Annotated in this window: 52 protein-coding genes (2 of these 52 only partly in view); 23 read left to right on the top strand and 29 right to left on the bottom strand. The window is 59.9% G+C overall.

Annotated features, from left to right (window positions below):
* Window positions 1-159, top strand: the final stretch of a protein-coding gene (locus BTN45_RS16955; RefSeq protein ID WP_006698485.1) for a sulfate/molybdate ABC transporter ATP-binding protein. The gene continues 867 nt to the left of window position 1, outside the view; the window shows 159 of its 1,026 coding nt (coding positions 868-1,026); the start codon falls outside the window, past its left edge; it ends in the stop codon at window positions 157-159.
* Window positions 160-181: 22 nt separating this feature from the next.
* Here BTN45_RS16955 and BTN45_RS16950 read toward each other — a convergent pair whose 3' ends face one another.
* Window positions 182-1,279, bottom strand: coding sequence for a DNA alkylation repair protein (locus BTN45_RS16950; protein ID WP_207590180.1), 1,098 nt, complete (start codon window positions 1,277-1,279; stop codon window positions 182-184).
* 220 nt (window positions 1,280-1,499) lie between these two features.
* Window positions 1,500-2,936: an NAD-dependent succinate-semialdehyde dehydrogenase gene (locus tag BTN45_RS16945; RefSeq protein ID WP_035211673.1), complete on the bottom strand. Its 1,437-nt coding sequence runs from the start codon at window positions 2,934-2,936 to the stop codon at window positions 1,500-1,502.
* Between the two features lie 614 nt (window positions 2,937-3,550).
* Here BTN45_RS16945 and BTN45_RS16940 point away from each other — a divergent pair.
* The 4 genes from BTN45_RS16940 (at window position 3,551) to BTN45_RS16925 (ending at window position 8,004) form a co-directional block, all read left to right on the top strand.
* Window positions 3,551-4,057, top strand: coding sequence for an oxidoreductase (locus BTN45_RS16940; RefSeq protein WP_077985719.1), 507 nt, complete (start codon window positions 3,551-3,553; stop codon window positions 4,055-4,057).
* Between the two features lie 9 nt (window positions 4,058-4,066).
* Window positions 4,067-6,001, top strand: coding sequence for an EAL domain-containing protein (locus BTN45_RS16935; RefSeq protein ID WP_003585661.1), 1,935 nt, complete (start codon window positions 4,067-4,069; stop codon window positions 5,999-6,001).
* A 155-nt stretch (window positions 6,002-6,156) separates the two neighbouring features.
* A complete protein-coding gene (locus BTN45_RS16930) occupies window positions 6,157-6,852 on the top strand; it encodes an FkbM family methyltransferase (RefSeq protein ID WP_006698480.1) in 696 nt (231 codons plus the stop codon).
* Between the two features lie 315 nt (window positions 6,853-7,167).
* Window positions 7,168-8,004: an alpha/beta hydrolase gene (locus tag BTN45_RS16925; protein ID WP_034497086.1), complete on the top strand. Its 837-nt coding sequence runs from the start codon at window positions 7,168-7,170 to the stop codon at window positions 8,002-8,004.
* A 55-nt stretch (window positions 8,005-8,059) separates the two neighbouring features.
* On the opposite strand, the gene BTN45_RS16920 is transcribed toward BTN45_RS16925, so the two are convergent.
* From BTN45_RS16920 to BTN45_RS16890, 7 genes are all read right to left on the bottom strand, one after another.
* A complete protein-coding gene (locus BTN45_RS16920; RefSeq protein WP_207590179.1) occupies window positions 8,060-9,442 on the bottom strand; it encodes an FGGY-family carbohydrate kinase in 1,383 nt (460 codons plus the stop codon).
* Window positions 9,439-9,762, bottom strand: coding sequence for an L-rhamnose mutarotase (gene rhaM, locus BTN45_RS16915; protein WP_207590178.1), 324 nt, complete (start codon window positions 9,760-9,762; stop codon window positions 9,439-9,441). Before rhaM ends, BTN45_RS16920 begins: the two co-directional genes overlap by 4 nt.
* Window positions 9,763-9,765: 3 nt before the next feature.
* The gene (locus BTN45_RS16910; RefSeq protein WP_072493167.1) at window positions 9,766-10,776 is read right to left on the bottom strand and encodes an ABC transporter permease; all 1,011 of its coding nucleotides are present in this window, start codon (window positions 10,774-10,776) and stop codon (window positions 9,766-9,768) included.
* Complete coding sequence (locus BTN45_RS16905; protein ID WP_072493166.1) at window positions 10,773-11,774, bottom strand: ABC transporter permease; 1,002 nt, start codon at window positions 11,772-11,774, stop codon at window positions 10,773-10,775. Before BTN45_RS16905 ends, BTN45_RS16910 begins: the two co-directional genes overlap by 4 nt.
* A gap of 11 nt (window positions 11,775-11,785) precedes the next feature.
* Window positions 11,786-13,321, bottom strand: coding sequence for a sugar ABC transporter ATP-binding protein (locus BTN45_RS16900; protein ID WP_207590177.1), 1,536 nt, complete (start codon window positions 13,319-13,321; stop codon window positions 11,786-11,788).
* 224 nt (window positions 13,322-13,545) lie between these two features.
* Window positions 13,546-14,556: a rhamnose ABC transporter substrate-binding protein gene (rhaS, locus tag BTN45_RS16895; protein ID WP_035211982.1), complete on the bottom strand. Its 1,011-nt coding sequence runs from the start codon at window positions 14,554-14,556 to the stop codon at window positions 13,546-13,548.
* Between the two features lie 50 nt (window positions 14,557-14,606).
* Window positions 14,607-15,437 carry a DeoR/GlpR family DNA-binding transcription regulator gene (locus BTN45_RS16890; RefSeq protein WP_004445548.1) on the bottom strand — a complete coding sequence of 277 codons (831 nt, stop codon included), beginning with the start codon at window positions 15,435-15,437 and terminating at the stop codon, window positions 14,607-14,609.
* A 197-nt stretch (window positions 15,438-15,634) separates the two neighbouring features.
* On the opposite strand from BTN45_RS16890, the gene BTN45_RS16885 reads away from it, so the two are divergent.
* Window positions 15,635-17,731, top strand: a complete 2,097-nt coding sequence (locus tag BTN45_RS16885) for a bifunctional rhamnulose-1-phosphate aldolase/short-chain dehydrogenase (RefSeq protein WP_207590176.1) — start codon at window positions 15,635-15,637, stop codon at window positions 17,729-17,731.
* Between the two features lie 52 nt (window positions 17,732-17,783).
* Window positions 17,784-19,076, top strand: a complete 1,293-nt coding sequence (gene rhaI / locus BTN45_RS16880) for an L-rhamnose catabolism isomerase (protein ID WP_207590174.1) — start codon at window positions 17,784-17,786, stop codon at window positions 19,074-19,076.
* A 194-nt stretch (window positions 19,077-19,270) separates the two neighbouring features.
* Here rhaI and panB read toward each other — a convergent pair whose 3' ends face one another.
* The 8 genes from panB to BTN45_RS16840 all read right to left on the bottom strand — a co-directional run bounded on the left by panB (window position 19,271) and on the right by BTN45_RS16840 (window position 28,152).
* Window positions 19,271-20,113 carry a 3-methyl-2-oxobutanoate hydroxymethyltransferase gene (panB, locus tag BTN45_RS16875; RefSeq protein ID WP_207590172.1) on the bottom strand — a complete coding sequence of 281 codons (843 nt, stop codon included), beginning with the start codon at window positions 20,111-20,113 and terminating at the stop codon, window positions 19,271-19,273.
* Window positions 20,110-20,988, bottom strand: a complete 879-nt coding sequence (panC, locus tag BTN45_RS16870; RefSeq protein WP_207590167.1) for a pantoate--beta-alanine ligase — start codon at window positions 20,986-20,988, stop codon at window positions 20,110-20,112. The genes panB and panC overlap by 4 nt, the downstream gene beginning before the upstream one ends.
* Window positions 20,989-21,126: 138 nt before the next feature.
* Window positions 21,127-21,903, bottom strand: a complete 777-nt coding sequence (locus BTN45_RS16865; RefSeq protein ID WP_207590166.1) for an enoyl-CoA hydratase-related protein — start codon at window positions 21,901-21,903, stop codon at window positions 21,127-21,129.
* Window positions 21,830-22,819, bottom strand: a complete 990-nt coding sequence (locus tag BTN45_RS16860; protein WP_207590165.1) for a hydroxymethylglutaryl-CoA lyase — start codon at window positions 22,817-22,819, stop codon at window positions 21,830-21,832. Before BTN45_RS16860 ends, BTN45_RS16865 begins: the two co-directional genes overlap by 74 nt.
* Window position 22,820: 1 nt before the next feature.
* Window positions 22,821-24,812: an acetyl/propionyl/methylcrotonyl-CoA carboxylase subunit alpha gene (locus tag BTN45_RS16855; protein ID WP_207590164.1), complete on the bottom strand. Its 1,992-nt coding sequence runs from the start codon at window positions 24,810-24,812 to the stop codon at window positions 22,821-22,823.
* Window positions 24,813-24,819: 7 nt separating this feature from the next.
* Window positions 24,820-26,421, bottom strand: coding sequence for a carboxyl transferase domain-containing protein (locus tag BTN45_RS16850; RefSeq protein WP_207590162.1), 1,602 nt, complete (start codon window positions 26,419-26,421; stop codon window positions 24,820-24,822).
* A gap of 9 nt (window positions 26,422-26,430) precedes the next feature.
* Complete coding sequence (locus tag BTN45_RS16845; RefSeq protein WP_125271234.1) at window positions 26,431-27,603, bottom strand: isovaleryl-CoA dehydrogenase; 1,173 nt, start codon at window positions 27,601-27,603, stop codon at window positions 26,431-26,433.
* A gap of 75 nt (window positions 27,604-27,678) precedes the next feature.
* Entirely contained in the window at window positions 27,679-28,152 is a 474-nt protein-coding gene (locus tag BTN45_RS16840; RefSeq protein ID WP_004445535.1) for an Lrp/AsnC family transcriptional regulator, read from the bottom strand.
* Window positions 28,153-28,454: 302 nt separating this feature from the next.
* Here BTN45_RS16840 and BTN45_RS16835 point away from each other — a divergent pair, with 302 nt between their 5' ends.
* The 5 genes from BTN45_RS16835 (at window position 28,455) to gpmI (ending at window position 35,024) form a co-directional block, all read left to right on the top strand.
* Entirely contained in the window at window positions 28,455-29,582 is a 1,128-nt protein-coding gene (locus BTN45_RS16835; RefSeq protein WP_207590160.1) for an acyl-CoA dehydrogenase family protein, read from the top strand.
* 44 nt (window positions 29,583-29,626) lie between these two features.
* On the top strand, window positions 29,627-30,865 hold the full coding sequence (locus BTN45_RS16830; RefSeq protein ID WP_207590154.1) for a 3-methyl-2-oxobutanoate dehydrogenase (2-methylpropanoyl-transferring) subunit alpha: 1,239 nt from the start codon (window positions 29,627-29,629) through the stop codon (window positions 30,863-30,865).
* A 3-nt stretch (window positions 30,866-30,868) separates the two neighbouring features.
* Window positions 30,869-31,882, top strand: coding sequence for an alpha-ketoacid dehydrogenase subunit beta (locus BTN45_RS16825; RefSeq protein WP_207590153.1), 1,014 nt, complete (start codon window positions 30,869-30,871; stop codon window positions 31,880-31,882).
* A 2-nt stretch (window positions 31,883-31,884) separates the two neighbouring features.
* Entirely contained in the window at window positions 31,885-33,162 is a 1,278-nt protein-coding gene (locus BTN45_RS16820; protein WP_207590152.1) for a dihydrolipoamide acetyltransferase family protein, read from the top strand.
* Between the two features lie 344 nt (window positions 33,163-33,506).
* Window positions 33,507-35,024 (top strand): 2,3-bisphosphoglycerate-independent phosphoglycerate mutase, encoded by a 1,518-nt coding sequence (gene gpmI, locus BTN45_RS16815; RefSeq protein WP_004445529.1) that lies wholly within the window; start codon window positions 33,507-33,509, stop codon window positions 35,022-35,024.
* A gap of 73 nt (window positions 35,025-35,097) precedes the next feature.
* Here the strand turns inward: gpmI and BTN45_RS16810 are convergent, their stop codons facing one another.
* The 7 genes from BTN45_RS16810 to BTN45_RS16780 form a co-directional block, all read right to left on the bottom strand.
* Entirely contained in the window at window positions 35,098-35,535 is a 438-nt protein-coding gene (locus BTN45_RS16810; protein WP_034497049.1) for a YeeE/YedE family protein, read from the bottom strand.
* Window positions 35,532-35,939, bottom strand: a complete 408-nt coding sequence (locus tag BTN45_RS16805) for a YeeE/YedE family protein (RefSeq protein ID WP_207590151.1) — start codon at window positions 35,937-35,939, stop codon at window positions 35,532-35,534. The genes BTN45_RS16810 and BTN45_RS16805 overlap by 4 nt, the downstream gene beginning before the upstream one ends.
* On the bottom strand, window positions 35,936-36,292 hold the full coding sequence (gene bigR, locus BTN45_RS16800; RefSeq protein WP_107339452.1) for a sulfite-sensing transcriptional repressor BigR: 357 nt from the start codon (window positions 36,290-36,292) through the stop codon (window positions 35,936-35,938). The genes BTN45_RS16805 and bigR overlap by 4 nt, the downstream gene beginning before the upstream one ends.
* The gene (gene blh, locus BTN45_RS16795; protein ID WP_207590149.1) at window positions 36,286-37,581 is read right to left on the bottom strand and encodes a bifunctional sulfur transferase/dioxygenase Blh; all 1,296 of its coding nucleotides are present in this window, start codon (window positions 37,579-37,581) and stop codon (window positions 36,286-36,288) included. The genes bigR and blh overlap by 7 nt, the downstream gene beginning before the upstream one ends.
* Window positions 37,582-37,762: 181 nt before the next feature.
* A complete protein-coding gene (locus tag BTN45_RS16790; protein ID WP_004445520.1) occupies window positions 37,763-38,248 on the bottom strand; it encodes a hypothetical protein in 486 nt (161 codons plus the stop codon).
* A gap of 13 nt (window positions 38,249-38,261) precedes the next feature.
* Window positions 38,262-39,053, bottom strand: coding sequence for an SDR family oxidoreductase (locus BTN45_RS16785; RefSeq protein WP_077985696.1), 792 nt, complete (start codon window positions 39,051-39,053; stop codon window positions 38,262-38,264).
* A 26-nt stretch (window positions 39,054-39,079) separates the two neighbouring features.
* Complete coding sequence (locus BTN45_RS16780) at window positions 39,080-39,907, bottom strand: alpha/beta hydrolase (protein WP_034497036.1); 828 nt, start codon at window positions 39,905-39,907, stop codon at window positions 39,080-39,082.
* A 127-nt stretch (window positions 39,908-40,034) separates the two neighbouring features.
* Between BTN45_RS16780 and BTN45_RS16775 the strand changes: the two genes are divergently transcribed.
* Together BTN45_RS16775 and BTN45_RS16770 are read left to right on the top strand one after the other, a co-directional pair.
* Entirely contained in the window at window positions 40,035-41,021 is a 987-nt protein-coding gene (locus BTN45_RS16775; RefSeq protein ID WP_004445517.1) for a GlxA family transcriptional regulator, read from the top strand.
* Window positions 41,022-41,112: 91 nt separating this feature from the next.
* Window positions 41,113-41,841, top strand: a complete 729-nt coding sequence (locus tag BTN45_RS16770) for a FadR/GntR family transcriptional regulator (RefSeq protein WP_207590112.1) — start codon at window positions 41,113-41,115, stop codon at window positions 41,839-41,841.
* Between the two features lie 27 nt (window positions 41,842-41,868).
* On the opposite strand, the gene BTN45_RS16765 is transcribed toward BTN45_RS16770, so the two are convergent.
* Window positions 41,869-42,504, bottom strand: a complete 636-nt coding sequence (locus BTN45_RS16765; protein ID WP_207590111.1) for a LysE family translocator — start codon at window positions 42,502-42,504, stop codon at window positions 41,869-41,871.
* A 296-nt stretch (window positions 42,505-42,800) separates the two neighbouring features.
* Between BTN45_RS16765 and BTN45_RS16760 the strand changes: the two genes are divergently transcribed.
* The 4 genes from BTN45_RS16760 to BTN45_RS16745 are packed head-to-tail and all read left to right on the top strand — an operon-like array spanning window position 42,801 to window position 46,309.
* Window positions 42,801-43,823, top strand: coding sequence for an ABC transporter permease (locus BTN45_RS16760; RefSeq protein ID WP_207590110.1), 1,023 nt, complete (start codon window positions 42,801-42,803; stop codon window positions 43,821-43,823).
* Entirely contained in the window at window positions 43,823-44,710 is an 888-nt protein-coding gene (locus BTN45_RS16755) for an ABC transporter permease (RefSeq protein ID WP_004445513.1), read from the top strand. The genes BTN45_RS16760 and BTN45_RS16755 overlap by 1 nt, the downstream gene beginning before the upstream one ends.
* Before the next feature lie 4 nt (window positions 44,711-44,714).
* Window positions 44,715-45,551, top strand: a complete 837-nt coding sequence (locus tag BTN45_RS16750; protein ID WP_060942273.1) for an ABC transporter ATP-binding protein — start codon at window positions 44,715-44,717, stop codon at window positions 45,549-45,551.
* The gene (locus BTN45_RS16745; RefSeq protein ID WP_207590109.1) at window positions 45,551-46,309 is read left to right on the top strand and encodes an ABC transporter ATP-binding protein; all 759 of its coding nucleotides are present in this window, start codon (window positions 45,551-45,553) and stop codon (window positions 46,307-46,309) included. The genes BTN45_RS16750 and BTN45_RS16745 overlap by 1 nt, the downstream gene beginning before the upstream one ends.
* A gap of 388 nt (window positions 46,310-46,697) precedes the next feature.
* Here the strand turns inward: BTN45_RS16745 and BTN45_RS16740 are convergent, their stop codons facing one another.
* The 3 genes from BTN45_RS16740 to BTN45_RS16730 form a co-directional block, all read right to left on the bottom strand.
* Window positions 46,698-48,296 carry an ABC transporter substrate-binding protein gene (locus BTN45_RS16740; protein WP_004445506.1) on the bottom strand — a complete coding sequence of 533 codons (1,599 nt, stop codon included), beginning with the start codon at window positions 48,294-48,296 and terminating at the stop codon, window positions 46,698-46,700.
* An 80-nt stretch (window positions 48,297-48,376) separates the two neighbouring features.
* Window positions 48,377-49,006 (bottom strand): SGNH/GDSL hydrolase family protein, encoded by a 630-nt coding sequence (locus BTN45_RS16735; RefSeq protein WP_004445505.1) that lies wholly within the window; start codon window positions 49,004-49,006, stop codon window positions 48,377-48,379.
* Window positions 49,007-49,012: 6 nt separating this feature from the next.
* Window positions 49,013-50,161 (bottom strand): mandelate racemase family protein, encoded by a 1,149-nt coding sequence (locus BTN45_RS16730; RefSeq protein WP_207590102.1) that lies wholly within the window; start codon window positions 50,159-50,161, stop codon window positions 49,013-49,015.
* A gap of 423 nt (window positions 50,162-50,584) precedes the next feature.
* On the opposite strand from BTN45_RS16730, the gene BTN45_RS16725 reads away from it, so the two are divergent.
* Complete coding sequence (locus BTN45_RS16725) at window positions 50,585-51,613, top strand: LLM class flavin-dependent oxidoreductase (RefSeq protein ID WP_113731914.1); 1,029 nt, start codon at window positions 50,585-50,587, stop codon at window positions 51,611-51,613.
* Window positions 51,614-51,690: 77 nt separating this feature from the next.
* On the opposite strand, the gene BTN45_RS16720 is transcribed toward BTN45_RS16725, so the two are convergent.
* Complete coding sequence (locus tag BTN45_RS16720; RefSeq protein ID WP_207590100.1) at window positions 51,691-52,998, bottom strand: NtaA/DmoA family FMN-dependent monooxygenase; 1,308 nt, start codon at window positions 52,996-52,998, stop codon at window positions 51,691-51,693.
* A 345-nt stretch (window positions 52,999-53,343) separates the two neighbouring features.
* Between BTN45_RS16720 and BTN45_RS16715 the strand changes: the two genes are divergently transcribed.
* From BTN45_RS16715 to BTN45_RS16700, 4 genes are all read left to right on the top strand, one after another.
* Window positions 53,344-54,411 (top strand): ABC transporter substrate-binding protein, encoded by a 1,068-nt coding sequence (locus tag BTN45_RS16715; protein WP_207590097.1) that lies wholly within the window; start codon window positions 53,344-53,346, stop codon window positions 54,409-54,411.
* Between the two features lie 7 nt (window positions 54,412-54,418).
* A complete protein-coding gene (locus BTN45_RS16710; RefSeq protein WP_207590096.1) occupies window positions 54,419-55,312 on the top strand; it encodes an NmrA family NAD(P)-binding protein in 894 nt (297 codons plus the stop codon).
* Window positions 55,303-56,487, top strand: a complete 1,185-nt coding sequence (locus BTN45_RS16705; protein ID WP_207590089.1) for an LLM class flavin-dependent oxidoreductase — start codon at window positions 55,303-55,305, stop codon at window positions 56,485-56,487. Before BTN45_RS16710 ends, BTN45_RS16705 begins: the two co-directional genes overlap by 10 nt.
* A 90-nt stretch (window positions 56,488-56,577) precedes the next feature.
* Window positions 56,578-56,811: the 5' end (the start) of a M20 aminoacylase family protein gene (locus tag BTN45_RS16700; protein ID WP_207590087.1), read on the top strand. Its footprint extends 972 nt past the window's final position; 234 of the gene's 1,206 nt are visible here — the first part of the coding sequence; the start codon lies at window positions 56,578-56,580; its stop codon lies off the right edge, out of view.

The raw sequence follows: 56,811 nt of genomic DNA, 5'->3' as shown, positions 1-56,811 counted from the left end.
GTGGAGCGCGTCCTTGACCGCGCCGGTGAGCGCCGGGTGATCGCCAGTACCGACGGCGGCGATATTCTGGAATTCGACGTGCCGCCCGAAAACGACGTCGCCGCCGGAGATCGCGGTTCCGTCATCATTCGCCGGGCGAAGATTTTCCCGGCGCCGTAAGGCGCCAAGGGCCTTTGCCCGCTTAAAACAGAAGTTCGAATGCGCTTTCGGCTATCAGCCTGCCGTTGATCACAAGGTCGACCCGGTGGACACCGGGATAGTGTTTGCGGGTCGTAAAATCACGTATGGCGCGGCTGATTGACAATGTACATGTCTCGCCGGGCGGAAGCTCGACTTCCTTCCACTTGAAGACCTTCGCGGAGGCATCGCCGCTCTTCTTCACATAATGCACGGCGTAATCGATCACCAGCTTTTGCCGGCTCTTCGCCGTCGAAGTGAAAGAGGCGGAAATCCGCACCGGATTGCCGAGAGCGACTTTTGCCGGCAACACCTCGAACGCCGCAAGTGTAATCTGCGCCTCCTCATGCGCCCCGAGATGGGCAAGCGCTGCGGTGTCGCCCTTCTTGATCAGCGTGCGCAAGGCCTGCCGCATGATCCAGCGTGTATGCGGGTTGTCCTTCGGCCATCCATCGATGAGCGCCAGCACAAAAGCGGGATTGTCCTTGGTGATGTCGTTCAGGTGGTTGGCGACGGATTTGCGCACATACAGCGCCTGGTCTGCTTTCATGGTGTCGAGGATCGCTGTAACCGGCGAGGGATCATCGATCAGGGGCTTGAGCTGGAATGACCATGGCAGGCGAGGCCGGCAGCCTTCGCTGGCAAGCCGCCGCACATGCTCATTTTCGTGCCGTGACCAGGTTTCCATCACGGCAAGGGTGGCGGTCAGGTCCTTTTGCAGAAAATGCCGGATGGCGAATTCCGAGGAGCCAAAGCGGGTGAAATATTGCAGCGCGTCCATGGAAAGATCGAAATCATCAAGGCCGTAAAGCGCGACATACTCCGGAAGCGAAATCGAAGCGAAACCGTTGCCGATGCCGGGCGCTGCGGCGGTGAGGATTTCGATGTTGCGGGCATAGTCGCCAGGAAGCGTCGCATGCAGGCTTGTTGCCACCTGCCGCATGCGCTGCATGATGCCCAGCGCTTCAAGGTTTTCGGTGGCGAGCGCCATGAAGGCGGAAGCGTCGAAGGGCGGATGGACGGCCCTGGTCTGATCGGCGATATGCTGCAGTTTCTCGTGGTTGAAGATTTCCTTCAGTGCCGGTGCCGCCGTGTCGCTCATAATGTCCCCAAAGTTCACTTTTTGTTCTTTTAAGGCAGGAGGAGATCCGAGGCAAGGGAAGACTGAGTCGCTTTCGAATACAAACGTCTCCTCCCCGTCCGGGGAGAAGTTCGCGGTAGCGGGATGAGAGGGCAAGGTTAGCGAAAAGTCGCGAGCTCGCCCACTCATCCGGCCCTTCGAGCCACCTTCTCCGCGGCGGGAGAAGAATTTTCTGGAAAAATCAGCTCATCTGGCTGACGAACTTCGTCTCCAGATAGGCCTGGACAGCTTCGGAGCCGCCTTCCGTGCCATAACCGGAGTCCTTGATACCGCCAAAGGGGACTTCGGGAAGAGCGAGGCCGTTGTGGTTGATCGTCAGCATGCCAGCCTCGACCTGCTGGCCGAGCGCGTGCGCGGTCTTGACCGAACCGGTGAAGGCATAAGATGCAAGGCCGAAGGGCAGGCGGTTCGCCTCGGTGATGGCGTCATCGAAGCTTGAGAACCGGTTGATAATGGCGACCGGGCCGAAGGGTTCGTCATTCATGATCTTGGCTGATGTCGGCACATTGGCGAGAACCGTCGGCTCGAAGAAATTGCCCTTGTTACCGATGCGGCGGCCGCCGGTCCTCAATTCGCCGCCATGCGAAACGGCGTCGTTGATGAGGCCTTCCAGCGCCGGGATGCGACGTTCATTGGCGAGCGGGCCCATCACAACACCATCTTCCAGGCCATTGCCCACCTTGATCGCCTTGGTTGCTTCCACAAAACCTTCAAGGAACCGATCGGCCACGCCGTCCTGCACAAGGAAGCGGGTAGGGGCGACACAGACCTGGCCGGCATTGCGGAACTTGGCAAGCGAGGTGACTTCGATGGCCTTGTCGATATCGGCGTCGTCGAAGATCATGACAGGCGCATGGCCGCCCAGTTCCATCGTTGCACGCTTCATGTGCCTTCCGGCCAGCGCAGCCAGATGTTTGCCAACGGGGGTGGAGCCTGTGAAGGATATCTTGCGAATGACCGGATGCGGAATGAGATATTCCGAAATCTCTGACGGTACGCCATAGACGAGGCCGACGACGCCCGCCGGAACGCCCGCATCAACAAAGGCGCGGATGAGTTCGGCAGGCGACGCCGGCGTCTCTTCCGGCGCCTTGACGATGATGGAGCAGCCGGTTGCAAGCGCGGCGGAAAGCTTGCGGACGATCTGGTTGATCGGGAAGTTCCATGGCGTAAACGCTGCAACGGGTCCGACCGGCAGCTTGATGGCCAGCTGTGAGACACCGGTTGCCCGTGCCGGGATGACCTGCCCATAGGTGCGGCGCGCCTCTTCTGCGAACCAGTCGATGGTGTCGGCCGCGCCCATGATTTCAGTGGCGGACTGCGCCAGCGGCTTGCCCTGTTCGCGGGTCATGATGTAGGCGATCTTGTCCTTGCGCTCGCGCAATATGTCGGCCGCCCTGCGCATGATCTTGGAGCGCTCAAAGGGCGAGGTGTCGCGCCACACCTTGAAACCCCGCTCGGCTGCGGCGAGCGCCAGATCGAGGTCTTCCTTCTCGGCATGCGCAATCGCGCCGATGATTTCGTCCGTCGCCGGATCGGAGACGGCGATTGTCTTACCGGAAACGGCATCGCGCCATTCGCCACCAATGAGAAGTTTGATGTCGGGATAGGTGTGCATAGGGGCTACCTTCATGATGCGGCCGATACGGCGCATGCCGCCCGGCCCGGAGAGGTGAACAGAATTTTCCTGGCCGGACGAAATCCGGCGTCGCAGCTTTCGCAGCGTGGAACAGGTGTCTGGGCTTTTCCGGCGGAGGTCGTGGACTGCCGGAAACGGAAACGACAGTGCTTATATTAAGTTCCGGGCGGTATGTTTCAACCGCTTGCCCGAGGTAATGCCATGATTTTTATGTGACGCGGAACCATCATTCGCCGTTTGTGCCGCCATGGAAGTCGATGCCGTTTTTCGGCCGCAACGGCGGGCGCGAATCACGTTGCTCCGTAAGGAAACGGTGGAAATTCGGCCACAATTCGGCCGTGGTCACGCTGGACGGATCAGGGGCGGGCGGTGCGCGGCGTTGCCGGTTGCGTCATAACAGGGCGCGCAACGTCAAAAAGTACAATAAGACGGAAAAATTATCCAAAGGGTTTACTCAATACCTAGAGAAAATACGGATAAAATCTCAGTGAGGATATAACATCGGTTCCTGATATATATGCTGTTGGCGGTTCCCTTGACCTTCCAGGGTTGGCGAAAACCCTCGACCTGAACGTTATCGATGGAGAAAAATTATGAATTTCGCCCGGGTACTTCTCAGTGCGTTCATGTCGCTCTTGTGGCTTTCCTGTGCCGAGGCGGGAGACATAGCCAAGCCGCAGGGCAAGCCGATATTAACCATATCCGGCAACATCACCAACACCAATACCGATGGAGCTGCGGAATTTGACCGCGACATGCTGGAAGCGCTCGGCATGGACACCGTGGAGACGACGACACCGTGGCACGACGGCCGTGTCCGTTTTGACGGTGTGTCGCTTGCCAAGCTGATGGATGTCGTCGGCGCAAAGGGCACCAGTGTCACGGCGGTGGCTCTCAACGATTATGTGAGCACGATACCGGTTGAAGACTTTAAGAAATTCAATGTTATCCTCGCCATCAAACTGGATGGCAATTATATGACAGTACGCGAAAAGGGCCCGTTGTTTGTCATCTATCCCTATGACAGCGACCCGGAACTGCAGAAGCAGACTTATTATTCGCGGTCCGCATGGCAAGTCGCCAAACTGATAGTGGAATAAAGGTGCCGTTTGCGAAAACTTGTGGCGGTGATCATCTGTTGCTTCGTCCTGGCAACGGGCTATATCGCTTTCGTCATTGCCGAGCGGCAGACCGCTCTGCAGAAGTTCGCCCGCTATAATGACTCATGGGCCGTCAGCCAGACCGTAGCCGAATATCTGCGCCTCCAGAATAAACTCGCTGTGTTCGCGCTTAATCCCGGCAGGGTTGACCGGGATGAATTGCAGCTGCGTCTGGATATCATGCTCAGTCGCCTGGAGCTGTTGAAGCAGGGCAACCTCGGCGCTTTCATCAATGAAAAGCAGCAATGGCGGGATCTGGTAACCCGCCTTGACGCCGTTCTGGCGCGTCTCGAACAGCAGATAAACAGCTTGAATTCGAGCGATGTGCCCGATCTTCTTGCCGCCATGAGCGCGCTGGATGCGCCGATGACGACGCTCGCGTCGTCTTCCGTCGCGTATGATGTGAATCTGATCGATACCGCCCATGAGGATGTCCGCAAGCTCCACATCGTCTATACGGCGCTGGCTGGCGGTCTCATCCTCTGCGGCATCGCGCTTGTCATATTGCTGCTTCGCCAGAACGATCTCCTGAACCGCGCGCAGAAAAGCATGCGCGGGCTGACGGACGATCTGCGCGCCGCGACGCTGGAGTTGCAGGCAAAGAATGTCCGTCTGGAGCATGATGCCTATCACGATGCGCTGACGGGCCTGCCGAACCGGGCGCTGTTCCGGCAGGAACTGATCGAGCGGCTGCGCCGGTCCTTCGGTGGCACCGGTACGACAGCCATATTGTTGCTCGATCTCGACGGGTTCAAGGATGTCAACGACACGCTCGGCCACGATGCAGGCGATGCGCTGCTTCAGGCCGTGGCGCAGCGCCTCTCGGCCATCGGCGGCGATTATGACATGGTTTGCCGCCTTGGAGGCGATGAGTTCGCGGTTGTCTCCGACGATCTGAATGAGGACGCCGCGCGCCGTCTTGCCACCAAGCTCATCGATCAGATCAGCCGCACCTATCAGCTGGGTGAGCAGGAGGTCAAAATCGGCACCTGCATCGGCATAGCCATATCGCACGGTGCAGTGGATGCGGATGAATTGTTCAAGCGGGCGGATCTGGCGCTTTACGAGGCGAAAGCCATCGGTCCAGGCCGTGCGAGCGTTTTCAAGGTTCGGATGCAGAAGCAGCTGACCGAGAAGAAATCCTTCGAAGCCGATCTGCAGACGGCACTGCAGAACGACGAGATGGAAGTTTATTACCAGCCGCAGGTGGCGACGCAGACGCGCAAGCTTTGCGGCTTCGAGGCGTTGCTTCGCTGGAAACATCCGGTGCGCGGCGATGTGCCCCCCAGTGTGTTCATTCCCGTCGCGGAAAGAACCGGTCTCATCCATTCGCTCGGAAAGTGGGTGATGGAAACCGCCTGCCGCGAGGCGATGGGCTGGGACGAGGACATGAAGGTCGCCGTTAATCTATCACCCGTTCAGTTCCACAGTACCAACCTTATTCAAAACGTCATGGGCGCGCTTGAAAAAAGCGGACTGGAACCAAGCCGGCTCGAACTTGAGATCACCGAATCGATCCTGCTCAACAAGAGCGACCAGACGATCAACACGCTGTCGCGGTTGAAGGCAGTCGGCATCAAGATCGCCATGGATGATTTCGGCACTGGCTATTCATCGCTCGCCAATCTGCGCGGCGTCCCCTTCGACAAGATCAAGATCGACCGATCCTTTCTGCGCGATATCACCAGCGACCGGGATGCGCTGGCGATCGTGGAATTCGTGGTCGGCGTTGGCCGCAGTTTGCGAATGACGACGATTGCGGAAGGTATCGAGACGGAAGAGCAATATGAATGCGTCAGGCGTCTGGGATGCGACCAGGTTCAGGGATATCTGATCAGCAGGCCGCTGCCGGCCAAGGAGCTCGTCGCCTGGAGCTCTGCCTGAGACGCGCCTGTCCTGGCGGCCATTGGAATTTTTACCAAGTGATACTGTCGCTCGCGAAAACCCATACCGGTTACCGCAACGATGCTGTAGAGCATTTTCGGTTGATACGGGACCGTTGCGGCGAGACGACCGGATTTTGCGAAAAGGCTTGAGACATGGAAATACTGGACGTGCATGGAGTTGCCCTGCCTCTTTCTTCCGATGAGGTGTCGCCCGTCATCTGGCAGGCGCTGACCGACGGCAGCTACGAGGCGAAGGAGGCTCGCAGCGTCCTGAAAGCCATCAAGCCCGGTGATCGGGTGCTGGAGCTGGGTTCCGGTATCGGGATCATCACGTCGATCATTGCAGGGATCAAGGATGTTTCCGTATGGGCTTTCGAGGCCAACCCCGCGACTGCGGCGCTGGCCGAGCGGGTGATCAAGGCCAATTGCCGGGGTAACGTCGTGTTTTCGCAGGGGCTTCTCACCGCCGACGAGCCAAGCTCCTATTCTTTTTACGTTCGCAGGGATCTCTGGATGTCGTCCATGGACGAAAATCAGGGTCCCTATGAAAAACGCATCGAAATCTCCTCCGCCAACATCGATGAATTCATCGCGAGCCGCGGCATCACAGCGCTCGTCATGGATATCGAGGGTGCGGAACGCGATCTGCTAGGCAGGGCCGACCTGAGCGGCGTGGAGCGGATATTCGTCGAGCTGCACGACCACCTCTACGGTCTCGCCGGCGTCCGCGACATTATGCAGGCACTCACCGCCAAGGGTTATGCCTATGATCCGCGCGGCTCTCGCGGTCCTTGCGTGCTGTTTTCCCGGGATGACAGCCCGAGGGAATACGATCCCGAGGTGGATTGAAAGCCGGGCATCTCAAGCCAAGGGCGACGTTGGAGAGTTTGTTTCAAGCTGCGGGCAGGCGCTAAGCGTTCTGCGCGCAATCATTTACCAACCGCTTGCGCCATCTGGCGCAACCTTTGGCGCTTCATGCCGTTTAGTGCCCGTGCCGCAATTCATCTGGCAGCAGGCAGCTCTATTATTATTGCGAAAAATGCAATTCATTCCGAATTATTATTGTAATTGTTGAAGCCATTTTCCTGCGTCATTATCCCTCCATCAAACCGGCGCACAACAGGATGCACCTGAGATTCCAACGCAACCGAAGGAGAAACGATCATGGGCTTTGTTAAGACGACAGACGGAACCGAAATCTTCTACAAGGACTGGGGCCCGAAGGATGCCCAGCCGATCGTTTTCCACCATGGCTGGCCGCTCTCGTCCGATGACTGGGATGCGCAGATGCTGTTCTTCGTCTCCAAGGGTTTTCGTGTTGTCGCCCATGACCGCCGTGGTCACGGCCGTTCCGCCCAGGTTGCCGATGGTCACGACATGGACCACTACGCCGCCGACGCCTTCGCCGTCGTCGAAGCGCTGGATCTGAAGAATGCCGTCCATATCGGCCATTCCACCGGTGGCGGCGAAGTTGCGCGTTATGTCGCCAAGCATGGCGAACCCGCCGGCCGTGTCGCCAAGGCGGTTCTCGTTTCCGCCGTACCGCCGCTGATGCTGAAGACCGAAGCCAATCCGGAAGGTCTCCCGATGGAGGTTTTTGACGGCTTCCGCTCAGCGCTTGCCGCAAACCGTGCGCAGTTCTTCCGCGACGTGCCGGCCGGCCCGTTCTATGGCTTCAACCGCGATGGCGCGACCGTGCATGAAGGCGTGATCCAGAACTGGTGGCGTCAGGGAATGATGGGTGGTGCAAAGGCCCATTACGACGGCATCAAGGCCTTCTCGGAAACCGACCAGACCGATGACCTGAAGAATATCAGCGTTCCGACGCTTGTTCTGCACGGTGAAGACGACCAGATCGTTCCGATCGCCGACTCCGCTCACAAGTCGGTGAAGCTGCTGAAAAACGGCACGCTGAAGACCTATCCCGGTTTCTCGCATGGCATGCTCACCGTCAATGCCGATGTGCTGAACGCCGATCTGCTGGCCTTCATCAAGGGCTGATACTTTTGCGACATCAGAATGCGGCCGATCATTCGGCCGCATTTTGCGTTTCGCATCAGGCGAGGCGGCCTCGCCAGACATTGCGGTAAGAGGTGAGACCGGGAATGTCGTGCGGCGTGAAATGGCGCTCTCGACCGGCAAGCGGTTTGATGCCGGTAAGCAGGGCCGCGCCCGCGCTGGTGCCGGTTGATCCTTCGACCGCCGTTACGTCCGTCTCTGCAAAGCCGGCCAGCGCCTTCAGATAAAGGGCGTTGCTGGCGAAAGGGCCTTCGACAAGGATGGGACCTTTCCGCCCGATGAGCGAAAGGCTGAATTCCGTCATCAACGCCAGGTAAAGCGATGTCGCCGCGTGTCGCTCTGCAGCGGTGGCGTTTTTATCGCTGAGCCACTGCGCCGTCTTGTCCGGAAACGGGCCGGAGCCGCTGACAACACTCGGCAGCAGCATCATGCCCCTGGCCACAACGCCGCCGAGAGCTGCGTCTATTGCTTCGTCTTTCGCTTCTCCGAATTGCTGTGCCAGCATTTCATATTCCCTGCCGCCCATGAAGCGAGAGGAGGGAACGGGACGGCCGAAAGCATCGACATTCAAGAGTGTGTCGCGGATGGGATCGAGCGCACCCGCCGCGCCGCCAATGGCGAAATTCACCACCCAGGTGCCGGTGGAGACGACCGAAAAATCACCGTCGCGGCGCAGAAGATGCGGCAGGAGCGAGGCGTTGGAATCGTGGATTCCACAATAAACCGGCATATGCGGCGAAAGGCCGGTTTCGATTGCCAGTGATTGGTGGATTGTACCCAGGACATCGAAAGCGGAGCGGACCGGCGCCATTAACGTCTCGATACCGAGACGCTCGACGAGCGAGGAGAAGCTCTTCCGGCGCGGGTTCCAGAGATCGGTATGACAGCCGAGCGAGGTCGTTTCCGTGGCCCGAATGCCGGTCAGACGTCCCGCCCAATATTGTGGATAGGTAACGATGCTGCGCACCCTGGCGAAATCGTTCGGAAAGGCCGTCTTCTGGAAATGTATTTGCGCGCCAAGGTTCAGCCCGGCGGGAAGCTGTGGTGAACCGGTCTCGGCAAAATCGGGCCGGATGTTGCGATAGGCTTCCTCAATGGCTGCGGGATAGCTGTGTTCATAATCGAGCACAGGCATGGCGAGGTCGCCGTTCCCATCGAGAAGTGCTGCCGAAGCGCCATGGGTCGTGATGGAAATCGCATCGAAGCCGGGCTTCTGGCCGAAACGCTGAAGCGTGGAGAGAATGAAGCGCCAGAGCATCTCCACATCGTAATGCGGATAAATTCCATCGCGGAGGACGGGGTTCGCCTGTTTTTTGCTGGCAATCTCCTCGCCGCTGCCGGTGTCGATGACGACGACCTTGGCGTTGGTCTTGCCGATATCGATGACCGCGACGCGGTCCGGTCTGGTGCTCTTGCTCATGGCAGATGGAACACCGTCACCAGGTCTTTTGCGACCGGCGAATTATCGGGATTGCTCTCCATGATATCGGCCATGTGGGCCCACCACTTTTTCATCACGGGATGCTCTGGCAGAGCCGCCATGCGATGGGTCTTCGGGCGCGTCAGCACGCCGAAAAGGATGTTGGTTTCCGGGTCGAGATGAATGGAATAGTCACTCACCCCTTCCTCGTGCAGCAGCGTCACCAGTTCCGGCCATATCTCGTCATGGCGCTTTTTATATTCGGCCTCTTTTCCCGGAAAGAGTTTCATCTTGAAGGCGTATTTTTCGAGTTCCGTCATGGCTCAGCTTCTCATGGACCGAAGGCGGCGGACAACGATGGGGATGGCGATGGTGATGATCAGCAGCAGGCCAACGAAGATCGACATGACGATGCCGGGCACATTTAAAAGACCAAGCCCGAAGGTGACGAGGCCCATGACGAAGGCTGCGATGACGACGCCTGCGATGGTGCCGGAGCCGCCGAGGATCGACACGCCGCCCAGCACAACCATCGTGACGACCTCCAGCTCCCAGCCCTGAGCAATCGACGGCCGCGTCGAACCGAGCCGCGAGGTGAGGCAGACGGCGGCAATGCCGCTCATCAGGCCCGTGAGCAGGAAGAGGATGAACTTCACCCGCTCGACGGGGATGCCGGAGAAACGGGCGGCGAACGGGTTGTTGCCGATCACATAGACCTGCCGGCCAAAATTGGTGGCATGCAGCAGAACGGCGAAGAGAATGGCCATGGCGATAAACAGGACGAATTCGAACGAAATCACCCAGAAGACGTAACCCTGACCGAAATAGGCGAAATCGGCGGGGTATTTGCCATAGGCCTGATCACCCAGCACCATGTAGGAAATGCCGCGAAACAGGCTCATGGTACCGATGGTGACGACGATGGACGGCAGTTTCAGCCCGGCGACCAGGAAACCGTTGAAGGCGCCGCACAAAAGCCCGGTGCCGATGCCGATCGCAACAAGGCCCGGCGTGCCGGCGCCCATCTGCGCCGCAGCGCCCATGGCGGTGGACGCGAGCGCGATGATGGCGGCGACCGAGAGATCGATCTCACCGGCGATGATCAGCAGCGCCATGGCAAATGCGATGATGGCCTTTTCCGTGAAATTGAAGGTCGCATCAGACAGGTTCCAGGCATTGAGGAAATAGGGCGAGGCCAGCGAATTTGCGATGAAGATCAGGATCGCGACGCCGAGCAGCAGCACTTCCCAGCTGCCCATGATGCGACGTAGAGGTGTTCCCAGCTTGTCTGGAATGATGCGCGGGCTTTGTGTTGAATGGGATGGCGTGCTCATGCTGCGGCCTCCGTGGGCTGATCACCTGCGGCGCGGTCCCGCAGGATGATGCGGCCTTTCCTGGCTTCGGCGCGGGCGTTGAAGACGACGGCGAGCACGATGACGACGCCTGATATCGCCATCTGCGCGAAGGGCGAGATGCCAATGACGGGGAGCGCGTTCTTGATGACGCCGAGGAACAGCGCGCCAAGCACGGCACCCGCCACCGAACCGATGCCGCCCGCAATCGAGATGCCGCCGATCACATTTGCCGCCACGCTGTCCAGTTCGAAGCCGGCGGCGATGTCGACATAGGCAACCGCGTAACGCGACACCCAGAGATAGCTGGCGAGACCGGCGAGCGCGCCCGAGAGCACGAAGGCGAAGAAGCGCGTGCGGCCGACATCGATGCCTGCATAAACGGCTGCACTCGGATTACCGCCCGAGGCATAAGCGGAGCGGCCGAAGGAAGTCCGGCCGAGCACCAGCCAGGCGCCGGCGATGATGAGGATCGCCACCCAGGAAAGGACCGGCATGCCGAGAATCATGGTGCGCGGCACGTTGAGGAAAGTGGGGGATAGCTGGTGCGCATTCACCCAGCCGCCGCCCGAAAGCACGAAGGCCATGCCGCGATAGATGGTGAGTGTACCAAGCGTGACGACGATGGGCGGAATGCCGAGCCACCAGACCAGAACGCCGTTGAGCGAGCCGAGAAACGCGCCGATGCCGACAGCCATGACGATAAGAAGCGGCAGCGGAATGCCCGGAAAGGCAGCGTTGGTCATCGCCACCGCCATACCGGTAAAGGCAAGATTGGCTGCGACCGAAAGGTCTATGGATTTTGTAAGGATGACCGCCATCTGGCCCAGCGCCAAAATGATGAGAATGGAGGTATCGTTGAAGATGTTGACGAGATTGCCGGGCCGGCCGAAGCCGGGGGCGCGCATCGCAAAACCGGCGATCATGACGATGATGATACCCGCCAGCAGCCATTCGCGGTTTTTGAGTAGACGTTGCATGTTAGCCCCTCTCAGGCATTGCCGGTGGCGGCGCGCACCAGCTTTTCCGGGGAAAAATCGGCGCGTTCGAACTGGCCCGCCATCAGGCCTTCGCGCATGACGATGGCGCGGTCGGACATGCCGAGGATTTCGGGAAGTTCGGACGAGATCATGATGATCGACAGGCCTTCGGCCGCGAGCTCGCTGATGAAGCCGTGCACCGCTGCCTTGGAGCCGATATCGATGCCCTTTGTCGGCTCATCGAGAATGATGACCTTTGGCTGGGTGGCGAGCCATTTGCCGATCACCACCTTCTGCTGGTTGCCGCCTGAAAGCGTACCGACCGGCACCGAAAGGGCGGCGGCGCGCAGATCGAGCCGCGAGGCATATTTGCGCGCAAGCGCGAATTCGTTGGCGGCGGCCAGGAAGCCCTTGCGCGAGGTGCGAGTAAGTGAAGGCAGCGACATGTTCTGGTAGATCGGCATGTCGAGCGCCAGGCCGTGGCGGCCGCGTTCCTCCGGCACGTAAACGATACCGGCGCGGATGGCATCTTCCGGCGAGCGGATTGTGATGGGTTGGCCGTTCAACATCACTTCACCCGATGCCGGGCGGGTGATGCCGAACAGCGACTGGCAAAGCTCCGAACGCCCGGCGCCGATCAGCCCGTAAAGGCCAAGAATTTCGCCCTTGCGTAGCTCGAGAGAGATATCGCGAAACTCGGTCTGATGAGAGTAATCGCGGACTGAAAGAACCGTGGGACCCAGCGTAACAGCCTGCTTTGGAAAGGCATTCGTTACATCACGGCCAACCATCAGCCGAACGATTTCATCCTGCGGGGTGGTCGTGAGCGTGCCGGCGCCCACCATCCTGCCGTCCCGGAAGACGGCATAGTTTTCCGCAATCTCATAGACCTCATCGAATTTGTGGCTGATGAAGAGAATAGCCTTGCCCTGCCGCTTCAGGTTTTCGACGATGCGGAAGAGATCATCGATTTCCTTGCGCGAAAGGGCGGCGGTCGGTTCGTCCATGATGACGATGCGCGCCTCGACCGACAGGGCGCGGGCAATGGCGACGAGGTGGCGCTGTGCGATCGACAGGTCTTTCAGCCGGATCGTCGGATCGATGGCGCTTTCGAGCTGTTCAAGCAGAATTCTGGCACGCGTATTGATGGTCTTCCAGTCGATCAGGCCGAAACGGCCCTTCGGGGCATGACCGAGAAAGATGTTTTCACCGACGGAAAGCTCATCGAACAGCACGGTTTCCTGATGAATGGCCGTCACGCCGGCATCGATGGCATCCTGTGCGCTGTGAAAATTGACGGGCTGGCCGTCGAGAAGGATTTCGCCCTCGTTCGGGCGATAGATGCCGGTGAGGATCTTGACGAGCGTGGATTTGCCCGCGCCGTTTTCGCCGATCAGGGCGGTGACCTTGCCGGGGTAAAGCGCAATATCGACGCCATCCAGCGCCTTGACGCCCGGGAATATCTGGCTGATGCCGCGCATTTCGAGAATGGGCGTGGCGCTGGGAGCTTCTGCAGCGTTTAGGATTTGGGGTTCGGCACGCATCATTCGTCTTACCGGTCGGTTTGTGTGAAGCGGCGAGGAGCTACCCCCTCTGCACTGCCGGGCATCTCCCCCTCGAGGGGGAGATCGGCAGGAGGCTCTACCACCACTTCATTCGCAAATGTCGAGATGGGCGAAACTTATCCGCGAGTCGATCTCCCCCCTTTAGGGGGAAATGCCCGGCAGGGCAGAGGGGGTAACCCTCCGCCCGCGGTCAGCAACTTCTCAGATCAAAAAATCTTCGAAAACTGATCGATATTCTTCGCGTCATAAACAAACGGATCAGCCATCGCCGCTTCGCTGTTTTCACCAACCTTGATCTTGCCCATACGGCCGGCTTCAATTTCCGAACCCGGCTTGCCGTCGGTTTCGCCCTTCACGAGGCGATAGGCGATCTGGGTGGCGGAATAGCCGAGGTCGATGGGGTTCCAGATGGCGAATTCCTTGGTCGCGCCCGACTTGATGGCGCCGGCCATTTCGGAAGGCAGGCCAAGACCGGTGACATAGACCTGACCGATCTTGCCGGCATCCTTCACGGCCTGCGAAGCGGCGAGAACGCCGACCGTCGTTGGCGCGACGATGACCTTCACATTCGGCTGCGAGGAGAGAAGGCCCTGTGCTTCGCGGTAGCTCTTGTCGGCGAGGTCGTCGCCATAGACCGTCGTGACGAGGTTGAGGCCGGGGAAGTCCTTCAGCTGCTTCTTCATCTCATCGATCCAGATATTCTGGTTCGTGGAGGTGGTGGTAGCCGAAAGAATGGCGAAATCGCCCTTGCCGCCTTCCAGATGCGATGCTGCGAGCTGCAGGCACATCTTGCCGATCAGCGCGTTGGACGAGGGGTTGAGCTGAAGAATCCGTCCTTCGGGCGCAACGCCGGAATCCCAGGAAATCACCTTGATGCCGCGCTGCGCCGCCTTCTTCAGCGCCGGAACCACGGCGTCGGGATCGTTGGCGGAAATGGCAATGGCGTCGACGCCCTGCGCGATCAGCGAATTGATGACTTCGATCTGGCCTTCCGCCGTTGTGCTGGTCGGGCCGGTATAGATGATCTCGACTCCGCCGAGGTCCTTTGCGGCCTCCTGTGCGCCCTTGTTGGCGGCTTCGAAAAAGCCGTTGCCAAGCGATTTCACCACCAGCGCGATCTTCACGTCGGCGGCCTGTGCAACGCCGCCGAGGCCGGCGACGGAGAGTGCCGCGCCGAGCGCGAGTATGCTCGTCAATGTTCTGCGTGTAAGTTTCATGTCCCTTTTCCTCCCGTTTTTGAACCTTGCAACTTCCCTGCCGGCGCTCCTCAAGCGACCGACGAAGAATTCTCCTCATCCGGCGGACCGGCCGTTTTCGCGTCCGCCACGGCGCCGGCGATCAGCAGCTCTACCCCGGCATCTTCCACCATCCTTGCCGCCTCGTCAGAAATCCCGTCATCGGTGATGATGGTCGAGACGTTCTCGAGCGGGCAGAGAATGAGGCTGGACCGTTTCCTGAATTTCGAGGAATCGACCATCACGATCAGCTCTTCCGCCTGCCGCATCAGCTTCTGCTCGCTCTGTATGACCAGCGCGTCGGATTCCATGATGCCGAGCGCACCCACGCCCTGCGCCCCGAGAAAAATCCGCCGTGCATAGAAGTTGCGGATTGCGTCATTCTCGAAGGGTGACAGGATCAGGCTCTGGTCACGATAGATCGCGCCACCCGGCACGCTGACATTGCATTTGGAATGCTTCACCAGATGCTCGGCGATGGCGAAAGAATTGGTCATCACCTGCAGGCGGCGCGCCGCCATATAATGCACCATCTGGAATGTCGTGGTGCCGCCATTCAGGATGATCGCATCGCCATCATTGCAGAGATCGACCGCCTTGCGCGCAATTGCGCGTTTCTTGTCGATATTGACTGATTCGGACACGCGGAAAGGCCGCGCGGCCAGATTGCCGAGCTGCGGCGGATGCACCGCTTCCGCACCGCCGCGCACGCGCCGCAATTTGCCCTGCACGTGCAGGGACGCAATATCCCGCCGAATGGTCGCTTCCGACGCATCCGTCAATTCCGCAATATCCTGCACCGTCACCACAGGTTTTTCCTGTATGGCGCTCAAGATGATGCGATGGCGTTCGCGTTCGTGCATTTGGTCCTCCTGATCGTGATTATTCGCAATCTCTTTACGTTGTCAATCAACAACGATCAAATTAATCAATATCGCGCTGCAACATGAAAATTTATGATCGTTTTTGATTGACATTGGGCTTTTGGATGCGCGATACCTGCCGTCAAAGGAGGCGGACCGGTGTCGGTTCGCGAATGAAGACCATGTGGGAGGAAGACATGACGGGAACATCCCGCCTTCTCGAAAGCCGTTGGGACGATGCTTATGCCGGGACGCTCGATGAGCCGGGAAAGCTTCTTTACCGCTCCAACCTGCTCGGTGCCGACAAGCGCATCACCAATTACGGCGGCGGGAACACATCGGCAAAGGTGCTTGAAACCGATCCCCTGACGGGCGAGAAGGTCCGCGTCATGTGGGTGAAGGGCTCCGGCGGCGATGTCGGCACCATCAAGCTTGATGGTTTTGCAACGCTTTATCTCGACAAGCTGGAAGCGCTGAAAGGCATTTACAAGGGTGTTCAGGATGAGGACCGCATGGTCGGCTTCCTGCCGCATTGCAACTTCAACCTCAATCCGCGCGCGGCCTCCATAGATACGCCGCTGCACGGTTTCGTGCCTTATGATCATGTCGATCATATGCATCCCGATGCAATCATCGCTATCGCCGCCTCGAAAAACTCGAAGGAATTGACGCAGCAGATTTTCGGCGACGACATCGGTTGGCTGCCCTGGCGTCGCCCCGGTTTCCAGCTGGGCCTTGATCTGGAAGCTTTCGTCAAGGCCAATCCGAAAGCCAAGGGCGTCGTGCTGGAAAGCCACGGCCTCTTCACCTGGGATAACGACGCCAAGGCGTGTTACGAACTGACGCTCGCCATCATCAACAAGGCGATCGAATGGTTCGCGGAAAAGACCGAAGGCAAGGTGATCTTCGGCGGGGCAGTGGCCAAAAGCCTGCCGGTTGCCGAACGTCGGGCCATCGCTGCCCGGTTGATGCCGGAAATCCGTGGCCGCATCGGCCGTGAAGAACGCAAGCTCGGCCATTTTGACGATCAGGATGCCGTTCTGGAATTCGTCAATTCGAAGGATTTGAAACCGCTCGGTGCGCTGGGCACATCCTGCCCTGACCATTTCCTGCGCACGAAAATTCGTCCGCTGATCCTTGATCTCGATACCGCAAATCCAGATGTGGATGCGCTGACGGCCAGCCTAGACAAGGCGCTGGAGGACTATCGCGCGGATTACACGCGCTATTATGAAGCTTGCCGCCACGATAATTCGCCAAAAATGCGTGATCCGAACCCGGTGATATTCCTCATCCCCGGCGTCGGCATGTTGTCTTTCGCTAAAGACAAGGCCACGGCCCGCATCGCCGGCGAATTTTATGTCAACGCCATTAATGTCATGCGTGGCGCGTCCACCGTGTCGGAATATCAGGGTCTTCCCGAGCAGGAAGCCTTCGATATCGAATATTGGCTGCTGGAAGAAGCGAAGCTGCAGCGCATGCCGAAGCCGAAGAGCCTTGCGGGCCGCGTGGCCTTCGTTACGGGCGGCGCCGGCGGTATCGGCCGGGCGACGGCGGAGCGGCTGGCGGGCGAGGGTGCCTGTGTGGTGCTGGCCGATATCGACGAAGCGGCACTGGAGGCTGCGAAGGGCGATTTCGTCAAGCGGTACAGCGCGGATGCGGTGCGTACCGTCAAGCTTGACGTGACGCAGGAGAATGCAGTGATTTCCGCCTTCGCGGAAGCGAGTGTGGAATTCGGAGGCGTGGATATCCTCGTTTCCAATGCCGGCATCGCTTCTTCCGCTCCGGTGGAAGATACGACGCTTGCCATGTGGAACAAGAATATCGACATTCTCGCGACAGGCTATTTCCTCGTTTCGCGAGAAGCATTCCGGCTGCTGCGGCGCCAGAATCTCGGCGGCAACGTCGTTTTTGTCGCTTCCAAGAACGGCCTCGCCTCTTCGCCCAATGCCTCGGCCTATTGCACCGCGAAGGCGGCAGAAATTCATCTCGCCCGTTGCCTTGCGCTTGAGGGGGCGGAGGCCGGCATTCGCGTCAACACCGTCAATCCCGATGCCGTGCTGCGCGGTTCGAAGATCTGGAGCGGCGAATGGCGCGAGCAGCGCGCGGCCTCTTCCAAGATCGAAGTGACCGATCTGGAGGAACATTACCGCAAGCGATCAATGCTGAAGCTGAACGTCTTTCCGGAAGACATCGCCGAGGCGATATACTTTCTGGCGTCAGACGCCTCGGCCAAGTCGACCGGCAACATCATCAATGTCGATGCCGGTAATGCGCAGAGTTTTACGCGATAATTGGGGGCGGTAACGGCTGGCGGTAACGCCGCGTTGACCGGGGAGGAAAAAAATGACCGAGACGAAAATCGCCGCCGATGTGATCGCGGCTGAAAACGAAAAGCGCGCCGGGGCACAGAAAGACGACTATCAGGCGCTGGGCAACCAGCTCGCTCGCCGTAACATCGACATTGATGCCGTTACGGCCAAGGTGGCGGAATTTTTCGTTGCCGTGCCCTCCTGGGGCGTCGGCACCGGCGGAACCCGTTTTGCCCGTTTTCCCGGCGCGGGCGAACCGCGCGGCATTTTCGACAAGCTCGATGACTGCGCCGTCATCAACCAGCTGACGCGGGCGACGCCCAATGTTTCACTGCATATTCCGTGGGACAAGGAAGACCCGAAACGCCTGAAAGCCCATGCGGATGCGCTGGGTCTCGGCTTCGACGCCATGAACTCCAACACGTTTTCGGATGCTTTGGGCCAGAGCCATTCCTACAAATACGGCTCGCTCAGCCACACCGACGCCGCCACACGCCGGCAGGCGGTGGAACACAATCTCGAATGTATCGAAATCGGTAGGGCCATCGGCTCCAAGGCCCTGACGGTCTGGGTGGGTGATGGCTCCAACTTCCCCGGACAGAGCAATTTCACCAGAAGTTTCGAGCGTTATCTCGCCGCAATGGCCGACATCTACAAGGCGCTGCCCGATGACTGGCGCATCTTTTCCGAACACAAGATGTATGAGCCGGCCTTTTATTCCACCGTCGTGCAGGATTGGGGTACCAATTATCTTATCGCCAATGCGCTCGGCGACAAGGCCTTCTGCCTCGTTGATCTTGGTCACCATGCGCCCAACACCAATATCGAAATGATCGTCGCCCGGCTGATACAGTTCGGCAAGCTCGGTGGTTTCCACTTCAACGACAGCAAATATGGCGATGACGATCTGGATGCCGGCTCAATCGACCCTTACCGCCTGTTCCTGGTTTTCAACGAACTTGTCGACGCCGAACATCGCGGGGTGAAGGGTTTCCATCCCGCCCACATGATCGATCAGTCGCATAATGTGACGGACCCGATCGAAAGCCTGATCTCCAGCGCCAACGAAATCCGTCGCGCCTATGCGCAGGCGCTGCTGGTGGATCGTGTGGCTCTTGACGGCTACCAGCAGGACAATGATGCATTGATGGCTTCAGATGTGCTGAAGCGGGCCTATCGCACCGATGTCGAACCGATTCTCGCTCAGGCGCGGCAACTGGCAGGCGGCGCGATTGATCCGATTGCGGCCTATCGGGCAAGCGGCTATCGCAAGCGGGTTGCGGCGAAGCGCCCGGCTTCGGTTGGCGGCAGCGGCGGGATTGTGTAAATTCGGTGTCGTTGGAACAGGGCGGAGCCGAGGCTGACTACACACCTTGCCCCTATCTCGACGTCATCCTCGGCATTGTGCCGAGGATCTGCCTGCTTTGCATAAAATCGATCGGTAATAGATGCTCGGGAGAGGCCCGAGCATGACGAAGGTGAAGGTGTTGGTCACGAAGCGCCCCCGCCCGCTGCGCGCCTTCACGACGTCCCAGAAGGCGATTGTCGGCGCACCTGAAACGTATGTTCGGGCCCGGGAAACGCCCCTGCGCGAACCTCATCGGCATAGGCCGCCGCCGCTTCGGAGATCGTCGGGCCCAGATCGGCGAAACGCTTGACGAATTTCGGTTTGAAGTCGGTGAAGAGGCCGAGCATGTCGTCGGAAACCAGCACCTGCCCGTCACAGGCTGGCGATGCGCCGATGCCAACGGTGGGCGCGGCAAGTTTTTCCGTCAGCTCGCGGGCCAGCGGCTCGACTGTGCCTTCCACGACGATGGCGAAGGCGCCCGCCTGATCCACCGCAATCGCGTCACGCCAGATCTTTTGCGTTTCAGCATCAGAATGCCCCAGCGAGCGGAAGCCGCCGGCCGTGTGAACAAGCTGCGGCATCAGACCGACATGGCCGAAGACGGGAATGCCGCGGGCTACCAGGAAGGCGATGGTTTCTGCCATTTCCTCGCCTCCCTCCAGCTTCACGCCGTCGCAGCCGGTTTCCTGCATCAGCTGCGCCGCGTTGCGGAAGGCCTGTTCCTTGGATTCCTGATAGGTTCCGAAGGGCAGATCAACGATGACGCAGGCATGTTCGACGCCGCGCATGACGGCGCGGCCGTGGGCGATCATCATGTCCAGCGTCACGCCGACTGTGGTATCCATGCCGTAGAGCACCATGCCGAGGGAATCGCCGACCAGCAGCAGGTCGCAATGCGGGTCAAGCAGGCGGGCGATCGGTGTGGTATAGGCGGTCAGGCAAACGATGCGCGCCTCGCCCTTCATCTGCCGGATGGAGGCCGTCGTCAGCCGTTTTTGTTTTCCATGGGCGCTCATTGGGCGGCCTCCCTTTTATCTGTTCTCTCGCGGCCGATGACGCGGTTGTCGAGAAGCCTTGTGCTGCCGAGGCGCACGAACAGCGCCACCAATATTGGCCCTGCCTGCACGGAAGCAACGGGTGCCAGCGTATCGGGATCGCGTACCGCAACGACGTCGGGACATGCCAAAGGCTCGGCGGCGATAAATGTTTCGAGAGCCGCTTCGAACGCGGCGGGGTCATCCAATCCCAGGTCATAAAGCCGTTCCGCCTCGTTCAGCGCCCGCGGAACGATCACGGCGGCGGCGCGCTCCTCAGCGCTCAGATAGACGTTGCGTGAGGAGCAGGCGAGCCCATCCGGCTCCCGCACGGTTGTGACGGGAACGACCCTGACCGGCTGGGCGAGGTCCTCGACCATGCGGCGGATCAACGTTACCTGCTGATAGTCCTTCTCACCGAAATAGGCCGAATCTGGCTGAACGAGATTAAAAAGCTTCGTCACCACGGTTGCGACACCGGCGAAATGCCCCGGCCGAACCGCGCCTTCCAGCTGGCTGCCGAGTTCCGGCACGTCAACGACGGTTGCCATTGGACGCGGATACATCTCCGAGACTTCGGGCGCGAAAAGAATGTCGACGCCAGCTTCCTCCAGAAGCGCGCTGTCGCGGGCGAGGTCGCGCGGATAGCGGGCCAGATCCTCATTGGCGCCGAATTGCAGCGGATTGACAAAGATGGAAACCACCGTCACGTCGTTTTCCGCCTTCGCCCTGGAAACCAGCGTGAGATGACCGATATGGAGGAAACCCATCGTCGGTACGAAGCCGACGGTTTTGCCGGCGCGGCGAAAGACGGCGATCGCATCGCGCAATTCGGCGACAGTTTTTACAAGGCGCATAGGGTCTCCTCCGGCTTCCAGATCACCCTCCGGCGAAAGGTGCTGGATAGAACGCGATTTGTGAAACTGGGTCAACGCGGTCAAACCCATTATATCGATTAACGGAGTTGGCGATCGACACACCCTGCCTGTCTGGCCTCAGGGCTTGCCGGTCCAGCGCGGGGGGCGTTTTTCCGCAAAGGCCAGACGTCCCTCCCGCGCCTCATCACTGCCGCTGACGACGGCGATGATGCGTTCGGCGAAGACGAGCCGGTCCGCCGATGGCATGTCGCGCATGGCGAGCAGCGCCGCCTTTCCGGCCGCGATGGCACCCGGTGCATTGTGCCGCAGCGTTGCGAGAACCTCTTCGATAAGGCCGTCGAGGCTGGCGAGGGGAACGGCGCGGTTTATGAGCCCGAGACGTGTCGCCTCACTGGCGCTGACCGTGTGGCCGAGATAAGCCATTTCCTGAAGCCCGCCCAATGGGATTTTTGCCAGGAGTTTCGCTGCGACCATGGCGGGGAAAAGACCGACCTTCACCTCCGGCAGGCCGAATTCGGCATGATCGGCTGCATAGACGAGATCGCAGGCGGCAACGAGGCCAAGCCCGCCCGCCAGAACCCGGCCATTGATGCGGGCGATGACGGGCCTGTCGCAGCCTTCTATGGCGCGCATGACGTCGGCTATAGGGTTCGTGCCGTCCCGGGACAGGAACATGCCGCCCGCACTTTCCTTCAGATCTGCACCCGAACAGAAACTGCGTTCTCCCGCTGCCGTTATCACAACGGCGCGCAGGCCATGGTCGCCGGAGGCTGCGCGAATCGCATGGGTGAGCGCATCGGTCATCGCGGCATTCAGGGCATTATGCACCTCCGGTCGGTTGAGCGTCAGCCACAGAACGTCCTTGCGTTTCTCGCTTAACACCTCTTTTGCCATGGGCTTCACCCTTCTGTTTCGCGGCGAGAAGTGCCTTGCCGGCACGCGCTGCATTGGACCTGCCCAGATGCCTGCTTATCCAGTCACCGGTTGTCGCCACGGCCATCAGGTCGACGCCGGTTTCTATGCCAAGTCCCGCCAGCAGATAAATGACGTCTTCGGTGGCGACGTTGCCGCTCGCGCCCGGCGCGAAGGGGCAACCGCCCAGCCCGGCGACGGAACTGTCGAACGTCGTTATACCCTGTTGAAGCGAAGCCAGCACGTTGGCGACGCCCTGTCCGTAGGTATCGTGGAAATGCATGGCGAGTTTTTCAAGCGCGACATGTGCCGAGACCCGCTCGATAATGTTGCGGATCTGGCCCGCCGTGCCGATGCCGATCGTATCACCCAGCGAGATTTCATGGCAGCCGAGCGCAACAAGGGCATCGGCCATCGCCGCCACTTCATCGGGCGCAACTGCTCCGTCATAGGGGCAGCCGGCGATGCAGGAAAGGTAACCGCGCATGAGGATATTTCGCACGGCAGCGGCATCCGCGACATCGCGCAGACGGTCGAGGCTTTCGGCGCGCGAACAGCCGATGTTGTGCTGGCTGAAACCTTCGGAGGCGGACACGAAAACCGCGATTTCCGTCACACCGGCTTCAATGGCGGCTTCGAAACCTCTCATGTTGGGAACAAGCGCCGGATAGGCCGTTCCCGCTCGCCTTTCGAGGCCTCTAAAGACCTCTTTCGAACCCGCCATCTGCGGCACTTTTTTGGGTGAGACGAAAGCGCCCGCTTCCACCGTTCTCAGTCCTGCTGCAGCCAGCCGCTCGATCAGCTCGATTTTTGTCGCGGTCGGAACATCGGTGGTCTCATTCTGCAAGCCGTCACGTGCGCCGACCTCAACGATCCTGACGGTTCGGGGCAAGCTCATCTCATGCTCCTTCCGGCTCGAAATTCACCAGCACCGCGCCGGCCGCGACCATATCGCCCTCATTGCAATTGATGGCCGTGACGATGCCCTTCGCCGGCGCACGGATCGTATGCTCCATCTTCATCGCTTCCATCACCACAAGCGCGTCGCCCGCCTCCACGACAGCACCGTTTCGGCTGAGCACCGCGCGGATCACGCCCGGCATGGGAGCTTCCAGGCCAGCGGCGTGAACAGAAGAATCCGCGATTTCGACGGGATCTGGCTGGCTGATGCGGTAAGGCTCGCCATGCAGGAAAAGCGCATAGGTGCCGGTCTCGGCGAAGAAATAGCCCTGACTTTTCCGGCCGTCCAAGGTTGCAAGGAGCTGGCCGTCACCGGAAAGGCTGCCGTGGGCCCGGATCGTCCGCCCCTCGATTGCGAGCGTGAATTCATCACCCTCATGCGTGACGCCGACGCTTAACGGCTGGTTATCAAACATGAAATTCAGCGTTTCCCGCGCCGGTGCGTTGAGGCGGAATGCGGCCTTCGTGTTCCACGGGCTATGGGGATCCGCCTCTGATTGCGACATTCCATTTGTCCGGCGGGAGAACAGCAGGCCAAGCGCGGCGAGGGCGATGACACTTCCGTCACTCGAGGCTGGAGCAAAGAGCGACGCCTCGTTGCGGGTGATGAAACCCGTATCGAGGTCGGCTGAGGCGAAAGCTTCCAATCGGGCAAGCCGTGTCAGAAAGGCGGCGTTGCTGGTAACGCCGCAGATCGCCAGATTTTCCAGCGCCAGCGTCAGACGCCGCACGGCTGAGGCTCGGTCCCGATCCCAGACGATAAGCTTGGCGATCATCGGATCGTAATGCACGGTGATGGCGTCGCCGGCGCGGATGCCGCTGTCGATCCTGACGTGAGGGCCCTGATCGGGGAAAACGAGATGGCTGATGGTGCCGACCGAGGGCAGGAAATCATGCGCCGGGTCTTCGGCATAGATACGGGCCTCGATGGCATGACCATGTATGCTGAGATCGGCCCAGTCCTGCGGTAACGTTTCACCATCCGCAACACGGATCTGCCATTCGACCAGATCGAGACCGGTAATATACTCGGTCACGGGATGTTCGACCTGAAGCCTCGTATTCATTTCCATGAAATAGAATGCGCCGGAAGGATCGAGCAGGAATTCCACGGTTCCCGCACCGCGATAGTCGATCGCGCGGGCGGCGGCTGTTGCCGCTTCATACATACGTTGCCTGAGCGCATCCGGCAGGCCGGGGGCAGGGGCTTCTTCCAAAACCTTCTGATGCCTGCGCTGGATGGAGCAGTCACGTTCGAAAAGGGAAAAACAATTGCCGTGGCTATCGGCAAAGATCTGCACCTCCACATGGCGCGGCCGTTCGAGATATTTTTCGATCAGCATGCGGTCATCACCGAAGGCGGCCGACGCCTCGCGTTTTGCCCCGGCAAGTTCCGCCGCAAATTCACGTTTTTGCCTGACGATGCGCATGCCCTTGCCGCCGCCGCCGGCCGAAGCCTTGAGCAGGACGGGATAGCCTATGGCTTCCGCCTCATTCCCCAGCCGTTCCTCCGCCTGGTCCTTACCGTGATAGCCGGGAACCACGGGCACGCCAGCCTTGGCCATCAGTGCCTTTGCTTCGCTTTTGCCGCCCATGGCGCGGATCGCCGCGGCCGGTGGGCCGATGAACACCAGCCCGGCGGCGGAACAGGCTTCGGCGAAACCGGCATTTTCCGAAAGGAAACCGTAACCCGGATGAATGGCTTCTGCGCCGCTTGTCTTCGCTGCGGCGATGATCTTTTCGCCATCGAGATAGGAGGCACGCGCGGGTGCAGCGCCGATGGCGATCGCTTCGTCGGCAAGCGCCACATGCATGGCGTCACGATCGGCATCGGAATAAACGGCGACGGTACGAATGCCCATTTTGCGGGCGGTATGGATGATGCGGCAGGCGATCTCGCCCCTGTTGGCGATGAGTATTTTCGAAAACATCGTCGCCTCACATCCTGAATATGCCGAAACGGGTGGGTTCAATGGGTGCGTTGAGCGCGGCGGACAGACCGAGGCCGAGGACGAGGCGGGTATCCTTTGGGTCGATGATACCGTCGTCCCAAAGCCGCGCGCTGGCATAATAGGGATGGCCCTCCCGCTCGTATTTTTCGCGGATCGGCTGCTTGAACGCTTCTTCGCCTTCCTTCGACCAGTGCCGGCCATCAGCTTCGATACCGTCGCGGCGAATCTGTGCCAGAACGGAGGCCGCCTGCTCGCCGCCCATCACGGAAATGCGGGCATTCGGCCACATCCAGAGGAAGCGGGGCGAATAGGCCCGGCCGCACATGCCATAATTACCGGCCCCGAAGGAGCCGCCGATGATGACGGTGAATTTCGGCACCTTGGCGGAGGCGACGGCGGTGACGAGCTTGGCGCCATCCTTGGCAATGCCGCCAGCCTCATAGGCCTTGCCGACCATGAAGCCGGTGATGTTCTGCAGGAAAACCAGGGGAACGCCGCGCTGGCAGCAGAGCTCGATGAAATGCGCGCCCTTGAGCGCCGATTCCGAAAACAGGATGCCGTTATTGGCGATGATGCCAACGGGATAGCCATGGATATGGGCGAAACCACAGACCAGCGTCGTGCCATAAAGCGCCTTGAACTCATCAAATTCAGAACAATCCACCAGACGGGCGATGATCTCACGTACCTCGAAGGGTTTGCGCGTATCGGCGGGAACGATGCCGTAAAGCTCTTCGGGCGGGTAAAGCGGTTCTGCCGGTTCACGGATATCCAGCCCCAACTGTTTGCGGCGGTTGAGGCTGGAAACGATCCGCCGGGTCAGCGCCAGCGCGTGGCGGTCGTCATGGGCAAAATGATCGGTGACGCCGGATTGCCGGGAGTGCACGTCCGCACCGCCCAGCTCTTCCGCACTCACCACCTCACCTGTTGCCGCCTTCACCAACGGCGGGCCGCCAAGGAAGATGGTGCCCTGATTTTTAACGATCACGGACTGGTCGCTCATCGCAGGCACATAGGCCCCGCCCGCCGTGCAGCTGCCCATCACCACGGCGATCTGGGCGATGCCTTTCGCCGACATATTGGCCTGATTGTAGAAGATGCGGCCGAAATGATCGCGGTCGGGAAACACTTCGTCCTGATTGGGCAGGTTCGCGCCGCCGGAATCCACGAGGTAAATACAGGGCAGGCGGTTCTCGGCGGCAATCTCCTGCGCGCGCAGATGTTTCTTCACCGTCAGCGGATAATAGGTGCCGCCCTTCACCGTCGCATCATTGGCGACGATTACACATTCTCGGCCCGAGACCCTGCCGATGCCGGTGACAATGCCGGCGGCCGGAACGGGTTCGTCATAAACCTCGTAAGCTGCAAATTGCGAGAATTCGAGGAATGGACTGCCGGGATCGAGAAGTGTCTCGATGCGGTCACGTACCAGCAATTTGCCACGGGAAAGATGCCGTTCACGGGCCTTGTCGCCGCCGCCTCTGGAGATTTTTTCGACGTGTCGGCGCAGGTCATCCACCAGACCCGACATGAACTCGACATTGGCAGCGAAGGCGGGGTCGCGGTTCAGGCTGGATGTTAGCTTCATCGCGTGTCCTCACCCGTTGCCCTTGACCAGTTCGCGGCCGATCAGCATCCGGCGGATTTCGCTGGTACCAGCGCCGATCTCATAAAGCTTGGCGTCGCGCAGCAGCCGTCCGGCCGGGCTTTCATTGACATAACCGGAACCGCCGAGAAGCTGGATCGCATCCAGCGCCACCTGCGTCGCCCGCTCGGCGGCGAAGAGGATAGCCCCTGCCGCATCCTGCCTCGTGATGCGGCCATTGTCGCAGGCCCGGGCCACGGAATAGACATAAGCGCGCGATGCGTTCATCGCCGAATAGATATCCGCGAGCTTACCCTGCACGAGCTGGAATTCACCGATCGGTTTGCCGAATTGCTTGCGCTCGCGGGCATAAGGCAGCACCAGATCGATGGCTGCCTGCATGATGCCGACGGGGCCGGCGGCGAGCACGGCGCGCTCGTAATCCAGCCCGCTCATCAGCACTGCCACGCCGTCATTCAACCGCCCGAGGATGTTTTCCTCCGGCACCTCGCAATCCTCGAACACGAGTTCCGAGGTGGGGGAACCGCGCATGCCGAGCTTGTCGAGTTTCTGGGCCGGACGAAACCCTTTGAAGCCTTTTTCAATGAGGAAGGCGGTGATGCCGCGCGGGCCGGCGGACATGTCGGTCTTGGCGTAAACGACCAGCGTATCGGCCTCGTGGCCGTTGGTGATCCACATTTTCGCGCCGTTGAGCACATAGCGGTCGCCCCTGCGTTCCGCCTTCAGCCGCATCGAGACGACATCCGAACCGGCCTCCGTCTCGCTCATGGCGAGCGAACCGACATGTTCGCCGGAGACGAGTTTCGGCAGATATCTCTGCTTCTGCTCTTGCGTGCCCCAGCGATGGATCTGGTTGATACAGAGGTTGGAATGGGCGCCGTAGGAAAGGCCAATGGAGGCGGAAGCCCGGCTTATTTCCTCCATCGCCACGCAATGGGCGAGATAGCCCATGTCGGCACCGCCGAATTCTTCCGAAACAGTAATGCCGTGCAGGCCAAGCTCGCCCATTTCAGGCCAGAGCTGACGCGGGAAGCGGTCGTCCCTGTCGATCTCGGCCGCCAGCGGGGCGATTTTATCATCGGCAAATGCACTTGCGCTGTCGCGTAATGCTGCGATTTCCGGGCCGAGATCGGCATCGAAAATGGCGGCGAGGTTCAAACTCATCGCGTCTCCTCCTCCGGACGGCGGGCCGTCCCTTTTGTCAGCAGCCGGCACCTCCTCCGCGCCGGCAGCCCTTATTTACGGCGTGTCACCCCCGGTGAAGGCGGCGGAACGGCGCACGAATGTCTTGATGGCAAAGTTGGACTGGATGCGCGACACGCCGGGAACGGTGGTCAGGAAATCCAGCAGCTGCTGGTAATGCGGCAGATCCCGCACCATGGCGTGGATCAGATAATCGGAACTGCCGCTCGTCTGGTAACCACCCACCACCTCGGGAATGGAGGCCACATGATGTTCGAATGTCGTCAGCGCTTCCTTGATCTGCCGCTCCAGCGTGACGGAGATGAAGACACCCATATTGCCGAGCAGCCGGTTCTCGTCAAACACGGCGGTATAGCCGCGAATGATCCCTTCCTCTTCGAGCTTGCGCACGCGGCGCAACGTTGGCGTGAAGGAAAGGCCTATCCGAGCCGCAAGATCCCGCCAGCTGACCCGCCCGTCATCGCCGAGAACATGCAGAATCTTCTGGTCGAAACTGTCGAGCTCAATCATGGATCATTTGCTCTATGATATGACTATTTGTTGGATCAAAGATATCGCCAATCAAAAAACTGTCAATCAAAATAGCTTTGAAATGAATTCGAGATAGTGATAGCGTTCACGTCAGTCGCGGTCTGGAGGAGATTTGCGGCGGGCCGGTTCCTCACGTCAGGGCTGGCCAAGGGAGGTGAATTTGGCTGTGCATGACCCTGTCGTGATCGATGGGGCCGCCCGTGCTTTCAAGGGCAGCCCTCGCGACCAATTCCAGCTGGCGACGCGCCTGATACGCTTCTGCTTTTTGGCTGGAGGCGGCGATGATGCTCCCTGAATCCCAGCAGCAGATCAGAGATATGGCCCGCGACTTCGCGCGGGAAAGGCTTGCCCCTGGCGCCGCGTCGCGTGACCGGGAAAGCCGTTTCCCCAAGGAAGAATTGAAAGCGATGGGCGAGCTCGGCTTCCTCGGCATGCTGGTGTCCGAAGAGTATGGCGGGGCGGAAACCGGTGCTGTCGCTTATGCGCTGGCGCTGGAAGAAATCGCTGCGGGGGACGGTGCCTGTTCCACCATCATGAGCGTCCATAATTCGGTCGGCTGCGTACCGATCCTAAAATTCGGGACCGAGGACCAGAAGCAGCGTTTTCTGCCGAAGCTTGCCTCCGGCGAATGGATCGGTGGCTTTGCGCTGACCGAACCACAGGCTGGCTCCGATGCCTCAAATCTCAAGACCAGGGCGCGTCGCGATGGCGATCACTATATTCTTGATGGCGCGAAGCAGTTCATCACCTCGGGTAAGAATGGCGATGTCGTCATTGTTTTTGCCGTTACGGATGCAGCGGCAGGCAAGAAGGGTATCAGCGCCTTCATCGTGCCCACCGATACGCCGGGCTATGAGGTTATCCGGGTCGAAGAAAAGCTCGGCCTTCACTCTTCCGATACCTGCCAGATCGCTTTCAATGACATGGCCATTCCCGCCGATTTACGGCTCGGTGAGGAAGGTCAGGGTTACCGCATTGCGCTCGCCAATCTGGAAGGCGGCCGCATCGGCATCGCGGCTCAGGCGGTGGGCATGGCGCAGGCGGCGTTTGAGGCGGCGCGGGATTACGCCCGTGAGCGCAAGGCCTTCGGGCAGGCGATCATCGAACATCAGGCGGTGGCGTTTCGTCTCGCGGATATGGCAACGCGCATTCAAGCGGCGCGGCAACTGGTGCTGCACGCGGCGGCGCTGAAGGAGGCGGGCGAGCCGTGCCTTTCCGAGGCCTCGATGGCCAAGCTCTTCGCGTCGGAAATGGCCGAACGCATTTGTTCGGACGCCATCCAGATCCACGGCGGTTATGGCTACATGGCGGATTATCCGGTGGAGCGGATCTATCGCGATGTGCGCATCTGCCAGATTTACGAGGGGACAAGCGATGTCCAGCGGATGGTGATCGCGAGGAACCTTTGAGGATTGTTTCGCGGTCTGGAGGAGACCGCGACGGGAGGAGTAGAATGGATATATCAGAAACGCCACGTCTCAGCCTGCATGTTCCCGAACCTGCGGTGCGGCCCGGCGGGGAGCCGGATTTCTCCAATGTAAAAATACCCAAGGCCGGCTCCGTGCCGCGCCCGGATGTGGATGCAGCGCCGGAAAGCATGCGTGATCTCGCTTATTCGATCATTCGCGTCCTTAATCATCAGGGTGAGGCCGTCGGACCTTGGGCCGGGCTGCTTTCGGATGACGACCTGCTGACGGGTCTGAAGAACATGATGAGGCTTCGGGCTTTCGATGCGCGCATGCTGATGGCGCAGCGGCAGGGCAAGACCTCTTTTTATATGCAGCATCTTGGGGAGGAGGCAGTGAGTTGCGCCTTCCGCAAGGCGCTTTCCAAGGGCGACATGAACTTCCCGACCTATCGGCAGGCAGGTCTGCTGATCGCCGACGACTATCCGCTCGTCACCATGATGAACCAGATCTATTCCAACGAACTCGACCCGCTGCACGGGCGGCAACTGCCGGTCCTTTACTCTTCCAAAGAACACGGTTTCTTCACCGTATCCGGCAATCTCGCCACGCAATATGTGCAGGCGGTGGGATGGGCGATGGCATCGGCCATCAAGGGTGATACAAAGATTGCGGCCGCCTGGATTGGCGATGGCTCGACGGCGGAGTCAGACTTTCATTCGGCGATGGTTTTTGCATCGACCTACAAGGCGCCGGTCGTTCTCAACATCGTCAACAACCAATGGGCCATTTCCACCTTTCAGGGCATTGCCCGCGGGGGCTCCGGGACATTCGCGGCACGCGGGCTGGGTTTCGGTATTCCCGCACTGCGGGTCGACGGTAATGATTATCTGGCCGTTTATGCCGTGGCCCGTTGGGCCGTGGAGCGGGCGCGCCGCAATCTCGGCCCGACGCTCATCGAATACGTCACCTATCGTGTCGGCGCGCATTCCACCTCTGACGATCCGAGCGCCTACCGCCCGAAGACCGAGTCCGAAGCATGGCCTCTGGGCGACCCTGTCCTGAGGTTGAAGAAACACCTCATCCTGCGTGGCGTCTGGTCGGAAGAGCGGCACCAGCAGGCGGAAGCGGAGATCGCCGATGAGGTGCTGGAAGCCCAGCGCGAGGCGGAAAGCCACGGCACGCTGCACGAGGGCAAAAAACCGCCGAAGAAGGATATTTTCGAAGGTGTTTACGCCGAGATGCCGGCGCATCTCGTCCGCCAGCGCCAGAAGGCAGGATGGTAAGACATGGCAAGAATGACGATGATTGAAGCCGTCCGCAGCGCCATGGATGTGTCCATGGAGCGCAGCGACGAAGTCGTGGTGTTCGGCGAAGATGTTGGCTATTTCGGTGGGGTTTTCCGCGCCACGCAGGGGCTGCAGCAGAAATACGGTAAAACCCGCTGTTTCGATGCGCCGATCAGCGAATCCGGCATTGTCGGCACCGCCATCGGCATGGCCGCTTATGGATTGCGGCCGTGTGTCGAAATCCAGTTCGCCGATTACATGTATCCCGCCTATGACCAGATCACCCAGGAGGCAGCGCGTATCCGTTATCGCTCAAACGGGGATTTTACCTGCCCGATCGTTCTTCGCATGCCGACCGGCGGCGGCATTTTCGGAGGCCAGACGCATAGCCAGAGCCCGGAGGCGCTTTTCACCCATGTTTGCGGGCTGAAAGTGGTGGTTCCTTCCAATCCTTACGACGCCAAGGGGCTACTGATAGCGTCCATCGAAGACCCCGACCCCGTAATGTTTCTGGAGCCGAAGCGGCTTTATAACGGCCCGTTTGACGGCCACCATGACCGGCCCGTAACGCCATGGTCCAAACACGAGAAGGGGGAGGTGCCGGAAGGGCACTACACCATTCCCATCGGCAAGGCCGAAATCCGCCGCCCCGGAAACGATGTCACGGTCATCGCTTATGGCACCATGGTGCATGTGGCGCTGGCAGCGGCGGAAGAGACGGGGGTGGACGCCGAGATCATCGATCTGCGCAGCCCGCTGCCGCTCGACCTCGATACCGTCGTGAAGTCGGTTTCCAAGACCGGCCGCTGCGTCATGGTGCATGAGGCGACGTTGACCTCCGGCTTCGGGGCAGAAGTCGTGTCGCTGGTGCAGGAACATTGTTTTTATCACCTTGAGGCTCCCGTCGTGCGCGTCGCAGGTTGGGATACGCCTTATCCCCATGCGCAGGAGTGGGACTATTTTCCGGGGCCAGCCCGCGTCGGGCGCGCCCTTGTCGAAGTCATGGAGGCCTGATCATGGCAGAATTTATTCTAACCATGCCCGATGTCGGTGAAGGTGTGGCGGAAGCCGAACTCGTGGAATGGAACGTCAAACCGGGCGATCTTGTCCACGAGGACATGGTGCTGGCCGCGGTGATGACCGACAAGGCGACGGTGGAAATCCCTTCGCCGGTGGCGGGCGTCGTCACCTGGCTCGCGGTAACGGTGGGAAATACGGTGCCGGTGAAAGCACCGCTCCTGCGCATCGAAACCGATGTCGCTGCCGTCGCTGCCAATGGTAGCGCGCCGGAAGGGGAGGCGCCGACCCGCATGACGGAAGAGGAAGCGCCCGCCGACATGACGGACACGCCGCCACCCGTTGAGACCCAGCCGGTGCCACGCGAAGCCGGGGAAGCCAACACGGCGCCTGCGGTCGAACTGCACCATAAGCCGCTGGCGTCTCCGGCCGTTCGCCAGCGTGCTGACGATCTCGATATCGATCTTGCACAGGTCAAGGGAACGGGTCCCGACGGGCATATTACCCATGCCGATCTCGATGCGTTCTTAACCGTGCGGGGGCGGCCGGAGCGCACTGAACCGATGGCACCCCACGATAGCGCTGTCGAAGAGGTGAAGGTGACCGGGCTCAGGCGCAAGATTGCCGAGAAGATGGTGCTTTCCGCCTCCCGCATTCCCCACATCACCTATGTCGAAGAAGTCGACGTGACCGATCTGGAAGATCTGCGAGCTACGATGAACGGCAACCGCCGTTCCGGGCAGCCGAAACTGACGGTCCTGCCATTTTTGATGCGCGCGCTTGTCAAAGCCGTTGCCGACCATCCTGGTATGAATGCGCTTTTCGACGATGAAAAAGGTGTCGTCAGCCACTACGAGGCGGTTCATATCGGCATTGCCACGCAGACACCGTCAGGCCTCACCGTTCCGGTTGTGCGCCACGCGGAAGCGCTCGGCCTTTGGGAGTGCGCAGACGAGGTCGCACGCGTTGCCGAGGCCGCTCGCACCGGGACGGCGCATCGGGAAGAACTGATGGGCTCCACCATCACCATCAGCTCGCTTGGGGCGTTGGGTGGTATCGTTTCGACGCCCATCATCAATTACCCCGAAGTGGCGATCATCGGCGTCAACAAGATCGTGACGCGGCCGGTCTGGGACGGAATTCGCTTTGTGCCGCGCAGGATGATGAACCTGTCTTCGAGCTTCGATCATCGTGTCGTGGACGGCTGGGATGCTGCAGTCTTCATACAGGCCGTCAAGGCGCTTCTGGAAAAGCCGGCGCTTATTTTCATCGATTGAAGGCGATCCTTGCTCCCTCATCCCTGTGCTCGTCAAAGGGACCCAGCCAGCCCAAGTCTTTGGGCTGAAAGGACTCGTCCCGTCGCGCAGACGCGCGTCGGCTGGAGTCCTGTGACGAGCACAGGGAGGAGGGCGTATGCGTGTCATGACCGCATTTCTTAGCCCGCGTTTTCAGCCTTCACGGAACTGTTTCGCTATCGGTATAGGCTTGCGTTCGTCATCTTCGGGTATAGAAGAGAAGAACGAGAAGCATGTTTTCTCATCACGATCACAGTGGCGGACGAGGGCGCTCCGGTGCCCGGCGGTCCGCTCTCCGCCGGCAACAGAACGAAAAAGGTCCTCCCATGCAAACTCCCAAACCCGTTGTCCTGACTATTCTCGATGGCTGGGGGCTGAGTGAGGATACATCCAGCAACGCGCCTGTTCTGGCAAACACGCCCACCATGGACCGGCTTTTCGCCACCTGCCCGAATGCGAGGCTCACCACGTTTGGTCCTAAGGTGGGGCTGCCTACCGGACAAATGGGCAATTCCGAAGTCGGCCATACCAATATCGGTGCGGGCCGCATCGTCGCTATGGATCTCGGCCAGATCGATCTTGCAATCGAGGATGGCAGCTTTTTCCGCAATGCGGCGATGCTTGATTTCGCCGCCAAGGTGAAGGCCGCAGGCGGTGTGGCGCATCTGATGTGCGTCGTTTCCGATGGCGGCGTTCATGGCCATATCCTCCACGGCCAGGCGGCGGTGAAGCTGATGGTCAGCCACGGCCTGAAGGTCGTGGTGCATGCCATCACCGATGGTCGTGACGTCGCGCCGCAATCCGCTGAAGATTTTGTGGCTGCGCTTGTGGCAAGCCTGCCGGAAGGCGCCAGCATCGGCACCGTGATCGGCCGTTATTATGCGATGGACCGCGACAACCGCTGGGAGCGTGTCGAAAAGGCCTATGACGCGATGGTCCTGGCCAAAGGCGAGCACGCCCGGGATGCGGTGAGCGCCGTTGCACAGAGCTACGCGAATAAAGTCACGGACGAGTTCATCCTGCCGACCGTGATCGACGGTTATGAAGGCTTCAAGGCCGGCGATGGCCTGTTCTGCCTGAACTTCCGTGCTGACCGCGCGCGTGAAATCCTGCTTGCCATCGGTGCCGATGATTTCGACGGTTTTGCGCGCGAAAAGCCAGTGCTCTCGGCGCTGCTTGGCATGGTGGAATATTCTACCCGGCACAATGATTTCATGACCACGGCTTACCCGAAGCGCGATATCGTCAACACGCTTGGCGCCTGGGTGGCGAAGCAGGGACTTACGCAGTTCCGCCTCGCCGAAACGGAAAAATATCCGCATGTGACGTTCTTCCTGAACGGCGGCAAGGAAGAGCCGGAAGTCGGTGAAGATCGCTTCATGCCGAAATCCCCGAAGGTCGCGACCTACGACCTGCAGCCGGAAATGAGCGCGCCCGAGGTAACGGAAAAATTTGTCGAGGCGATCGGCAAGGGTTACGATCTCATCGTCACCAATTACGCCAACCCTGATATGGTCGGCCATACCGGTGATCTGCAGGCCGCAATCAAGGCCTGTGAAGCCGTGGATCGTGGCCTCGGTGCGGTGGTTGCCGCACTCGAAAAAGTGGGAGGCGCAATGCTTGTGATTGCCGACCACGGCAATTGCGAAACCATGGTCGACCCGGTGACCGGCGGCCCGCATACGGCGCACACCACAAATCCGGTTCCGGTGATCCTTTTCGGTGGCCCTGAAGGTGCGAAGCTGCATGACGGTATTCTCGCCGATGTCGCGCCCACCCTGCTGCAGCTGATGAATGTGCCCTTGCCGCCGGAAATGACGGGCAAGAGCCTGATCGACCTTTAATCAAGCGTCGTCGCGCGGCAGCATTTCACCCCCGCGCGACCGTCTGTTTCAGGTTCCGAACGAGCGTTTTAAGCTATGACTGCTTCGCGTAGAGGCGGTCGTGAGCCAGCATGCCGGCAATCATGGCGCAGACGAAAAGGACGACTGGCATCAGCCCAAGGCCGACAGCGGAGAGTGCCGGGCCGGGGCAGAAGCCGGCAAGCCCCCAACCGATGCCGAAAATCGCCGAGCCGGTTATCAGCGGCCCGTCGATGCGGGTCTTTGCTGGAAGGCGGAAATCGTCGGCGAGAACGGGCTTGGCGAGACGTCTGCTGAGCAGCACGCCCGGCGCCGCGACCATAACGGCACCGCCAAGAACGAACATCAGGCTCGGGTCCCAATGGCCGCTTGCTATGTCGAGAAAGCCGGAAACACGCGCCGGATCGACCATGCCCGACAGCGAAAGGCCGAATCCGAACAACGCTCCTGCAAGCAATGCAAGTGCAATACGCGCGACGGCCGGATTTTTCATGACAGGGCTCCCGCTATCGTCGCAGTAAAGATGCCGGTGATCAGGAAGGTGGCGGTTGCGGCGATCGAGCGCCGGGAAAACCGCGCCAGCCCCATGATGCCATGGCCGGAGGTGCAGCCGGAGCCCATGCGTGTGCCAAAACCCACCAGCAGACCGGCAATCAGGATGAGGGGCCAAGGGGCAGCGACGGTGATTGCGGGCAGCCGGCCGAATGCTGCGGCATGGATATAAGGTCCCGCCAGCAAGCCGGCGATGAAGGCGAGATCGGCAAGACGCCGCTGCCTGCCAAGAGTTCTGCCGATGATCCCGCTGATGCCGGCAATGCGGCCGTTAAAGACAAACAGGAGAACGCAGGCGAGGCCGAGCAACATGCCGCCGAAAAGAGAAGACCAGTAGGGACTCACGCGGTCTCCTCCTCCGGCGCGCAGAATATGGTGTAAAGCGCCTCGATCAGCTGCGCCGCTTTCGCTTCGCTCAGCTGGTAGAAAATTTGCTTGGCGTCACGCCGGGTTTCAACCACACCGGCTTCCCGCAGGACGCCCAGCTGCTGGGAGAGTGTAGGCTGGCGAATATCCAGCCTGGCTTCCAGCTCTCCCACGGAAAATTCTCCCTGCGCCAGCGTGCAGGCCAGCATCAGCCGCGCAGGGTGGGCAAGGGTCTTCAAAAGCAGTGCGACTTCCACGGCCCGTTCCTCCATGGCGGGAAGGGGAATGTCAGGAGTATGAAGGGGCTTTCCGAGCGTCTTTCCTTTTACCATGTGCTGCCCTCCAGCACATCAAGAGGGAATTTCAGGTAACGCCTGCCATTTGCCTCCGGCTCCGGCAGTCGTCCGCCGCGAATATTGACCTGCAGGGCATGGAGAATGAGCTTTGGCATCGGCAAGGTCCTATCCCGCGTTTCCCTCAGGTCGATGAAGCTTTCCTCCGTCATGCCGACCAGATGTGGATTGCTGCGTTTCTGTTCGCCCACAGTACTTTCCCATTTCGGCGCGCGGCCGCCGGGCTGATAATCATGGCCGGTGAACAGCCGTGTTTCGTCCGGAAGGGCGAGAATGTCCTGAATGGACGCCCAGAGTTCTCTGGCGCTGCCACCGGGAAAATCAGCCCGCGCTGTGCCTGAATCCGGCATGAAAAGCGTATCGTGCACGAAGGCGGCGTCTCCCACCACATAGGTTACGGAGGCGAGCGTATGGCCGGGCGAAAACAGCACGCGCGCTTCAAGCGAACCGATATTGAACCTGTCGCCCGCCTCGAACAGCCTGTCCCATTGCGAACCATCGGTTTCAAGGTCCGGCCAATTGTATTTTTCCTGCCAGAGCCGCTGTACGCCGGTGATCTTCGCGCCGACGGCGGTCTGCGCACCGGTCTTCTGCTTCAGGTAATGGGCGGCGGAGAAATGGTCGGCATGCGGATGGGTATCGAGAATCCATTCCACCGACAGGCCTTCGCTTTCCACATGGTTCAGAATGGCGTCGGCATTCATCGTTCCGGTTGCGCCGGATTTCTCATCGAAATCATAGACCGGATCGATAATGGCGCAGCGTTTGGTCACTGGATCGGAAACGACATATTGCACGCTCCAGGTGCGCGGATCAAAGAATGCCTTGACGTGCGGAACCGCTGCCGCGTGTCGCTCCAGCCAGCGGGTGGCGCCGGAAAGATCAAAGCCATGCGCCTTGCCAAAAGCCTCGATGTCGCCGCGTTCCATGCGTCCGTCGAGCGCTTCCCCGAGCACATGAAGCGTGAGCGCACGGGTGCCACCCTTGCAATGGGCAAAAACGGGGCCTGCCGCTTCCGCCATTTTCTGTTGAAAGGCGCGGATATCGGCCTCAGTGATGGCAGGGCCGGTGACCGGGATGAAGCCATAGTCCATGCCTGCCGCCCCGGCGGCGCTTCTTTCCTGCTCATTGCCCGGTTGGCTCGGCTCTTCGCCATCCGGCCGGGCATTGATGACGCTTTTATAACCCTGCGCGGAGAGCGATTGGAAATCGGCGGTCATCGGCTGCCCCGCAACGGTCAAGCGCTCGTTGATCTTAACGACTTTCATCGACATCTCCTGTGGCAACAACTCAATATATATTATTGTATAATGTATATTGATCGCTGGCAAGAGTGCGAGGTACCTTCGCAGCTGTTTGCGGCTTGTGGCGTGTTAGCGGAACATCCCCTGCGCCCGAGTGGCAGGGCGCAAGGCATGTGTGCGGCATCGATTAGAATTCACACTGGCCTCAGACGGCAAGCCTGCGGCGCGTCGCCTTCCAGCCGAGACAGATGGCTCCTACAAGCAGGACCGTCTGGGCGATCAGGAACGGTGGTTCATTGCCGTTCGGCGCCAGCTTGTTGAGCGTTTCGACCTTGAGAAAGGCCTGTACGATCAGGACGAACATGTTGAGATAGAGGCTCATCGTGGCGGTGATCGTATAAATGATGCGCGCCCTGCCATTCAGACCGTATCCGTAAAGCGCGACAAGTGCGATTGCCAGAACGAGGGTCGATATGACGCCGACACCGAGTGCCGGCGTGAAATTTCCGATTGGGAACAGGAAGCCGGTGAGCGTGGTGGCAAGCGTGGTGACGAGGAATAGCGCCATCATGCGGGGCATCCATCGCCCTGCCGCATAAGCTGGCAGGGCGATCAGTCCGGTAGCAATGCCGATGAAGCTCAAGCCCACATGCAGTGCGGTGAATTGGGGAATGGTCAGTCCGAGGATCATGATACGTATCCCTCTATTCGGGTTTGGCTGCACGATACCGGCTGGCGGCAAGTGCATGGGAGAGATTGGGCCGCAGGGCTGCACGCGCGGCAAGGAAATTTTCAAGATCGGCAGTGTCCGGCAGGGAGGGAATGGTCAGCGCTTCGCCAAGGTCGAGACCGGCAAGGGCAGCATCCACCATGTCATGGACATCCATGACCATCGCGGCCGGAATGGTATCAAGCCGTTCTTCCTCCCAGATGGCCGTGCGGGTTATACCTGGAAGAACGGCCTGAACCCGCACGCCGGAGGGTGAAAGCTGTGCCTGCAGCGCCTCGGTAAAAGCGAGCACGAAAGCCTTGGTGGCCGGGTAGACGGCGGTGAATGCTGCCGGCATCAGTGCTGTAACTGATGTAATGTTGATGATCGTACCCTTTCCGTCGGCGGCAAGGCGCGGCGCGATGGCTGCCGCAAGCCGCGTGACGGCGAGAATGTTGAGGTTGATCATCGTCGTCACATAGGCTGGGTCCAGCGCCGTGATCGCGCCTTCGCCAGCGATACCGGCATTGTTGACGAGGCCGGTAATCCGCCGGTCCTCGCGCAGCCGCGCCTCGACCTTTTCGAGATCTTCCGCCCTGGAAAGATCGGCGGAGAGAACCTCGACGGCGATGTGATGATCCTTTTCCAGCTGCGCGGCCAATGCCTTCAGCTTCTCGGCGCGTCGCGCCACCAGAATGAGATCGTGGCCGCGTTTTGCCAGACGTTCGGCATAAACCGCGCCGATGCCATCGGATGCGCCGGTGATGAGAAATGTATTCTGTGTCATGTCCGTGTCTCCTGTATCCGGTGGTTTCAGCCGTTGATGAAGGCGAGCAGGTCGGCGTTGAACCGGTCCTGATGGGTCTGTGTCAGGCCATGATCGGCTCCCTGATAGATTTTGAGCACCGCATGTTTGACGATCTTGACCGTGGAAAGCGCGGAAGCGCCGACCGGCACGATCTGGTCGTCATCGCCGTGCAGAACCAGCGTCGGCTTGTCGAAAGCTTTCAGGTCCTGATGGAAATCGCTTTCCGAAAAGGCGCGGATACTGTCGAGCTGACCTTTCAGGCCGCCCATCATGCCCTGCCGCCAGAACTCATCGCGGATACCTTCGGATATGACGGCGCCTTCGCGGTTGTAGCCGTAGAAGGGAATGGTCAGATCCTTGAAGAACTGGCTGCGATTGTCATAGGTGCCCTTACGGATGCCGTCGAAAACATCGATTGGCAGACCGATGGCGTTGCTTTCCGTCTTCAGCATCAGCGGCGGCACCGCGCCGATGAGAGCGATCTTGGCAACGCGGGCGGTGCCGTGGCGGCCGATGTAACGTGTCACCTCGCCGCCACCGGTGGAATGGCCAACCAGAATGATGTCGTGAAGATCGAGTTGTTCGATCAACTCGGCCAGATCGTCGGCATATTGATCCATGGTGTTGTCATGCCAGACCTGATCGGAGCGGCCGTGGCTGCGGCGGTCATGGGCGATGGTGCGGAAACCGTTATTGGCGAAGAACACCATCTGCGCGTCCCAGGCGTCGGCGCTGAGCGGCCAGCCGTGGGAGAAGATGATGGGCTGGCCGTCTTTCGGGCCCCAGTCCTTGTAGAAGATGTGCGTTCCGTCTCTGGTGGTGATCGTTGTCATGGCTCTCTCTCCTGTTGCAGGGAGCTTGCTTGCGTCCCGTGGGAATAGAGATACTCTTGACGCAGCCGGGGATGGATTGGCGCTTCTGACAGAAAGCGAGCCGAAACTGACAAAACGGGGGTTGGGCATGGCGGGTGTAACGGGAAGCGCGCTGGAAGTGGGGCTGGTCCTCTATCGGGACTGCCAGATCGCCATGGTGCATGGCATCACCGATCTTTTCGCCATCGCGTCGGTATTTTCACAGGATCGCGGCGGGCCAAAATTGCGGGTCAGCCATTGGAGCATGGGCGAAGGCGGTGAATTTTCCCGCTCCTATGACACGGAACCCGGCGGGCCGGGGCATCCCGATATCTTCGTTGTGCCCGGCCGGTTGACCGGGCCGGCTGAAATCGAGGAAGCCGAGCCTTACGCCCGCTGGCTGCTGAACCGGCACGCCCAGGGCGCGACGCTGGCTGCCAGTTGCGGCGGGTCGTTCATGCTCGCGGCCACCGGGCTTCTGGCTGGCCGCCCGGCGACGACCCACTGGTTGTTTGCGGAACGTTTTCGGGACCGATTTCCCGATGTCCGGCTGGAGATAGACAAGATCGTCATCGAGGACGGCGATATCATCACGGCCGGCGGGTTGATGGCGTGGACCGATCTTGGCCTGCGCATCGTCGACCGGCTGCTCGGCCCTTCCGTGATGATCGAGACCGGCAAGTTTCTGCTGATCGACCCGTCAGGACGGGAACAGCGTCATTATAGTAGTTTCGCCCCAAGGCTGACGCATGGCGATGAGCCGATCCTGAAGGTGCAGCACTGGTTGCAGGCCCGTGCCGGGCGGGCGACAAGCGTTACCGACATGGCCGGCCATGCCGGGCTGGAGGAGCGAACCTTCCTGCGCCGCTTCAAGGTGGCGACCGGCATGAAGCCCATCGAATATGTCCAGCACCTGCGGGTCGGCAAGGCGCGTGAATTGCTGGAATTCACCCGCCGTTCGGTCGATCAGATCGCTTGGTCGGTGGGTTATGAGGACGCTGCCGCCTTTCGCCGGGTGTTTCACCGCATTCTCGGCCTCTCACCGGGAGAGTATAGAAGCCGCTTTTCCAGCGGTTCGGCCATGGTTGCTGCCTGAGGTTGATCCGATGGGGGTGGCGGTACCCGGCACTTGCAATGTGGCCGGTGTTTGCTAACATGCCAGACAAGTTTAAAACAGGTGGGCCGAAATGGACGTCGAGAGCAGCACCAAGCAAGTATCGCTTGCGGCGAAAATCAGTTCGGCCTTGCGACGGGACCTGACGGAGGGGGTGTTCCGCCCGGGTGACCGGCTTCCGAGTGAAAGCGAATTGACGCGGGAATATTCCGTCAGCCGAACGGTTGTGCGCGAGGCCATCGCCATCCTTCGTGCCGATGGCCTTGTTGAAGCACGCAAGGGCGCAGGGGTCTTTGCTGTCGAAGCCAAGCCGGCAAAGGAACTGCCTTTTAACGATCTCGCCGTGGGTCGCATTTCCTCGGTCATCGAACTCCTGGAACTGCGGACCGTGTTCGAAGTGGAATCCGCCGGGCTGGCGGCCTCGCGCCGTTCCGCCGTGCAGGTGGAATCGATCGTGGATGCGCATCGGCGTGTCGGAGACTGTCTCGCCGCCGGGCTACCAACGCGGGACGCCGATTTCGAATTCCATCTCGCCATCGCGCAGGCCACGCAGAACAGGCGGTTTCCGGAGTTTCTTCAACTCATTCGGTCCGGTATCATTCCCCGCGGCGAATTACAGGGTGCCGCGCCGGGGTCGCGGCCCAAGGATTACAACCTCCACCTTCAAGAGGAGCACGGCAAGATCGTCGATGCCATTATCGAGGGAGACGCCGATGCCGCGCGCCAATATATGGCCTTGCATCTGCGCGGCAGTCTCGAGCGATACAAGGTGCTCCTGCGGTCCCGCACCGTGGCTGAGTAAGGCGGAAATAGCTGATATGGCAATGAATTATGCGTTGGCCCGTCGGTAAAAGGCCAGGGAAGCAGCAAGCGTCAGCAGCGCGCCGCCGCAGATGCGGTCGAGCCACAATGCTCCGGACTTGCGCAATATCCTGACCGCCTGCGCGCCAAACAGGGCGTATGCGAACATCACGATGAAGTCGATGCCGGCGAAGATCAGCGCAAGTACGGCGTACTGCTGAATCTGCGGCGCGGCGACATCGATGAATTGCGGCAGGAAGGCCGAAAAAAACAGGTATCCCTTGGGATTGGTCACGGCGACGAGAAAGCTCTTCAGGAAGATCGAGCGCGCCGACGCGGCCCTGTTTGCCTCCGCAGAGCCGAGAGCGCCGTCAAGCGTCCCTCTTGAACGCAGAAGCATGATGCCAAGGTAAACAAGGTAGCAGACCCCCGCCCATTTGACGACACCGAACCAGAACTCCGAGGCGGCCATAAGAGCCCCGAGTCCCAGTGCAACCGCGCCGATCAGGACGAAATCCGAAAGGACGGCACCAGCCATGCCGATCATCGCGCGACGCACGCCGAATTTCGAACCATTGGCAAGCGCCAGCAAGACGGTGGGGCCGGGTGTTGCAATGCCGATAAAGGCGACCATGGCAAAGGCTAGGAGCGTCACGTCGATCATATTTTCCTCCCCCGAGGCAGCAGACACGAGCGGTCAAATCGCCACGAATTTCCATGTCAGCCTTCTGTGGGCAGGGAGAATACAGCGTTTTGCCGTTGTGGCAATGTGGGCTTCTTTAGGGAAAGAAGAACGCCGCAACCGCCGCCTGGGCAACGCTGTGCCTGTATACCCCCGCGCTTGCCGATATCGATTTTGGCGTCGGATGCTTGACAGCCTGCAACACCTGTGACAACTTTACCGTAGTTGTCAGACAGGATGTGCTCCTTGCACGTTCGGTGACTGGCAAGGGAGGAATCATGTCAAAAAGACGCCTTTCGCTTTATGGCTTGTCCGGCCAGGTCGGAAGTATTGCGGTCACGCTGCTTGGATTGCTGCTGCTGACCTTTTTCATTGGCCGCCTGATGCCCGCCGATCCAGTGCGGGCCATTGTCGGTGAGGATGCGACCCGTGAAACCTATGAACAGGTCTATCACGCGCTCGGCTTTGACCGCCCGCTGTGGCAGCAGTTCGTCTATTATCTCGGAGATGTCTTCACCGGCAATTTCGGAACGTCGATCCGCACGGGCCGCCCCGTCATCGAGGACATCATAAGCGTGATGCCGGCGACGATCGAGCTTGCGACCTTCGCCATCCTGATCGGTGCCGGCCTCGGCATCCCCATGGGCGTTTACGCCGCCGTGAAGAAAGACCGCTGGCAGGATCATCTTGTGCGCGTTCTCAGCCTGTTCGGCCATTCCATGCCGATCTTCTGGACCGGCATGATCGCGCTGATCGTTTTTTACGCCCATCTCGGCCTCGTTGGCGGCGGTGGCCGCATGGACCAGTTCTATATCGGTCTGGTGGAGGAGCGGACGGGCTTTCTGCTGATCGACAGCCTGCTTGCGGGTGACATGGAGGTCTTCCGGTCGGCCATCAACCACCTCATCCTGCCAGCTGCCCTGCTGGGCTATTCCTCCTCTGCCTATATCACCCGCATGACGCGCAGCTTCATGCTGGATCAGCTGGGGCAGGAATATGTGACGACCGCGCGTGTCAAAGGCCTGTCGCAGCGGCAGACGGTGTGGCTGCATGCTTTTGGCAATATTCGCGTGCAGCTGGTCACCATCATCGCGCTGGCTTACGGTTCGCTGCTGGAAGGAGCGGTCCTCATTGAGACCGTCTTCGCCTGGCCGGGTTTCGGGCAATATCTCACCAGCAATCTTATCATCGGCGACATGAATGCCGTGATGACCTGTGTACTGATCGTCGGCGTCATCTTTATCGGGCTCAATCTCCTGTCCGACATTCTCTACCGCTTTTTCGATCCGAGGACCCGCTGATGACGGCCCGTGCTGAAACTTCCTTCCGTCTTCCGGTGCCGCTGAACGCGCTGAAGAACATTATCGTCTTCCTGCTCAAGAGCCCGACATCGGCTTTCGGCCTGCTTATCTTGCTGCTGCTCGTCATCTCGGCGATTTTTGCGCCCTGGCTCGCGACGCATGATCCTTACGCACAGAATCTCGCCAACACGCTGCAGCCCCCGGGCAACGGCCATGTCTTCGGGACGGATGAGCTGGGGCGCGATATCTATAGCCGTCTTCTCTGGGGCGCTCGCATCACGCTCACCATCATCACGCTGGTATCGATCATCGTCGGTCCCGTCGGCCTTCTGGTCGGTACGGCATCCGGTTATCTCGGCGGCAAGTTCGATACGGTGATGATGCGCATCACGGATATTTTCCTGTCTTTCCCTAGCCTCATCCTGTCGCTCGCCTTCGTCGCAGCGCTGGGTCCGAGCCTTAATAATGCGATCATTGCAATTGCGCTCACCTCATGGCCGCCGATTGCGCGTCTTGCCCGCGCTGAAGCCATGACCTTTCGCAAGGCGGATTACATTGCCGCTGCAAGGCTTCAGGGCGCGTCGCCGCTGCGCATCATCGTCAAGTCGATCATGCCCATGTGTCTCCCCTCGGTTCTCATCAGACTGACGCTGAACATGGCGACCGTCATTCTGACCGCCGCAGGTCTGGGCTTTCTTGGCCTCGGCGCGCAGCCGCCGCTGCCGGAATGGGGAGCGATGATCGCCACCGGCCGACGTTACATGCTGGATAGCTGGTGGCTGGTGACCTTTCCCGGCATTGCGATCCTGTCTGTCAGTCTCGCTTTCAACCTCCTCGGTGATGGGCTGCGGGATGCGCTCGATCCGAAGCAGATGAACCGGAGATAGAAACATGGAAAAACCAATCCTTGATGTTGAAAATCTCCGTATCCGTTATGGTGGCTCACCCACCGAGGCGGTGCGCGGCATCTCCTTCACGCTCGGTCGGGAGCGGCTCGGCATTGTCGGTGAAAGCGGTTCGGGAAAATCCACAGTCGGACGCGCTCTGTTGCGCCTCCTGCCTTCGGCAACGATCACCGCTGACAGGCTGGCTTTCGACGGGCTCGATCTTCTCTCCCTCGATGAGAAGGAGATGCTGAAGGTTCGCGGCCGGCGCATGTCGATGATCCTTCAGGATCCGAAATTCTCCCTCAACCCCATCCGTCGGGTCGGCGATCAGGTGACGGAGACCTATCTGCGCCACTTCAGGGCATCAAAAGCCGAGGCACGGGAAAAGGCGCTGGCGATGCTGGATGCGGTGAAGATCCGCGATGCCTCACGTGTCTACGAGCAATACCCGCACGAAATCTCCGGTGGCATGGGTCAGCGCGTGATGATCGCCATGATGCTGCTTGCCGATCCCGATCTCGTCATCGCTGACGAACCAACTTCGGCGCTTGATGTGACGGTGCGGTTGCAGGTGCTGAACATTCTCGACGGTCTGGTGCGCGATCGCGGCATCGGCCTCATCATGATCAGCCACGATCTCAACCTTGTGCGCAATTTCTGCGACCGGGTGCTGATCATGTATTCAGGCCGCGTGGTGGAAACGCTGGCCGCCCGCGATCTCGATCAGGCGCAGCATCCCTATACGCGCGGCCTTCTGGCGGCACAGCCGCGTATCGGCGGTGCGCGCGCACCGCTTGCGGTGCTGGACCGCCGCCCTGAATGGCTGGAGGAGAATGCATAATGGCCGTTTCTGTCGAAACCCGCGATCTTTCCATCACTTTCGGCAGCGGCAATACTGCACTGAAAGTGCTGCCTTCGGTGTCGTTCCGTGTCGAGCCTGGCGAATGTTTCGGGCTGGTCGGTGAAAGCGGTTCGGGCAAGTCCACCGTGTTGCGCTGCGTCTCAATGCTCAACGATTTCTGGACTGGCGATATCCTCATCGACGGCAGATCGGTGCGAGACGTGCCGCTGATCGAGCGCTGCCGCATGCTGCAGATGGTGTTTCAGGACCCTTATGGCTCTCTGCATCCCCGCCAGTCGGTGCGCACCGTGCTTGGTGAATCGCTTGCGATCCACAAGCTCGGCGACCGCGAGGAGCGCATGCGCAAGGTCATCACTGATGTCGGCCTGCCGGTGTCTTTCCTCGACCGTTTCCCGCACCAACTCTCCGGCGGCCAACGGCAGCGCGTGGCGATTGCGAGGGCGCTGATCCTGGAACCGTCGCTGCTGCTGCTCGATGAGCCGACCTCGGCGCTCGATGTCTCGGTCCAGGCGGAAATCCTCAACCTCTTGCAGCGACTGCGGGAAGAGCGCGGTTTCACCTATATCATGGTGACCCATGATCTCGCCGTGGTCGATCACATGTGCGATCGCTTCGCCGTGATGCTGCGTGGCGAAATAACCCAAATCCTGCCGCGCGAGGCCATTGCTGGCAACGATGCAACGCATCCTTATGCGCGCGAACTGATCGGCGCCTCACTGGAATATGAAGGCGCGTGACGGCTCCAAGAACGTGACCGTCCTCCTCCGGGGCGCCACGGATAATAACAGCCTCCTTCCTTGCCCGGCCTGCCCGCCGGGCATTTTTTTGGGGAGGCAGGCCGAAGATAGAAAAGACCGGTGGTAATCGGGCCTTGGGCTGCTGACAAACGGAGCGTCTCCGCCGTCATGCCGGACTAGATCCGGCATCCAGCTACGGGGTGTCTGCGCCATAAAGAGGAGTCTTACGCGATCAAGGACTTGATCGGGCTGGACCCCGGATCTAGTCCGGGGTGACGGAGTGCGGATGCCTCACTTTTGGGGAATATTTCGGCTTTGTAAGGCCTCGTTGGCAGCAAAAAAGCGCGGGGTTAGCCGCGCCTTTTCTTACTCGCAGATATGGCGCCGATTATCGCTCCTTGCTCACCACTTCAAACCTCGAGAGCCAGGGGCTGACGATCATGCCCTTGACGTCGCTGCGGAAGGCTGCGGTGTCGACCACTTCGGAGAATGGCTGAATGGACATGACGATTTCATCCATATAACCCTGCAGGTCTTCATAAAGCTTCGTCTGTTTTGCCGCATCGCGCTCGACAAGCGCTTCCTCGATCATCTTGTTCAGCTTTTCGTCGAAGAAGCTGGTGCGCCAGCTCTGGTAATTCGTGAGCTTGGCGTCATCGGCATTATTGGGATTGTAGGCAATCGAGCGCAGGTTGTTGTCCGGGTGCGGCTGCTGGCCGCCGCCACCGCGGCCGAGCAGCAATTCGAAGTTGCGCTCGCGCATCGCACCATAGATCTGGTCGCCGGAGCCGCTGATCAGCTCGGCCTGAATGCCTGCCTGGGCGAGCGTGTTCTGGATCGCCGTTGCGGCTTTCATGAACGGGTCTTCCGAAAGCACGCGCAGCGTTGTCTTGAACCCATCAGGATAACCGGCCTCGGCCAGAAGCGCCTTGGCTTTTTCAATATCGAGCTTGTAGCCCTGGTCCGGCAGCGCACCCATGACGCCGGTGCTGAGGGAGCGCTGATGCAGCTTGCCGTAATAGGGCATGACCGCCTTGTCGAGACCATCGTAATCAATCAGGTAACGCAGGGCCTCCCGCACCTTCTTGTTCGCGAATTTCTCGTCCTTCATCGAAACGCTGAGGTAATAGAAACCGGAGCCCGGCGTGGATTCGATGGTGACGGCCTTGTCGGCCTCAAGTGATTTCAGATCCGGAGCCTGCAGGGAATAGGCAACGTCGATATCGCCCTTTTCCAGCATGAGCCGCTGCGACTGCGATTCCGGCAGATGGCGCATCAGGATACGCTTCATCTTGGCCTTTTCACCCCAGTAATCGTCGTTGCGGGTGAGGATGATATATTCGTTGGATTTCCACTGGGTCAGCTTGAAGGGGCCGGAGCCGGCGGAATTCAGCGTCAGCCATGCGCCGCCGAGATCGCCATCCTTCTCATTCTCAAGCGCGGTCTGGCTGTCGATGATCGAGCCGGGACCGTTCTGGGCAAGGATCATCAGGAGAAGGTTGGGATCGTCGGGCTTGGGGATATTCAGCACGAAGATCTGATCGCTTTCGGCAACGAAAAGCTTGTCGGCCTCTTCGAGCTTGAAACCGCGGGTTTTCAGAAAGGATGATTGCGCCAGATTGCGGGCGAGCAGCCGTTTGAGGCTCCATGCCACATCCTTTGCCGTCACGGCATTGCCGGAAGCGAACTTGGCATCGGCACGCAGATGGAAACGGATCGACTTCCGGTCTTCGGCTATTTCCCAGCGTTCGGCAAGGCGCGGCTGGACGCTGCGGTCCTCAGGCGAAAGCACGATCAGGGTGTCATAGATATTGTTCAGAACCTGCACGGTCTCGCGGCCGGTGATGGCGGCGGGGTCGAGTGTGAGGATATTGCTCATGGTCGTGGCGACAATGAGCTGGTCCTTTGGCGTCTCGGCAAAAGTGCTGAGCGGCATGGCGCCGATCAGCAGGGCGCCAAGTGCTGCTGTTGCAAGAAAATGTTTCATCTTTCCTCCCAATACGGCCGCTTCATACGGCCTTCCACGTTTCGATCCACGTGCCCGGTTCCTCCTCGGGCGGCGTGTGATCAACCAAGAATATCTTTGACTGGCGTGGCCAGGGCCCGGCCGATCGCCGCTGTCGCCGGCGCGTCCAGATGCACGCCGTCCACCGGCGAAGCACTGGCGACCGAACCGGCGTCGAAGAAGTGATGTCCGAGTTCGGTAGCGAGTTTTTGGTAAAGCGGTGCAAGCCTGAGCGATTGCCCGACGTCCCGCCCTCCCGCCGGTTCTCCACCGGGGCCTGCAACGCAGGGCGGTGGGGCAACGATCAGCAGTTTCGGTACCGCTTCTCGCGGCTTGTAGATGAAGGTCTCGACGATCTGCGCTAACCGGCGCATGCCGGAAACGGCGGCTTCCGCGCGTCCGCCATGCACCGGTTTGATGTCATTGGTGCCGAGCATGATTATGACGAGGTCAAGCGGCATATGGCACGAGAGCGCTATTTCCAGCGCCCGCGCGCCGTTGCGGCAGGCCGGACCGGCGTGGTCGTCGTAGCAGGTGGTTCGTCCGCCAAGACCTTCGGGGTAAACTTTCGCCATGCCGGCAAGCTCGGTTTCCAGAACCTCCGGCCAGCGATATGCGGCGGGGTGCCTTAGGCCCGTTGCCGGGTCCGCGCCCCAGGTGAGGCTGTCGCCGAAGGCGAGCACCGTTTTCATCGCCCGTTACCTCACCCGGTTGTTGTCGATGAAGGTAAAATCGATGTCCTCGCCAAGGCCCGGCCGGTCGGGAACGTGGACAAAGCCATCCCGGTCCATCGGATCGGACAGAGACTTCAGATAGTCGTGGCCGTCATCATATTCGAGGAAGGGATGTAGCAGGCCACGCTCATACCAGCGGCAATTCTTGGTGGCGGCAACCACATGCAGGTTCATGGCGGTATTTCCATGCACTTCGCACTCCATGCCGAAGGCTTCGGCCAGATGCATGGTCTTCAGCGCCGGTGTGATGCCCCCGACATCGTTGACGCCGGTGCGCAGAATGTCGCAGGCGCCGGCCTTGATCCATTCGGCACGGTGCCAGTGTTTGCCGGCCGCACTTTCCGGGCCGACGACCGGAATATCGAGATTGTCGGAAAGCCACTTGTAGGAGGACAGCGACTGTTCATCCATCGGCTCCTCGATCCAGTCGAAACCGAGTTTTTCGAGGCCACGGCCCAGCGCCAGCGCATCGGTGCGGGAGTACCAGTGGAAGGCGTCAATCATCAGGCGGATATCGGGGCCGACCGCCTCGCGCACGGCCGCGCAGGCCTTGAGGTCCATCTTCACATCCGGCGCCCAGCTGACGGGCGGCATCCACGTGTGCAGCTTGATGCCCTTGTAGCCGCGCTTCACCAGTGTTTCGGCAAAGCGGCCGTAGTCGTCCGGTGTCGCCAGCCCGCCTTCCAGTTCGTCACCGCACATGATGGAGCCATAGGCGAGCACCTTGTCGCGATAACCGCCGATCAACTTGTATACAGGTTGGTTGAGGGAGCGGCCGGCAAGGTCCCATAGCGCGCAGTCAACCACCGCCAGCGTGCGGTCAGTCAGTTGGGCGGCCGAACCGCGCTGCCAGTGGGCAAGGTCCTGCCACAGCCGTTCGCGGTCTCGATGGTCCTCACCGATCAGGACTTTCTTGACGAATTTTTCGATGACATGCGGGCGAACGATCTCTGGCACGGTAAAAGAATGGCCCTCGTGGCCGTCCTCTGTCCGGATCGTCAGCATGGCCTGTTCCACCTGATGCGCCGGACCCGGATGCGCGTGACCGGCACTGTCCGAGTGCCGACGGGTCGTCGTGCGGAAAACACGGACCTCGACGTCGGTAATGATCATAATTCCTCCCTCATTCAGGTATCTCGGCGTTGTTGGTCGCCGCAATGTCATACATGTGTGCAATATTTGTCAACATGTATGATAATCTGTATTACATGTTGGAGGGAGAAATCAAGGTCATTTGTGCTCGACGCTGCGCAGGTCGGCGGTGAGGAACAGCCTTTGGCGAATTTGCCTCAGTCCAAAAGAGACCCGAGGAAGCGTGAGGGCGACCTGTGTGGAGGGATAGTCTACAATTTTAGTGTATTATTGAATCGCGCAACGATCTTTCAACAATGGCCGGGACTATAAACGAACATGCCGCGCCAGTTGCCGCCTTCATCATGCATGCTGTGTGAGCATGCGTCGCATCGGGCGGTCGTTCCCAACCAGGATGGCTGCATTTGCGTCGCTGAGTTTCAACTCGTTTCCGGATGCGCGCCCATGCCCCTTTCCCACATCTCCCATTTCGCCTTTCTTGTCCCGGGCAACTATCATGACGATGATCCGGGACAGGGGCTGGAAGAAACACTGCAGCTTTTCGAAGCAGGAGAGGCGCTGGGTTATCATAGCGCCTGGGTCCGCCAGCGCCATCTGGAGCGGGGTGTCTCCTCTGCGGCGACTTTCCTCGCTGCGGCTTCGCAACGAACCAGACGGATCGGGTTAGGCACCGCCGTTATTCAACTCGGTTACGAGAACCCATTCAGGCTGGCGGAGGATCTGGCCACCGTGGATGTCCTGTCGCGCGGACGGCTGAATGTGGGGGTTTCGGTGGGCGCACCGCCCTTCGCCCATCTTATTTCCGACTATGTTGATACGGTTATCGAAGCGGACTACAGCCACGCGCGCGCTGAGAAGCTGGCGAGGGCGCTGCGATCGGAGCCGCTGTCGAACGAGACGGAGGCGGGCAATGCGGCCGGTGCGCAGGTGCCGCGGCTTAGGCCAGTCGCCAAGGGGCTGACGGACCGGTTATGGTATGGCGGTGGATCGCAGAACTCTGCGCGCTGGGCTGGCAGGGCAGGGTTCAATCTTCTGACGGGCAATATTGTCAGCGGCGAAAATACCGATGATTTTCTGACCGCGCAGGCGGCTCTCGTTGCTCGCTTCCGGCAGGATTGGGCGCATGAGCGCGAACCGCGTGTCGCTCTTGGCCGCGTGATCCTGCCAACCGATAGCGCAAGCCCCGCCACGCGCCGCCGTTACCACGAATTCGTTGCCGAGCGGGACAAGCGCACGACCTCGCCGCATGGGGCGCGCCGCACGCTTTTCCTGCCGGATATCGTCGGGACGACGCATGAGATTCTGGAAAGATTGTCGAGCGACCCCGTTCTGCCGTTTGTCTCGGAATTCCGCCTCGAACTTCCCTATGAATTCCAGCCGGACGATTATCGCCAGATCGTGACGGATTTCGCCTCTGTCCTGCCGCAGCTTTCCGGCGAAAGGCCGGTTTTGAAAGTGGCGATGGGGCAATAACATCGCCACCTCCCGCCATTCGACTTTCAATGGAAGCCGGCGGGAGGTCGACTGAGCGACATTGCTGCATCCGTCCTTCAATCGGGGTATGGCAGGCCATATCGGTCGCGGATCGTCGCGGCTTCATATTCGCGCGGGTAAACCCCACGATCCTGCAGTACCGGAACAACTTGTTCGACGAATTCAGCGATATCATCGGGCGCCCGTGGCGGCTGTAATGTGTAGCCGTCCACTGTGCCATCCTGCCAGAGGTCGATAATGCCGTCCGCTACCTCTTCCGCCGTGCCGAGCAGCAGCCGGTGGTGTCCTTCCGAGCGGCGTACGGCCTCGCGGGCAGTCAGTTTTTCATGGGTCAGAAGATCGGAAAGGCCAAGGCCCATGCCTACCGCCCATTGCCGGTTCTGATCGGGGATGAAACGTTCGGCATCGAGTTTTGCGTCGGGGTCGAACTCGCGAGGCTCTATGCCGTTTTCTCTGGCGAAACGTGCCAGAAGACCGTCTTCCGAACCGGCGCCGCTGTAGAGTTCATGTTTACGCAAGGCTTCCTGCCGGGTTTCGCCGAGAATGACGACGAGGCCGGGAACGATGCGGATGCCAGAGGGATCGCGCCCGAGGGAGACGGCGCGGTCGCGGACCTTCTTGCCAAAGGCCTGCCCTGCGGGACGTGACAGAATATTGCAATAGATGATCTCGCCATGGCGTGCCGCGAGATCAATGCCGCCTTCGGAGGCGCCGGCCTGCGCGATAACGGGATGCCCCTGCGGCCCGCGCGGAACGTTGAGGGGGCCTTTGACATGGAAATATTGCCCCTCATGATCGATGGTTTCGGCTGTCGCCGCATCCCAGAAGCGGTTCTCCGGCACGTCGCTCTCGCGGCGGGGGTCCCAGCTAGACCAGAGCTTTTTTGCGACATCCAGGAATTCGGTAGCCTTGGCATAACGTTCGCTGCGCGGCGGCAGCGGGTCGTTGCCAAAATTGGCGGCAACATTGGGATTAAAGGAAGAAACGATATTGACGATCAGCCGGCCGCCGGTGACGAGATCGATGGATTGAGTTCGTCTGGCGAAATTATAGGGCGAATTGTAGGTGGAGGACACGGTTGCCACAAAGCCGATATCCGGCACCTGTGCGGCAAGCGATGTCGAGAGGATGAGCGGATCAATGGTGTGGAACGGCCGGCTTGCCGGGTCGGTCAGCAGTGCCGGGTGGTCGGAAAGGAAAACGGCGTCGAACCGGCCCTTATGCGCCAGTTCCGTCAGTCGTCGGTAATATCCGATATCGTTTATATCGTGCCGGTCTCCGCTCCGATATTTCCAGGCATTGGCGAGATATCCTGTCGTGTTGATGCCGACGTTGAGATTGAGCCGGCGTTTGGTCTTGCTCATGCTGCCACTTTTTCTTTCGGGTGTTGGATTATCGGCCTGTATGGCCGCGCAACTGCGGGAAGCGTAACAGCCGGGGGGCCGGTCGCGAGTTAAAAATCCTTGCTGTGCGGAGAAGAAAAACTTTCGTCTCCAGTTTCACCCACGCGTGGTCGATCTGATCGATGCCCGACAAAAATCCCGGCGAAATCCTGCTTTTATCGAAAGGATATTCCGCCACGCGGCGCATGAGCTGGTAAGATGGAAACGAATTTCCTCAATCGCGTTTGAAATAGTACACTTTATCTATAGAAAATGTTTTATGGCGTGTAGCGTGCCGTCCAGATCGCAATTTCGAGGACGAACGCCATGGCCAACGCCGCTCTTCGCCAGGGAACCCAACCCGTAACGGTGTGGTATACACGCTGCCCGGCGCCCACGCCGCTTTCCATCGCAACGCAACTGGGCTGGATTGAGCAGAGTTTTGCCAAGCACGGCATCTCCGTTTCCTCCATTCGCGATGCGGCCGATCCAGCCATTCGCCAGAGTCATTTTGATCATCGGCTGGACTGGTCATTCCGTCAGGGCGGCAACATCCCGCCGATCTGGGCGAAATCCGGTGGCCGGAAAACACGGCTGGTGGGGCTGACAAGAACCGACGAGTTCCAGGCCGTCATTGCCTTGCCCGCAAGTGGCATAAGTAAGGGAAGCGACCTGAAGGGGCGGCGCATCGGTCTGCCGAAGCGCCCGGACGAGATCATCGATTTCCAGCGTGCCACGTCGCTCAAGGGCATCGTGTCGGCATTGACGGTCTCGGGGCTTTCCATCGCAGATGTCGAGCTTGTCGAGCTTGCTGCCAAAGAACCCGTGCTGCTCGGCCCGACGGAGGAACGGTTCCACGGTCTGCGCCGGCGGCTTCCCTATGGCGAGGAAATCGCAGCATTACACCGGGGCCAAATCGATGCATTTTTCGTCAAGGGCGCGGAAGGCGTCACTGTCGCCAATCTCATCGCCGCGCAGGTCGTGGTATCGACGGGTTTTCACCCTGATCCGAAGATCCGCATCAATAACGGTACGCCGCGTCCCCTGACCGTGGACGCCACTTTTGCCGATGAGCGTCCGGATCTGGTAGCGGAACTGGTGGCCACGGTTCAGCGCGTTGCGGATTGGGCAAATGACAATCCGGGGGAGGCCGTGCGTTTCATCGCTCGCGAGATCGGCGTCAGCGAGGAGGCGGTTCTCGCTGCGAATGGCCCGGACGTATATCGCAATCTGAGACTCGATCTCGATCCGGCTGAGCTGGATGCGCTCAGTCACTTCAAGGATTTCCTGCTGCAATGGAAATTCATTCCCGAAGATTTCGATGTCCAGGACTGGGCCGATCCACGCGCCCTTTCTGCACCGCAGGATACCGCGCACCATATTGTTGGGAGATGATAACATCATGGCAGCCATCATTCTTGTAACGGGTGCAACGGGCAAGCTCGGGCAAAGGGTCGTCAGCCGTCTTTTGCAACGTCAGGCGGAGGTTCGGGTATTGACCCGCCGGCGCGAAGACACGCTGAAGCTGTGGGGCGACAGGGTCGAGATTGCGGAGGGTAATTTTTCCGATCGGGCCAGCCTGAAGGCGGCAGCGCAGGGGACCGACAGGGTGTTTCTGCTTTCGCCCATCGGGGAGACGCTGGCGGCAGACCAGAAGACGGTCATCGATGCCGCTCTCTCCGCCGGTATATCGCGGATCGTGAAAATATCCGGTTCCGACTGGACTATTGGAAATGCTGCACGCTCGATTTCGGGAGCGGCGCATGGCGAGGTGGAACAATATCTGGCGGCAAGCGGCATCGCGCATACGATGTTGCGGCCGAACGCCTGGATGCAGGTTGCGCTGGAGCCTGTTGTCGCCGCGCTTCGCAAGGGCGAGGACGTGCCGGCCCGTTTCGGCGATGCGGCGGTCTCCTTCATCGATGCCGACGATATTGCCGATGTCGCTGTACAGGCTCTGGCTTCAAGCGCACCGCTCGTCGGCCCATTGGTGCTGACCGGACGCGAAGCGCTGACGGCGCTGGAAATTGCCCGCATTGCGGCCCGTATCCTGCATCGGCCCGTTGGCGTTTCGCACCATGCTGCCCCCGTCTTTCCGCCGCATATCGGCGCTTTCGAACAGACGGCGATCGGTGAATTCGGAGAACTCATCCGCGAAGGTTTCGCCGCATCCATCACCGACGCCATCTACCATATCACCGGCCGCCAGCCCCGCAGTGTCGAAGATTATCTGCGCGCGCGGCTGGCGACTGCCCCACAGGGCGATCATTCCGAGGGAGAAAAGACATGGCGCTGACTGTTCCATTGCCCGAAGATTCTGAGCTAAAGGGTCTTGAGCTGAAAGGCCCGGCCGATTTCGACGACAGCCCGCTCAGTCGCGTCATAAAGCAGCCCCTGATGCTCGGTCTGTTCCTCAATCTGCAGGATATCAATTTCTCCAGCTTGCCGACCAGCAACAGCTGGACCTTCGATTACAATGTCGAGCTGGTGAAGCGTGCCGAAGAGCTCGGTTTCGAAATCGCCTTTAGTCGCACGCAATGGCTGCCGAAGGGTGGTTATGACGGTGAATCCTCGCTTGACAGTTTCATTGCGCTTGGCGCGATGGCGGCGGTGACGAAGAGCATATTGCTGATCTCCACCATCCACGTTCTTTACGGGCCCCTGCATCCGCTGCATCTCGCCAAATATGGCGCGACGCTGGATCATATCGCCAAAGGGCGCTGGGGCATCAACATCGTCACCGGCCACCGTGCCATCGAACATGAAATGTTCGGCTGGCAGCGGATCGATCATGACAAGCGTTATGACATGGCGGGGGAATTGTTCGATGTGCTCCACCGCCTTTGGGGAGAAACCGAAAACTTCACTTATGAAGGCAAGCTCAACCCGTGGGCGATCAACAATGGCTGGATCACGCCGAAGCCCGCCTTCGGCCGCCCCCCGCTGGTGACAGCGACGGGTTCTCCCGCCGGTATCGATTTCGCCGCCCGTCATTCCGATCTGGTTTTCGTCACTTCGCCGGGCGGTGCGCATATAGACAGTGCGCTCGAAACGCTTCCCGATCATGTCGCCACCATCAAGAACCGCGCCAAAGCCTATGGCCGGCAGGTGAAGACGATCATCAATCCGATCATTGTCAGTCGCGATACGGAGAAGGAGGCGATCGCCTATGCCGATGCCATCGAGGCCGGAAAGCCGCAGCCCGGCACGCGTGCTTTCGCCACCAACAATTACGACAGCGACGCCCATGCCTGGCGCGGACGCGGTGATGCACGCCACAAGCAGGGCCGCAATCTAGGTGGCAATATCGAAATCATCGGCTCGCCGGAACAGGTGGTCGAGCAGCTTGTCGGCCTGAAGAAGGCGGGGATCGATGGCGTTCAGCTGAATTTCTACGATTTCCGCGAAGACCTCGATTATTTCGCCGAGCGTATTCTGCCCTTGATGAAGGAGGCGGGCCTGAGGCTCTGACGCCTTTCCAGCCCTGATTTTCCTATCCGAAGCCAATCCTTCGCAATCGTCCGATTGCGAGAACGATATTTTTTGTCCTGAGGAGATACCGTGAATATCGCCGTCGATCCCGTTAAAACACCCGCCCCTAAAATCATCGACCGGATCGGGACGTTTGTTCCCGAGCTCGTCTCCATCCGCCACGACCTGCACCAGCATCCCGAAATCGGCTTCGAGGAGGTTCGCACGTCAGGCATCGTCGCTGAAAAGCTTGCTTCCTGGGGCATCGAGGTTCATCGCGGTTATGGCAAGACCGGCGTGGTTGGCGTGCTACGCGGCCGTCAT

Source organism: Rhizobium sp. ZX09 (genome assembly GCF_017357485.1).
GTDB classification, from domain to species: Bacteria; Pseudomonadota; Alphaproteobacteria; order Rhizobiales; family Rhizobiaceae; genus Agrobacterium; species Agrobacterium pusense.
Note: the sequence above shows the minus strand (reverse complement) of the source record. Positions and strands in the feature narration are given on the sequence as shown.

What these genes read in the sequence shown, in the direction of transcription:
- BTN45_RS16950 (WP_207590180.1), bottom strand. Translation starts at nt 1,279, where the DNA reads ATGAGCGACACGGCGGCACCGGCACTGAAGGAAATCTTCAACCACGAG.
- BTN45_RS16945 (WP_035211673.1), bottom strand. Translation starts at nt 2,936, where the DNA reads ATGCACACCTATCCCGACATCAAACTTCTCATTGGTGGCGAATGGCGC.
- BTN45_RS16940 (WP_077985719.1), top strand. Translation starts at nt 3,551, where the DNA reads ATGAATTTCGCCCGGGTACTTCTCAGTGCGTTCATGTCGCTCTTGTGG.
- BTN45_RS16930 (WP_006698480.1), top strand. Translation starts at nt 6,157, where the DNA reads ATGGAAATACTGGACGTGCATGGAGTTGCCCTGCCTCTTTCTTCCGAT.
- BTN45_RS16925 (WP_034497086.1), top strand. Translation starts at nt 7,168, where the DNA reads ATGGGCTTTGTTAAGACGACAGACGGAACCGAAATCTTCTACAAGGAC.
- BTN45_RS16920 (WP_207590179.1), bottom strand. Translation starts at nt 9,442, where the DNA reads ATGAGCAAGAGCACCAGACCGGACCGCGTCGCGGTCATCGATATCGGC.
- rhaM (WP_207590178.1), bottom strand. Translation starts at nt 9,762, where the DNA reads ATGACGGAACTCGAAAAATACGCCTTCAAGATGAAACTCTTTCCGGGA.
- BTN45_RS16910 (WP_072493167.1), bottom strand. Translation starts at nt 10,776, where the DNA reads ATGAGCACGCCATCCCATTCAACACAAAGCCCGCGCATCATTCCAGAC.
- BTN45_RS16905 (WP_072493166.1), bottom strand. Translation starts at nt 11,774, where the DNA reads ATGCAACGTCTACTCAAAAACCGCGAATGGCTGCTGGCGGGTATCATC.
- BTN45_RS16900 (WP_207590177.1), bottom strand. Translation starts at nt 13,321, where the DNA reads ATGATGCGTGCCGAACCCCAAATCCTAAACGCTGCAGAAGCTCCCAGC.
- rhaS (WP_035211982.1), bottom strand. Translation starts at nt 14,556, where the DNA reads ATGAAACTTACACGCAGAACATTGACGAGCATACTCGCGCTCGGCGCG.
- BTN45_RS16890 (WP_004445548.1), bottom strand. Translation starts at nt 15,437, where the DNA reads ATGCACGAACGCGAACGCCATCGCATCATCTTGAGCGCCATACAGGAA.
- BTN45_RS16885 (WP_207590176.1), top strand. Translation starts at nt 15,635, where the DNA reads ATGACGGGAACATCCCGCCTTCTCGAAAGCCGTTGGGACGATGCTTAT.
- rhaI (WP_207590174.1), top strand. Translation starts at nt 17,784, where the DNA reads ATGACCGAGACGAAAATCGCCGCCGATGTGATCGCGGCTGAAAACGAA.
- panB (WP_207590172.1), bottom strand. Translation starts at nt 20,113, where the DNA reads ATGAGCGCCCATGGAAAACAAAAACGGCTGACGACGGCCTCCATCCGG.
- panC (WP_207590167.1), bottom strand. Translation starts at nt 20,988, where the DNA reads ATGCGCCTTGTAAAAACTGTCGCCGAATTGCGCGATGCGATCGCCGTC.
- BTN45_RS16865 (WP_207590166.1), bottom strand. Translation starts at nt 21,903, where the DNA reads ATGGCAAAAGAGGTGTTAAGCGAGAAACGCAAGGACGTTCTGTGGCTG.
- BTN45_RS16860 (WP_207590165.1), bottom strand. Translation starts at nt 22,819, where the DNA reads ATGAGCTTGCCCCGAACCGTCAGGATCGTTGAGGTCGGCGCACGTGAC.
- BTN45_RS16855 (WP_207590164.1), bottom strand. Translation starts at nt 24,812, where the DNA reads ATGTTTTCGAAAATACTCATCGCCAACAGGGGCGAGATCGCCTGCCGC.
- BTN45_RS16850 (WP_207590162.1), bottom strand. Translation starts at nt 26,421, where the DNA reads ATGAAGCTAACATCCAGCCTGAACCGCGACCCCGCCTTCGCTGCCAAT.
- BTN45_RS16845 (WP_125271234.1), bottom strand. Translation starts at nt 27,603, where the DNA reads ATGAGTTTGAACCTCGCCGCCATTTTCGATGCCGATCTCGGCCCGGAA.
- BTN45_RS16840 (WP_004445535.1), bottom strand. Translation starts at nt 28,152, where the DNA reads ATGATTGAGCTCGACAGTTTCGACCAGAAGATTCTGCATGTTCTCGGC.
- BTN45_RS16835 (WP_207590160.1), top strand. Translation starts at nt 28,455, where the DNA reads ATGATGCTCCCTGAATCCCAGCAGCAGATCAGAGATATGGCCCGCGAC.
- BTN45_RS16830 (WP_207590154.1), top strand. Translation starts at nt 29,627, where the DNA reads ATGGATATATCAGAAACGCCACGTCTCAGCCTGCATGTTCCCGAACCT.
- BTN45_RS16825 (WP_207590153.1), top strand. Translation starts at nt 30,869, where the DNA reads ATGGCAAGAATGACGATGATTGAAGCCGTCCGCAGCGCCATGGATGTG.
- BTN45_RS16820 (WP_207590152.1), top strand. Translation starts at nt 31,885, where the DNA reads ATGGCAGAATTTATTCTAACCATGCCCGATGTCGGTGAAGGTGTGGCG.
- gpmI (WP_004445529.1), top strand. Translation starts at nt 33,507, where the DNA reads ATGCAAACTCCCAAACCCGTTGTCCTGACTATTCTCGATGGCTGGGGG.
- BTN45_RS16810 (WP_034497049.1), bottom strand. Translation starts at nt 35,535, where the DNA reads ATGAAAAATCCGGCCGTCGCGCGTATTGCACTTGCATTGCTTGCAGGA.
- bigR (WP_107339452.1), bottom strand. Translation starts at nt 36,292, where the DNA reads ATGGTAAAAGGAAAGACGCTCGGAAAGCCCCTTCATACTCCTGACATT.
- blh (WP_207590149.1), bottom strand. Translation starts at nt 37,581, where the DNA reads ATGAAAGTCGTTAAGATCAACGAGCGCTTGACCGTTGCGGGGCAGCCG.
- BTN45_RS16790 (WP_004445520.1), bottom strand. Translation starts at nt 38,248, where the DNA reads ATGATCCTCGGACTGACCATTCCCCAATTCACCGCACTGCATGTGGGC.
- BTN45_RS16785 (WP_077985696.1), bottom strand. Translation starts at nt 39,053, where the DNA reads ATGACACAGAATACATTTCTCATCACCGGCGCATCCGATGGCATCGGC.
- BTN45_RS16780 (WP_034497036.1), bottom strand. Translation starts at nt 39,907, where the DNA reads ATGACAACGATCACCACCAGAGACGGAACGCACATCTTCTACAAGGAC.
- BTN45_RS16775 (WP_004445517.1), top strand. Translation starts at nt 40,035, where the DNA reads ATGGCGGGTGTAACGGGAAGCGCGCTGGAAGTGGGGCTGGTCCTCTAT.
- BTN45_RS16770 (WP_207590112.1), top strand. Translation starts at nt 41,113, where the DNA reads ATGGACGTCGAGAGCAGCACCAAGCAAGTATCGCTTGCGGCGAAAATC.
- BTN45_RS16765 (WP_207590111.1), bottom strand. Translation starts at nt 42,504, where the DNA reads ATGATCGACGTGACGCTCCTAGCCTTTGCCATGGTCGCCTTTATCGGC.
- BTN45_RS16760 (WP_207590110.1), top strand. Translation starts at nt 42,801, where the DNA reads ATGTCAAAAAGACGCCTTTCGCTTTATGGCTTGTCCGGCCAGGTCGGA.
- BTN45_RS16755 (WP_004445513.1), top strand. Translation starts at nt 43,823, where the DNA reads ATGACGGCCCGTGCTGAAACTTCCTTCCGTCTTCCGGTGCCGCTGAAC.
- BTN45_RS16750 (WP_060942273.1), top strand. Translation starts at nt 44,715, where the DNA reads ATGGAAAAACCAATCCTTGATGTTGAAAATCTCCGTATCCGTTATGGT.
- BTN45_RS16745 (WP_207590109.1), top strand. Translation starts at nt 45,551, where the DNA reads ATGGCCGTTTCTGTCGAAACCCGCGATCTTTCCATCACTTTCGGCAGC.
- BTN45_RS16740 (WP_004445506.1), bottom strand. Translation starts at nt 48,296, where the DNA reads ATGAAACATTTTCTTGCAACAGCAGCACTTGGCGCCCTGCTGATCGGC.
- BTN45_RS16735 (WP_004445505.1), bottom strand. Translation starts at nt 49,006, where the DNA reads ATGAAAACGGTGCTCGCCTTCGGCGACAGCCTCACCTGGGGCGCGGAC.
- BTN45_RS16730 (WP_207590102.1), bottom strand. Translation starts at nt 50,161, where the DNA reads ATGATCATTACCGACGTCGAGGTCCGTGTTTTCCGCACGACGACCCGT.
- BTN45_RS16725 (WP_113731914.1), top strand. Translation starts at nt 50,585, where the DNA reads ATGCCCCTTTCCCACATCTCCCATTTCGCCTTTCTTGTCCCGGGCAAC.
- BTN45_RS16720 (WP_207590100.1), bottom strand. Translation starts at nt 52,998, where the DNA reads ATGAGCAAGACCAAACGCCGGCTCAATCTCAACGTCGGCATCAACACG.
- BTN45_RS16715 (WP_207590097.1), top strand. Translation starts at nt 53,344, where the DNA reads ATGGCCAACGCCGCTCTTCGCCAGGGAACCCAACCCGTAACGGTGTGG.
- BTN45_RS16710 (WP_207590096.1), top strand. Translation starts at nt 54,419, where the DNA reads ATGGCAGCCATCATTCTTGTAACGGGTGCAACGGGCAAGCTCGGGCAA.
- BTN45_RS16705 (WP_207590089.1), top strand. Translation starts at nt 55,303, where the DNA reads ATGGCGCTGACTGTTCCATTGCCCGAAGATTCTGAGCTAAAGGGTCTT.